A 57,671-nucleotide genomic window follows, 5' to 3' on the forward strand; every position below is an offset into this window, starting at 1 on the left:
GGCCCGGGTGCGGGAAGCGGCCGCCCGGCCCGTCGGCGCACCCCCGCCCCGCCCGGCACCCCGCCACGCGGCGGTAGCCGCACATCGACACAGCCTCGACCTCCACGTCTAGGTCGCCAAGGACTGGCAGCGCGACCCGAAACAGCTCCGCCGACTCGGCTTCTGAGCACCCCCGAGCACTGCGGGCCCGGGGGCGGGAGAAGGACTGGCAGCGCGACCCCGAGCAGCTGCGGTGGCTTCAGGGGGTCGGGGGGCGGAAGCCGATGGTGGGGACCGCGCGGCGCAGGGGCCACGGGGCGGGGGTCGCCAGGTCGTCGTCCGGGACGAGGCCGGTCAGGAAGGCGTAGCGGCTGAGGGCCGCCGGGTCCTGGTCCTCCAGGGACCGGACCTCGCGCCACCAGGTGGCGATCTCGCACCAGCCCGGCGCCGACAGCGAGCCGCCGAACTCCTGGACGGAGAGGGCGGCGGTCAGCCCGGCGAAGGCCAGGCGGTCGGCGAGCGGCCAGCCGGCCAGGGTGCCGGTGACGAACCCGGCGACGAACACGTCCCCGGCGCCGGTCGGGTCCAGGGCCTCGACCTCGATGGCCGGGACCTCGGCGCTCTCCCCCGTGCGCCGGTCCACCGCGTAGGCGCCGTCCGCGCCGAGGGTGACCACGGCGAGCGGCACGTGCTCGGTCAGGGCGTGCGCGGCGGCGCGGGGGCAGGTGGCGCCGGTGTAGCGCATGGCCTCCTCCGCGTTGGGCAGGAACGCCTCGCAGTGCGCCAGGTCGGGCAGCGCGGCCAGGTCCCAGGCGCCGGTGTCGTCCCAGCCGACGTCGGCGAAGACCCGGGTCCCGCGGGCCGCGGCCCGGGCGATCCAGGGGGCGCTGACGCCGGGCGCGAGGGAGGCGACGGCGGCGCGGGCGCCGGGCGGGCAGTCGGGCGACGGTTCCTCGGGCGGCGGCTCGTGGCCGTGCGAGACCATCGTGCGCTCCCCCTCGTACGCCATGGAGACCGTCACCGGCGAGTGCCAGCCGGGCACCGTGCGCGAGGGGGCCAGGTCGATGCCCTCGCCCCGGGACAGGGCGTCCCAGCAGTAGTCGCCGTAGTGGTCGTCGCCGAACGCGGCGGCCAGCGAGGTGCGCAGGCCGAGGCGGGCCAGCGCGGTCGCCATGTTGGCGATGCCGCCCGGGCTCGACCCCATCCCCCGCGCCCAGGACTCGGTCCCGCGCACCGGGGCGGAGTCGAGCCCGGTGAAGATCACGTCGAGGAAGACGGTGCCGGTCAGGTACACGTCCCAGGGCGGGTCCTGCGGGGTGCGCAGCGCGGCGAGGGGATCGACCTCGGGCCGGCGGTGCGATCCCTCGCCCTGGGTGTGGCGGTGCGTTCTCTCGTCGGCCGGCATGACGGGCATGGCGGGCACGTCGGACGCGGTGGACACGGTGGACGCTGTCACGGTGCGCTCCCTGGCATGGTGCGGACCCCGCCAGTGTGCACCACGCCGCCGACGGTGCGGCGGTGCCGGCCGCGTGGCGTCAGGCCGTGGCCGGCCCCGGCTGCGCGGTCCGGGCGGCGCCCGGACCGGTCTCCGGGGCCGGGGCCGCCGCCGCCCTGGCCGGCCGGGTGCGGACCCGGTCGTTGCGTCCGCCGCCGCGCACCAGCAGCACGCTCAGCGCGGCCAGGAAGCCGACGACGGTCAGACCGACCAGGCCGCCCTTGGTCGAGCCGGTGGTGTCCTCGATGAGGCCGAAGGCGGTGGGGGCGACGAACCCGCCGAGGTTGCCGATGGAGTTGATCAGCGCGATGCCGGGCGCCGCGGCGCGGGCGTCGAGGTAGCTCTGCGGGATGGTCCAGAAGACCGGGGAGGCCGGTTTGAAGCCCATCGCGGCCAGGCACAGCGCGCCGAGCCCGACCCAGGGCGAGACGAACACGGCCAGCAGGGTGCCGCAGCCGCCCAGCAGGAGCAGCACCACCAGCACGGGCCGGCGCTTGCCGATGCGGTCGGAGATACGGCCGCTGACGAACAGGGCGACCAGCGCGCACAGCCACGGCACGGCGGTCAGCAGCCCCACCTGGAAGTCGCTCACCCCGCCGATGTCGTCCACGATCGACGGCAGCCAGAAGGTCACCGCGTACAGGGCGACGTTGATCGCGAAGTAGATCCAGAGGAAGAGCAGCATCTGCGGGTCGGCGAGCAGTTTCCAGCGGGAGACCTCGGCCGCCTTCCCGCCGCGCCGCGCGTCCCGTTCCTCCTGCTCGGCGTCGATGGCCGCGACCAGGCCGGTCTTCTCCTCGTCGGTCAGCCAGGTCGCCTGCTCGACGCCCGAGTCGAGGAAGCGGTAGACGACGAAGCCGAGGACGACGGAGAAGACGCCCTCGATGAAGAACATCCACTGCCAGCCCGCGTGGCCCCAGATCCCGTGCATCTCCATCAGCGCGCCCGAGACCGGGCCGACGATGACGGTGGCGGTGCCGGAGCCCATCAGGAAGATGGAGGTGGCGCGGCCCCGGTGGGAGTCGGGGAGCCAGCGGCTGAAGTAGTAGATGACGGCCGGGAAGAAGCCGGCCTCGGCGACGCCGAGCAGGAAGCGCAGGGCGTAGAACATCTCCACGCTGTCGACGAAGGCCATCGCGGTGGCGACGACGCCCCAGCTGATCATGATGCGGGTCAGCCACACCTTGGGCCCGAACCGCTCCATCAGCACGTTGGAGGGGACCTCGAAGAGGGCGTACGCGATGAAGAAGATTCCGGCGCCGAGTCCGAACGCGGCGGCCGACAGGCCCACGTCGGCGCGGAGTTCGTCCTGGGCGAAGCCCAGGTTGACGCGGTCCATGTAGTTCGCCACGAACATGACGAAGAAGAGGGGGACCACGCGGCGGAAGATTTTGCGGACGGCGGACTGTACGGCGGGGGAATGCACCTCGGGATGTGCTGCTGCGGACACGAGCGGCTCCGGTCGTGGCAGGGGACGGGGGGGGAAGGGGCGGTCAGCGACGGGGACGGTTCACCAGCGGGGGACGGACGGGGTGACCCATCCGGGGTCGGCGACCCGCATCGCCGCCGCGTCGTCGCGGTCGCGGAGCGTGCCGTCGTCGTCGAGCCAGCGCCGGTGCAGGAACTCCAGCCGGTCGCGGTCGAGTTCGACGCCGAGACCGGGGGCGTCGGAGACGGCGACCTTGCCGCCGTCGAAGGTGAGCCGCCGGGTCAGCACGTCCTCGGACTGCCAGGGGTAGTGGGAGTCGCAGGCGTGGTGGAGGTTCGGCACGGTGGCCGCCACGTGGGTCATGGCGGCGAGGCTGATGCCCAGGTGGGTGTTGGAGTGCATGGAGACGCCGACGCCGAAGGTGCGGCAGACGGCGGCCAGTTGCTGGGTGTTGCGCAGTCCGCCCCAGTAGTGGTGGTCGGAGAGCACGACCTGCACGGCGCCCCGGGTGAACGCCTCCTGGATCTCGGCGAACGTCGTCACGCACATGTTGGTCGCGAGCGGCACGCCGGTCTTCGCGGCGACCTCGGCCATCGCCGGGGTGCCGAGCGCGGGGTCCTCCAGGTACTCCAGGACGTCCCCGAGTTCCGCCGCGACCTTCAGGGAGGTCTCCACGGACCAGGCGCCGTTGGGGTCCAGGCGCAGGGGGTGTCCGGGGAACGCCTCGGCGAGCGCCCTGATCGCGGCGATCTCCTCCTCGGGCGGGAAGACGCCGCCCTTGAGCTTGAAGGAGCTGAAGCCGTACCGCTCGGTGAAGGCACGGGCCTGGGCGACGACTCCGGCCGGATCGAGGGCGGCGCCCCAGTCGTCCTTCTCGGCCGCCACGCCCTCGGGGTGGCCGGCCCACTTGTAGAAGAGGTAGGCGCTGTACTCCACGGCGTCGCGGACCTTGCCGCCGAGCAGGGCGTGCACGGGCAGGCCGAGCGCCTTGCCGAAGGCGTCGAGGCAGGCGACCTCGAAGCCGGAGACGACGGACAGGCGCAGCTTGTCGGCGGTCTGGACGCCGCGCAGCCCGCCGACGTCGACCTGTCCGGAGACCCGGGAGGAGTCGACGGCGACCTCGTCGGCGAGGGTGAACAGGCCGTTGAGGTCGGACACCTGACGGCCGATCAGCTTGTCGGCGAACGGGCGGGCCAGTTCCAGGTACTTGGCGTCGCCGTAGGTCTCGCCGACGCCGGTGACGCCGTCGGCGGTCTCCACCTCGACGATCAGGCGGGGGGTGTACGGCTGGTGCACACCCTGCGTGTTGAGCAGGGGCGGGTCGGCGACCAGGATCGGCGTCAGGTGGACGGCCGTGATGGTCAGGTCGCGGGTCACAGGGCGGCTCCTACGAGGTCGAGTCCGGTGGCGAGCAGGGTCTTGAGTTCGGCGAGGTCGGCGGGCGAGGGGTCGGTGAGGGGGGCGCGGGCCGGGCCGACGGGGCAGCCGCGCAGCCGGGCCGCCGCCTTCACCAGGGAGACGGCGTATCCGGGGACGCGGTCGCGCAGTTCGACGAGCGGGACGTAGAAGTCGCGCAGCAGCTTGTCGACCGTGCCGGTGTCGCCGCCGTGCAGGGCGGTGAGGAAGGCGTTCGCGATCTCGGGCGCGAAGGCGTGCACGGCGGAGGAGTACGCGGGGACGCCGACGGCGGCGTACGCGCGGGCCTGGACCTCGGCGGTGGCGGCGCCGTTGAAGAAGAGGAAGTCCTCGGGGGCGGCGAGGACCGAGCGCTGGAGGCGGTCGAGGTCGCTGTGGCCGTCCTTGAGACCGATCACGCCGGGGACGCGGGCGAGGCGCCGGACGGACTCGGCGGTGTAGGCGACCTGGCCGCGCTGGTAGGCGATGAGCGGGAGCCGGGTGCCGGCTGCGATCCGCTCCACCTGGGCGACCAGGCCGTCCTGCGGGGCGGCGGTGAGGTAGTGCGGCAGGACGAGGAGGGCGTCGGCCCCGGCCTCCTCCGCGATGCGGGCGAACCGCAGGGCCTGCGCCCAGCCGTAGCCGGTCCCGGCGACGACCGGCACCCGGCCCGCGCTCTCCTCGACCGTGATGGTGACGACCTGGCGGTACTCGTCCTCGTCGAGGGAGAAGAACTCGCCGGTGCCGCAGGCGGGGAAGACGGCGCCGGGATCGGTGGCGAGCCGCTCGGCGACGTAGGCGCGGTGGCCGTCGGGGTCGAGCGAACCGTCGTCGCGGAAGCTGGTCAGCGGGAAGGACAGCACGCTTTGGGCCATCCCCTCGCGCAGCCGTCGGACCACGGCCGCCCGGGCGGCGTCGGTTCCTGGGCCGGTTCCGGCGCCGGGGCCGGGGCGCACGCTGGTGCCCTCGCTCGTCATCTCCACCGTCTCCTGTCTCCGTATGTAGATGTCGTCCACGTATGAAGATGGAGAGTAGAGAGGTGGCCCTGGAGCGTCAATGGGTCGGCGGCATCGGATTACGATCGGCGCATGGCGGAGACTGGTGGCGCGGCAGGGGGCGCGACGGGCGGCGTCCGCGAGGTGAAGTCCGCGGCGCGCACGGTGGAACTGCTGGAGGTGCTGGCCGCCCGCGGCGACCGCCCGGCCCGGCTCCAGGAGCTCGCGGACGGGCTGGGCGTGCCGCGCAGCTCGATGTACGCACTGCTGCAAACCCTGATCTCGCGCGGCTGGGTCCGCACCGACGTCACCGGCTCGCTCTACGGCATCGGCATCCACGCCCTGCTCACCGGCACCAGCTACCTGGACTCCGATCCCCGGGTGCGGGCGGTGCGGCCGTATCTCGACGAGGCGTCCGAGGCGCTGGGCGAGACCATCCACCTGGGGCGGCTGGACGGGCACGACGTGGCGTATCTGGCGACCCGGGAGTCGCACGAGTACCTGCGCACGATCAGCAGGGTGGGGCGCCGGCTGCCCGCCCACGTGGGCGCGCTGGGCAAGGCGCTGCTGGCCGAACGGCCGGACACGGAACTGCCCGAGGGGCCGTACGAGGTCTTCACGCCGCACACCCACACCAGCCGGGAGTCCCTGGCGGCCGACCTCGCCCGGACCAGGGAGCGCGGCTACTCCGTCGACCGCGAGGAGGGCGTGCCCGGCATCGTCGGCTTCGGCTTCGCGCTGCGCTACGAGGTCCCGGCGCTGGACGCGATCAGCTGCTCGGTGCCGGTGGCCCGGCTGACGCCGGATCACGAGGCGCGGATCGTGGCGGTGATGCGGGAGATCAGGGCCAAACTGGAGGCGACGATTCCGGGCGGAAGCGGCGCGGTCCACTGGCGTTAGCGCTCGCTACTACCCGGCCTCGACACCCCCAAACGGGTCTGTGATACAGATCACACCCCCTTGCCTGTTTCGGGTCTCCCCGCGCTTGATACAAATTGCCCGCGCGTTCCGGTCAGTCGACGGTCGTCGCCCCCTCCCTCCCCACCGTCCCTTTCGCATGCCCTGGGAACGCCCGTGTTCGCCCCCCGCACCACCCCCTGGCCTCTCGTCGCCCTTTTCACGGCCGGGTACCTGCCTCCGTACCTGCTGCCCACCACCGTCGGCAGACTCGACACCGGTCTCCCCCTGTCCGCCACCCAGGCGGGCGCCGTCGGCAGCGCCCTGCTGCTGAGTTCGGCGACCGCGGGCTTCCTGCTGGCCTCCCGGGTGCAGCGGGCCGGCGCCCGGACGCCGGCCCGCTTCGGGCTCGCGCTGGCCGTCCTCGGCTACGGCGCCGCCGCGCTCACCACCGCCGTCCCGGCCGTCGTCGCCAGCGCGGTCGTGGGCGGTTTCGGATCGGGGACGGCCACCACGGTCGCCGCGACCCGGATCGCCGCCGAGAAGGACCCGCACCGCGCCTCCACGATGGGCCTGCTGAGCGTGTCCGCGCTGGCCGGAGCGGTGTACCTGGCGGTGCCCCACCTCGGCCGGGCGCACGGTCTGCCGCTGGCCGCGATCGCCCTGACGGCACTGGCCGTGTGGCCGCTGACCGGCCGCCTGCCGGGCGCGGAGGCCACCGCCCCCACCACACCCGGCACCGGCACCACCGCCCCGCTCCCCCACCGCCGTTCGGGACTCGTCCTGGCCGTCACGGTGCTGTGCTGGTCCCTCGCGCAGAACTCGCTGTGGGGCGTCAGCGGCCGGATCGGGCTGACGCAGGCGGGCCTGGGCGACGCCACCCTCGGGCTGGTCTTCGCCGTCGCGCTGGGCGCGGGGCTGGTCGGGGTGCTGGTGGCCGGCGCCCTCGGACCGCGGCTGGGGCGCGCGATGCCGGTCGGCGCCGGCACGGTGCTCATCGCGGGGTGCATCGCGGTCAGCGCCTCGGCGACGACCCCGGCCACCTTCGCGACCGGGGAGATCGCCTGGAACACCGTCTACCCGGTCGTGCTGTCGTACCTGATCGGCCTCGCCGCCTCGCTCGACCCGCGCGGCCGGTGGGCGGTGCTCGTCGGCTCGGCGTCCTCGCTGGGCACGGCGGCCGGGCCGCTGGCCGGCAGTGTCCTGTCGGCGCGGGCCGGTTACCCGGGCATGGGGCTGGTCCTGGCCGCCGGGCTGCTGCTGCTCGCCGCGCCGATGACGGCGGTCGCCCTGCACACCGCGGGCCGGCCGCTGCGGTCCGGCGCGATCCGCCGCCGCGGCGGCACCCCGGCCGCGCTGGTCGCCGCCGCCACGGGCACGCCGAGCGGTGCGGTGCCGGAGGTCGGTGCCGTGGAGCAGCCGGTCGTGGAGATCGACGTGGCGGCCCCGGCGGTGGCCGTCCAGGGCGCCTACGACACGGCGGGACCCCGGCAGGCGGCGGCCACACCGGGGTCCGGGACGGGCTGAGGTCTACGTCGCTCTACGTCGCCCTACGCCGTCGGGAAGTCGTACGCCTCGACCTCCGCGAGGTAGCGCGCCCGCAGGTCCTCCTCGTCCTCCAGGAAGGAGGCGAGGAAGGAGTTGCGGGCCAGCTCCCGCAGCCGCTCCCCGGTGAGACCGAGGGCCTCGCGCACGGCGTCGAAGTTGTCCCCCGCGTAGCCGCCGAAGTAGGCCGGGTCGTCGGAGTTGACCGTGCACATCAGCCCGGCGTCGAGCATCGCGGGCAGCGGGTGGTCGGCGAGGGTGTCGACGGTGCGCAGCCGCACGTTGGACAGCGGGCACAGGGTGAGCGGGACACGCTCGCGCACCAGCCGCTCGACCAGCGCCGGGTCCTCCACACAGCGCAGCCCGTGGTCGATCCGCTCGACGCCGAGGACGTCGAGGGCCTCGACGACGTACTCCGGCGGCCCCTCCTCGCCCGCGTGCGCGACCCGGCGCAGCCCGAGGGCGGCGGCGGCCTCGTACACCTCGCGGAACTTCACGGGAGGGTGGCCGACCTCGGCGGAGTCCAGGCCGACGCCGGTGATGCGGTCGAGGTACGGCTTCGCGGCGTCCAGCGTCGCCAGCGCCGACTCGGCGGACTCGTCGCGCAGGAAGCAGAGGATCAGCCGGGTGGAGACACCGTGGTTCTCGCGGCTGGCGCCCAGCGCCCGCCACAGCCCCTCCACGACCGTGCCCATCTCCACGCCCCGGGCGAGGTGGGCCTGCGGGTCGAAGAAGATCTCGGCGTGCCGGACGCCCTGGGCGGCGGCGCGGGCGAGGTAGGCGTTGGCCAGGTCCTCGAAGTCCCGCTCGGTGCGCAGGACGGCCATCAGTGCGTAGTACAGGTTCAGGAAGGACTGGAGGTCCGCGAAGCGGTACGCCTCGCGCAGCGCGTCCTCGTCCGCGTACGGCAGGGAGACGCCGTTGCGGGCGGCCAGCGCGAAGGCCAGCTCGGGTTCCAGGGTGCCTTCGATATGGAGGTGCAGTTCAGCTTTGGGCAGGGGCATCAGAGCATCGTACGGCGGCCTTACCGACGTTTCGGAACCGGTACGCGGGTGAGGTCGCGGGCCACGGTCAGCTCGCCCTGGTAACCGGCGGCGCGTGCCTGCCGCTCGAACTCCTCCGGGTCGGAGTAGCGCTGGCTGAAGTGGGTGAGGACCAGGTGCCGTACGCCCGCGTCCCGGGCCACCCGCGCGGCCTGACCGACGGTGAGGTGGCCGTGGTCGGTGGCGAGGGTCTCGTCCTCGTCGAGGAAGGTGGACTCGATCACCAGCAGGTCGCAGCCCTCGGCGAGCGCGTGCACGCCCGCGCACAGCCGGGTGTCCATGACGAACGCGAACCGTTGGCCGCGCCGCACCTCGCTGACCTCGTCGAGCGCGACGCCGTTCAGCGAGCCCTCGCGCTGGATGCGGCCGACGTCGGGGCCCTGGATGCCGTGCGCGGCGAGGCGGTCGGGCAGCATGCGGCGGCCGTCCGGTTCGGTGAGCCGGTAGCCGTACGACTCGACCGGGTGCGACAGCTTGCGGGCGTCCAGGGTGTAGGCGGGGGTGACCGCGAGGGGGCCGTCGGCGGCGACCGGGGCCTCGGTGAGGGCGACGGTCTCGCGGTAGGCGGTGGCGTACCGCAGGCGCTCGAAGAAACGCTGCCCGGAGCGCGGGTAGTGGGCGGTGATCTCGTGCGGGACCTGGTCCAGGTTGATGCGCTGGATCACCCCGGCCAGGCCCAGGCTGTGGTCGCCGTGGAAGTGCGTGACGCAGATCCGGTTCAGGTCGTGGGCGGCCACCCCGGCGCGCAGCATCTGGCGCTGGGTGCCCTCGCCGGGGTCGAACAGGATGCCCTCGCCGTCCCAGCGGAGCAGGTAGCCGTTGTGGTTGCGGTGCCGGGTCGGGACCTGGCTGGCGGTGCCGAGGACGACGAGTTCACGTACGGACACGGTGGCTGCCGCCTCGGACTATCCGGGGGGCCATGCGAGGCCGCGGCCGCCGAGCACGTGGGCGTGCGCGTGCCAGACGGTCTGTCCGGCGCCGCTGCCGGTGTTGAAGACGGTGCGGTAGCTGTCCAGCTTCTCGTCGTCGGCGACGGCCTGGGTCTCGCGCAGCACGTCGGCGGCGAGCTGCGGGGCCTCGGCGGCGAGGGCGGCGGCGTCCTTGTGGTGCGCCTTGGGAATCACCAGGACGTGGGTGGGCGCCTGCGGGTTGATGTCCCGGAACGCGACGGTGGTCTCCGTCTCACGGACGATCGTCGCGGGAATCTGCCCTGCGACGATCTTGCAGAACAGACAGTCGTCCTGTGCCTCGCCGGCCACTTGGCTCTCCTCACACGGTTGATCTTCTGCGGGCATCGTATCCGCCACCTCCCCAGCTGCGGGCAGTCGTGCCTCCCCCAGTGCCTGAACGGCCTGGGAGGTACCCCCAGGGCGGCACGGGTGGGCGCAGCGGCACCCCGCTACGCCGGGCCGCGACACCCACCCCCGGCCGACTACGGCAAGCTCGGCGGCGTCTTCGCCGGGGTCTCCTCCAGCGCCGCCAGCGCGAGCGCGATCGCCTCGTCCAGCTGGGGATCGCGGCCCGCCGCGTAATCCTGCGGACGCTGCGGCACCTCCACGTCCGGATCGACGCCGTGGTTCTCCACGCCCCACCCGTACCCCTCCAGCCAGAACGCGTACTTCGGCTGCGTGATCAGCGTGCCGTCGACCAGCCGGTAGCGGCTGTCGATGCCGATGACGCCGCCCCAGGTGCGCACGCCGACGACCGGCCCGATCCCCAGCGCCTTGATCGCCGCGTTGACGATGTCCCCGTCCGAGCCGGAGAACTCGTTGGCGACGGCGACGACCGGCCCGCGGGGCGCGTCCTGCGGGTAGCTGGTCGGCCGCATGCCGCGCGGCAGGTCCCAGCCGACGATGCGCCGGGCCAGCTTCTCCACCACCAGCTGCGAGGTGTGCCCGCCGCGGTTCTCCCGGACGTCGACGACCAGGCCCTCTCTGGCCACCTCGACCCGCAGGTCGCGGTGGATCTGGGCCCAGCCGGGCGCCTGCATGTCCGGGACGTGCAGGTAGCCGAGCCGCCCGCCGGACTGCTCGTGGACGTAGGCGCGCCGGTCGGCGACCCAGGCGTGGTAGCGCAGCGGCTCCTCGTCGGCGAGCGGGACGACGACGGCGTGCCGCAGCTCGCCGCCGCCGGCCGGGGAGACGGTCAGCTCGACCGGCTTGCCCGCCGTGCCGACGAGCAGCGGCCCGGGACCGGTGACCGGGTCCACGGCCTGCCCGGCGACCGCGACGATCGCGTCCCCGGCGCGCACCGCGACCCCGGGCGCGGCGAGCGGGGAACGGGCGTCGGGGTCGGAGGTCTCCGAGGGCAGCACGCGGTCGATGCGCCAGGTGCCGTCCTCGTGGCGGGAGAGGTCGGCGCCGAGCAGGCCCTGCCGGGCGCCGGAGCCGTGGCCGCCGCGGGGGGTGACGTAGGCGTGCGAGGTGCCGAGTTCGCCGTGCACCTCCCACAGGAGGTCGACCAGGTCGTCGTGGGTGGCGACGCGGTCGAGGACGGGCCGGTAGCGGTCCAGGACGCCGTCCCAGTCGACGCCGTTCATGTCGGCCCGCCAGTAGTGGTCCCGCATGATGCGGCCGGTCTCGTCGAACATCTGCCGCCACTCCGCGGCCGGTTCGACCCGCTGGCGGACCCGGCCCAGGTCGACGGTGACGTTGGTGTCGCTGTCCTCGTCGCCGGAGGCCCGCCGGTCGCTGGGCACGACCTTGAGCCGTCCGTCGGTCCACAGCAGCACCCGCTTGCCGTCGCCGCTGACCTCGTAGTGGTCGGCGTCGCCGGCGAGGTGCTCGACGCGCTGCTGGGCGAGGTCGTACCGCTCCAGCTCGGTGTGGGGGTCGGGGTCCTCCGGGGTGGCGCGGGAGGCGCCGAGGACGCCGGTGAGCGGGTGGCGCAGCCACAGGACGCCGTCCTTGGCGGCGCGCAGCCGGGAGTAGCGGGCGGCCTCTACCGGGAAGGGCACGATGCGGTCGGCGAGGCCCTCGATGTCGATCCGGGTGGTGGGGGTGCCCTCGCTGTCGGGGGTCTCCTCGCGGTCCGGTGTCTCGAAGGGCCGGCCGTGGCGCTGCGGGCCGAAGGGCGAGGGGGTGGTCGCGGCGAGGGTGATCAGGTAGGGCCGGGCGCCCTCGACGAAGGCCAGGTCGAAGACGTGCTCGTCGTAGACCGGGTCGAAGGAGCGGGTGGAGAGGAAGGCGAGGTGCTTGCCGTCCAGGGTGAAGGCGGGCGAGTAGTCCTGGAAGCGCAGCGGGGTCGCCTCGCTCACCGACAGGTCGGTGGTGTTGGCGAGCTTGAGCTGGCGCAGCGGGTCGGGGCCGGGGTGGGACCAGGCCAGCCAGGCCGAGTCCGGCGAGAAGACCAGGCCGGACGCGTCGCCGTCCTCGCTGCGGTCGACCTCGCGGACCTCGCCGCTCTCGCGCTCGACGAGCAGGACCCGCCCGTCGTGCGAGGCGACGGCGACGCGGCTGCCGTCGGGGGCCACGGCGAGGTTCAGCACCCGGCCGAGCTGTCCGGCGGCCAGGCGCCGCGCGGTGGCGCCGGGGGCGAGGCCGGTGGCGGGCGCGAACTCCAGGGCGTCGTCGCCCTCGGCGTCCGTCACCCACACCACCCACTCCTCGCCGTCGGCGCGGAAGGTGCGCGGCAGCCGGTTGCGTACCCCGGGGGTGGCCGCGAGCGCGCGCGCCGGTCCGGAGCGGTGGGTGACCCAGTGCACGCCGCCGCGTACGGCGACGGCGCTGCCGCGCGCGGTGTGGTCGGGGGACGCGGAGCCGAACCAGCGGGCCGCGTTGACCGGGTACGGCTGGAGGTCGACGCGGGCGCCGCCGAGCCGGATGTCGAGCTGTCGCGGCTCGGCGCCGTCGAGGTCGTCCAGCGTCCACAGTTCCCCGGCGGAGGAGTAGACGACGCGGGTGCCGTCGGTGGCGGCGTGCCGGGCGTAGAAGCCGTCGACGGGCGTGTGCCGGCGCAGGTCGGAGCCGTCGGCGAGGGAGGAGTACAGGGCGCCGGTGCCCTCGTGGTCGGAGAGGAAGGCGATCCGGTCGCCGACCCAGAAGGGGTACTCGATGTTGCCGTCGAGGTCGGCGTGCAGGCGGACGAACTCGCCGTCGTCCTCGCGGTCGATCCACAGCTTGCCCGCCGTGCCGCCCCGATAGCGCTTCCACCAGGCGGCCTCGCGGCCCATCGGCGCGGACAGCAGCACGGTGTGCGGGCCCTGGGCGACATCGCCGACGGGCCCGTACGGCAGGGTGGCCGCCGGTCCGCCGTCGAGCGGGACGGCGCGGGCCCAGCTGCGGCGCAGGCTGGCCTGGCCGTAGGTGCTGAGGGCGAGGACGCGGCCGTCGGCGGTCCAGCCGCGGACCTGGGTCCTGATGCTGCCCCAGTGGGTGAGGCGCCGGGCGGGACCGCCGTCGACGGGCGCGACGTGCACCTCGGGGGCGCCGTCGCGGGTGGAGGTCCAGGCGACCGCGGTGCCGTCGGGCGAGATGCGGGGGTGGTTCACCGGCACGTTGTCGGCGCTGACCCGCCAGGCCCGGCCGCCGTCGAGCGGGGCGAGCCACACGTCGTCCTCGGCGGTGAAGGCGACCAACTCGCCGTGCGGGTGCGGAAAGCGGAGGTAGGCAGGCGCTGCGGGCTGAGTCACCCCCATACCCTATGCAGGGGCGCCGCCCGCCGACAGAGGTTTGGATCACTTCCCGGCCGCCGGGCGCCATGGCCCGCCGGAGGTGGGCTACTTGCCCTCCACCGGCCGGCAGTGCGGGTCGTCCGGGCACCAGATGGTCCGGGTGACGGTCACGGTGGGCCCGGGCCCGTGCGGGGAGGGCCGGTTCGCGGGCGGTGCGCTGGTGGCGTCGCAGTCGCCCAGCCCGTTGACCCGGAACCACTCCTTGCCGTCCACCTTCGCGGTCAGGTTCCCCCGCACGCAGGCGCCGTTGACGACCCGGGTGACCTTGCCGTCGACGGTGATGTCCTGTCCGGTGTCCGTCCTGCCCTCGCAGTCGACGGAGGCGACGGCCTTCTCGGTCGCCGACGCGGTGGTGTCCTTGTCGCCGAAGGACGCGGTGCAGGTGAGCCAGCTCACCTCGGCCTTCTGCCGCTCCAGTTCACGGGTCACGGTCCGGTCGGTCGTGTACGCCACCGACGCGGAGCTGAGCCCGCCCGGGTCGCACGCGACGAGTGTGCCGACGGCGACGGCCGAGCCGACCACCACCGGAGCCATGCGCCAAATCCGTCTCGAAGCCCCCATGCGGGGCAGCCTGCCACCGCCCCGGGACCGGCGGTAGGGCGCATACGGCCACTCCTCACCACCGTGGCGCCCCGGGCCACGCGTCCCACCGGTGGACGGACCGCACCCGCACGCCGTCGCGGTACGGCGTCGGCGCGTCCCGCGGTCGGCGGGTCAGGACCAGCGGCCGGTGCGGGCCAGGAGCACGGCGGTCGCGGCGGTGCCCGCGGTGGAGGTGCGCAGGACGCTGCGGCCCAGCCGGTAGGGCCCCGCACCGGCCTCGGCGAACAGGGCCAACTCCTCGGGGGACACGCCCCCTTCGGGGCCGACGACGAGCACGATGTGGCCGCTGTCGGGGAGTGCGACGGCGGACAGGGGTTCCTCGCCGCTCTCGTGGAGTACGGCGGCGAAGTCGGCCTCGGCCAGAAGTGAGGCAACCTGCTTGCTCGTCGCCGCGTCCGCGACGTCGGGGAAGCGGACCCGGCGGGACTGCTTGCCCGCCTCGCGGGCCGTCGCCCGCCACTTGCCGAGCGCCTTCAGGCCGCGCTCGCCCTTCCACTGCGTGATGCACCGGGACGCCGCCCAGGGCACGATGGCGTCGACGCCGACCTCGGTCATCGTCTCGACGGCCAGCTCACCGCGGTCGCCCTTGGGCAGGGCCTGGACGACGGTGATGCGGGGCTGCTCGACGGGCTCCTCCCGTACGCCGTCCACGACGGTGACGACCAGGCGGTCCTTGCCCTCGGCGGCCTTCACGACGCCCTCGGCCCAGCGGCCGTGCCCGTCGGTGAGGACGACCTCCTCGCCCGCCCGCAGCCGCTTCACGGAGACGGCGTGCCGCCCCTCCGGGCCGTCCAGGACGTATTCGCCCGCGGTCAGGTCCTGGGGCCGCAGGGAGTCGGCCACGAACACCGGTGCCGTCATCGCGCGCCGCCTCCCGTCGCATAGCCCGACAACGCTGTCCCGGCGGCGGCGAGTTCGGCCGCCAGCACCTCCACCAGCTGTCCGGCGGGCAGTTCCCGGGCCATCCGGTGGCCCTGTCCCGCCCACAGTGCCATGCCCTGCGCGTCGCCCGCCTTCGCCGCGGCCTTGCGCAGCGGCGCGGTGAGGTGGTGCAGCTCCGGGTAGGCGGCGGGGGCGTAGGGACCGTGCTCGCGCAGGAAGCGGTTGACCAGGCCGCGGGCGGGGCGGCCGGAGAAGGCGCGGGTGAGTTCGGTGCGGACGTACAGCGGGTTGGTCAGCGCCTGCTTGTGCAGGTCGTGCGCGCCGGACTCCGCGGTGGCGAGGAAGGCGGTGCCGAGCTGGGCCGCGCTCGCCCCGGCGGCGAGGACCGCGGCGATCTGGCTGCCGCGCATGATGCCGCCGGCGGCGACGACCGGCAGGCTCACCGCCTCCCGGACCTGGGCGACCAGCGACAGCAGGCCGGTGCCGGCGCCGTCGGTCTCCGGGTTGTCCCGGTGGGTGCCCTGGTGGCCGCCGGCCTCGACGCCCTGGGCGATCACCGCGTCGGCGCCGGACCGCTCGACGGCCCGGGCCTCGTCCGCGGTGGTCGCGCCGACCAGGGCGAAGGTGCCCACGCGGTGCAGGGAGTCGACGACCTCACGGCTCGGCACGCCGAAGTGGAAGGACACCACCGGTACGGGGTTGTCCAGCAGTACGGCGAGCTTGGTGTCGTAGCCGTCGTCCCGGCCCGAGTCGGGGTCGCCCAGCTCCGTCTCGTACCAGGCGGCCTCGCCGGCCAGCTGGTGGGCGTAGACGTCGACGGCGGCGAGGTCGGCCGTCTCCGTCTGCGGCAGGAAGAGGTTGACGCCGAAGGGGCGGCTCGTCAGTCCCCGCAGCTGTTTGATCTCCTGGTACATCCCGTCCGCGGTCTTGTACCCCGCGGCCAGGAAGCCCAGCCCGCCCGCCTCGGACACCGCGGCCGCGAGCCGTGGCACGGAGACGCCGCCCGCCATGGGCGCCTGCACGATCGGGTAGGGGAAGAGATCGGTCAGTGCGGAGGACATGACGGCATGTTGTCACGTCCCCCACACAAGTCCGAATCCGGGCTTCCGACGGCATACGCCAGAAGCATCCGCATCCCCGGAGGGCCCTTGGCCCCCCGCCCAGCCGCGCCTCAGCGCCCGTTGAACGCGTCCTTCAGCCGCGAGAACAGCCCTTGCTGCCCGGGCTGACTGTGCCTGCCCGGGGGCAACCCCCGGACCCCCGGCAGGCTCCCGGCCGCCGCCCACACCGGCACAGTCGACCACCGCCCGCCGGGCCGCGTCTCAGCGCCCGTTGAACGCGTCCTTCAGCCGCGAGAACAGCCCTTGCTGCCCGGGCTGGAACTGCCCGGTCGGGCGTTCCTCGCCGCGGAGTTTGGCCAGCTCGCGCAGGAGGCGTTCCTGTTCGGGGTCGAGCTTGCCGGGGGTGGTGACCTCGACGTGGACGATGAGGTCGCCCCGGCCGCCGCCGCGCAGGTGGGTGACGCCCCGGCCGTGCTTCGGGATCGACTGGCCGGACTGGGTGCCCGGGCGGATGTCGACCTCCTCCATGCCGTCGAGGGTCTCCAGCGGCACCTTGGTGCCGAGGGCCGCCGCCGTCATCGGGATGGTGACCGTGCAGTGCAGGTCGTCGCCGCGGCGCTGGAAGGTCGAGTGCGGCAGCTCGTGGATCTCGACGTACAGGTCGCCGGCGGGGCCGCCGCCGGGGCCGACCTCGCCCTCGCCCGCGAGCTGGATCCGGGTGCCGTTGTCGACACCGGCCGGGATCTTCACGGTCAGGGTGCGCCGGGAACGGACCCGGCCGTCGCCCGCGCACTCCGGGCACGGGGTCGGGACCACGGTGCCGAAGCCCTGGCACTGCGGGCAGGGCCGCGAGGTCATGACCTGGCCCAGGAAGGACCGGGTGACCTGCGAGACCTCACCGCGGCCGCGGCACATGTCACACGTCTGGGCCGACGTGCCGGGCGCCGCGCCCTCGCCGTTGCAGGTGTTGCAGACGACCGCGGTGTCGACCTGGATGTCCTTGGTCGTACCGAACGCGGCCTCGTCCAGCTCCACCTCGATGCGGATCATCGCGTCCTGGCCCCGGCGGGTGCGCGAGCGCGGCCCGCGCTGCGACGCCGTACCGAAGAACGCGTCCATGATGTCCGAGAAGTTCCCGAAGCCACCCGCGCCGAAGCCGCCCGCGCCACCGCCGGCGGCCTGCGAGAGGGGGTCGCCGCCGAGGTCGTAGACCTGCTTCTTCTGCGGGTCCGACAGCACCTCGTAGGCGGCGTTGATCTCCTTGAACCGCTCCTGGGTCTTCGGATCGGGGTTGACGTCCGGGTGCAGCTCGCGGGCGAGCCTCCGGAACGCCTTCTTGATCTCGTCCTGGGAAGCGTCGCGGCGCACGCCGAGTACGGCGTAGTAGTCCGTGGCCACCTACGACTCCGCCAGGATCTGTCCGACGTACCGTGCCACTGCGCGTACCGCTCCCATCGTTCCCGGGTAGTCCATGCGGGTCGGTCCGACCACGCCGAGCTTGGCAACCGCCTCGCCGCCCGAACCGTAGCCGACCGACACGACGGACGTTGAGTTGAGTCCCTCGTGGGCGTTCTCATGACCGATCCGTACAGTCACGCCCGGATCCTTCGCCTCGCCGAGCAGCTTGAGGAGCACGACCTGCTCCTCCAGTGCCTCCAGCACCGGCCGGATCACCAAGGGGAAGTCGTGCCCGAAGCGGGTCAGATTGGCGGTGCCGCCGATCATCAGCCGCTCCTCGTTCTCCTCGACCAGCGTCTCCAGGAGAGTGGAGAGCACGGTGGAGACCGTACCGCGATCCTCGGCCTCGAAGGCCTCCGGCAGATCTTCCACCAGAGACGGCACATCCGTGAAACGGCGCCCCGCGATCCGGCTGTTGAGCCGCGCCCGCAGATCGGCCACCGCCGCCTCGCCGAACGGCGCCGGGCAGTCGACCATCCGCTGCTCGACCCGGCCGGTGTCCGTGATCAGCACCAGCATCAGCCGCGCGGGCGCGAGCGAGAGCAGCTCCACGTGCCGCACCGTCGAACGGGTCAGCGACGGGTACTGCACCACGGCGACCTGCCGGGTGAGCTGCGCGAGCAGCCGCACCGTGCGGGCCACCACGTCGTCGAGGTCGACGGCGCCCTCCAGGAAGTTCTGGATGGCACGCCGCTCGGGCGCGGTCATCGGCTTGACGCCGGCCAGCTTGTCGACGAAGAGCCGGTAGCCCTTGTCGGTCGGGATGCGCCCGGCGCTGGTGTGCGGCTGGGCGATGAACCCCTCGTCCTCCAGGGCCGCCATGTCATTGCGCACGGTGGCCGGGGAGACGCCGAGGTTGTGCCGCTCGGTGAGGGCCTTGGAACCGACCGGTTCCTCGGTGCCGACGTAGTCCTGGACGATGGCGCGCAGCACCTTCAGCCTGCGTTCACTGAGCATCGGCGCACACCTCCAGCTGTCCGTCCGCCCGTTTCCGGCCTGTCTGTCCTGGCACTCATGGCGCACGAGTGCCAGACTTCCCCGGCCCCAGTGTACGGCCGCGGGGTACGCCCCCGGCAAGGCCGGGACCAAGCCGTTAGCGTCGTCGCCGTGACGGTGACTTGGGCAGAGCTGGGCTGGGAGCGGCTGGCGGACGGGGTGGGGCGGTGCCGGCTGCCGGGGTGGGACTGCACGGCGGGGCTGGTGCTCGGCGCCGAGGCGGCGCTGATGGTGGACGCGGGGTCGAGCCTGGACGAGGGCGCCCGGTTGCGCGAGGAGGCGCGGCGGCTGGCCGGCCGCCGTGTGACACATCTCGCGCTGACCCACCCGCACTTCGACCACGTCTTCGGCGCCGCGGCCTTCCCCGACGCGCAGGTGTACGGCGCGGTGGGCACGGGCGCGCTGTTCGCGCCCGGCGGACCGGGGCGGCAGGCGCTGCACGCGGACGCGGTGGCGGAGGGCCTGGACGCGCGGCGGGCGGCGGAGGCCGCCGACGCGCTCGCCCCCGTCGGCCACGAGGTCCGCGGCGAGCGCGTGCTCGACCTGGGCGGTGGACGGCGGGTCCGGCTGGCCGACGTGGGCCCGGGACACACCGGGCACGACCTCGCGGTACGGGTGCCGGGCACCCCGGCGGTGGTCTTCTGCGGCGACCTGGTCGAGGAGTCCGGCGAGCCGCAGGCGGGCCCCGACGCCGTACCGGCGCGCTGGCCGGCCGCCCTGGACCGGCTGCTGAAGCTGGGCGGCGACGACGCGCTGTACGTCCCCGGTCACGGAGCGGTGGTGGACGCGGCCTTCGTCCGGGCCCAACGGGACGTGCTGGCCGCCCGGTTCGGCGTGTCGCGTTGATCACGGGGCGGGCGTTCCTCGTATCGTCGGCGGAATGCGCCAGTACTCCGCCGACCTGACCCCTCCGTGGAAGAAACCGCAGCCCGTTCCCGAGGTACCGGCCGACCCCGGCCTGGTGGTCGAGGAGCCCGGCACCGGGTTCTGCGGCGCCGTCATCGGCTGCGAGGCGGGCACGGTGACCCTGGAGGACCGCTTCGGCAAGCACCGGGTCTTCCCCCTGGAACCGCGCGGCTTCCTGCTGGAGGGCCGCGTGGTGACGCTGGTCCGCCCCTCCTCCTCCAGTCCCGCGCGCCCCTCTCGTACGGCGTCCGGTTCGGTCGCCGTCCCCGGCGCACGCGCCCGGGTGGCGCGCGCCGGGCGCATCTACGTCGAGGGGCGGCACGACGCCGAGCTGGTCGAGAAGGTCTGGGGCGACGACCTGCGCATCGAGGGCGTGGTCGTGGAGTACCTGGGCGGCGTGGACGACCTGCCGTCGATCGTCGCCGAGTTCGCCCCGGGCCCGGACGCGCGGCTGGGCGTCCTGGTGGACCACCTGGTGCCGGGTTCGAAGGAGTGGCGGATCGCGGAGGCGGTGACGAGCGAGCACGCGCTGGTCGTCGGCCACCCGTACATCGACATCTGGGAGGCGGTGAAACCGTCGTCGGTGGGGATCGACGCCTGGCCCCGGGTGCCTCGCGGTCAGGACTGGAAGACGGGGGTGTGCCGGGCCCTGGGCTGGCCGTCGGAGAACACGGGCGCGGTGTGGCAGGCGATCCTGGCCCGGGTGGGCTCGTACAAGGACCTGGAGCCGGAGCTGCTGGGCCGGGTGGAGGAACTGATCGACTTCGTGACGGCGTAGCAGCTCGATCGTTTCAGCCCCTCCGGCGTTTGAGGAGCGGGGGTCCGGGGGCAGCGCCCCCGGGTCGGGACGGGAAGGGGCGGCGGGGGCGAGGAACCCCCGTCAGTCCACCAGATCCCGCACCACCGCGTCCGCCAGCAACCGCCCGCGCAGCGTGAGCACCGCGCTCCCCGCCTCGTACGGCCCCTCCTCCAGCAGCCCCTCGGACAGCGCCCGCCGCGCCGCCGCGAGCCCCGCCTCCTTCAGGAGCGCCAGCGGCACGCCCTCCCGCAGCCGCAGCTCCAGCAGGACGCGCTCCACCCGCCGGTCCTCGTCCGTGAGGATCTCGCGCCCGGCACCCGGGGACTTCCCCGCCGCCAGCGCCGCCGCGTACGCCCCCGGGTGCTTCACGTTCCACCACCGCACGCCCCCCACGTGGGAGTGCGCGCCCGGCCCCGCGCCCCACCAGTCGGCGCCCCGCCAGTACAGCTCGTTGTGCAGGCAGCGCCCCGCGTCGGAGGTGGCCCAGTTCGACACCTCGTACCAGTCGTAGCCCGCCGCGGACAGCGTCTCCTCGGCGATCAGGTACCGGTCGGCGTGCACGTCGTCGTCGGTCATGGGGACCTCGCCGCGCCGGATGCGCCGGGCCAGCTGGGTGCCCTCCTCGACGATCAGGGCGTACGCCGAGACGTGGTCGGGTCCGGCGCCGAGCGCGGCGTCCAGCGAGGCCCGCCAGTCGTCGTCGGACTCGCCGGGGGTGCCGTAGATCAGGTCGAGGTTGACGTGGTCGAAGCCGGCCGCGCGGGCCTCGGCGACGCAGGCCTCGGGGCGGCCGGGGGTGTGGGTGCGGTCCAGGATCTTCAGGACGTGCTGCTTCGCGCTCTGCATGCCGAAGGAGATCCGGTTGAAGCCGCCCTCGCGGAGCGCCGCGAGGTACGCCGGGTCGACCGACTCGGGGTTGGCCTCCGTCGTGATCTCCGCGTCCGGCGCCAGGCCGAACTCGTCGCGCACTGCGCGCAGCATCCGCACCAGGTCACCGGCGGCCAGCAGGGTGGGCGTACCGCCGCCGACGAAGACGGTGCGGACCTCGCGGGGGTCGTCGCCGAGCACCTTGCGGGCCAGGCGGACCTCGTCGACGAGGGTGTCGGCGTAGTTGTCGCGGGAGGCGAGGACGCCGCCGGTGCCGCGCAGCTCGGTCGCGGTGTAGGTGTTGAAGTCGCAGTAACCGCAGCGGGTCGCGCAGTACGGGACGTGCAGGTAGAAACCGAGGGGGCGGTCGGCGGCCCCGGCGAGCGCGGACGCGGGCAGGGCACCGTCGGCGGGGACGGGCTCGCCGTCGGGGAGTGCGGAGGGCATGCGTCCCATTGTCCCGTACGGCCGCGGTTGCCCGGCGGCTCGGCCACCGGGCGCTACTCGGCCTGGAGCACCAGCAGCGCCAGGTCGTCCTCCGGGGGCCGGGGCCCGAACTCGTGCACCAGCCGCCTGATGCGCTCGGCGACCAGCTCGGCGTCCAGACCCGTGCACCCGGCCAGCGCCACGGCCAGCCCGTCGCCGTCGTCGAACTGGCGGGAGCCGCTGCGCCGCTCGGTGATCCCGTCCGTGACGCACAGCAAGGTGTCCCCGGACCGCAGCACGAAGGTCTCGCTGACGTACGTCGCGTCCTCGACGACGCCGAGCAGGGTCTGCGGACGCGCGACGGCGGACACCGTGCCGTCCGGCCCGAGGAGCAGCGGCAGCGGGTGTCCGGCGGACGCGAGGGTGCAGCGGACGCCGCCCTCGAAGGGGACCAGTTCGCCGTAGAGGAGGGAGAGGAAGCGGGTCTGCGGTCCGTCGCCCGGGGCAACCGGTGGGCCTCCGGCGGCGACCAGCGCGCGGGCCGCGGCGTCGGCGGCCTCGGTGGCGTCGTCGAGGAGGAGCTGGTTGAGGCGGTCGAGGACGTCGGGGACGCCGTACTGCTCGCGGGCCAGCAGGCGCAGCCAGGGCCGGGCGAGGCCGATGACGACGGCGGCCTCGGGGCCCTTGCCCTGGACGTCGCCCACGGCGAAGCACCAGCGGCCGTCACCGGCCGGGAAGAGGTCGTAGAAGTCGCCGCTGGGGCCGCCCTTGTCGCGCGGTTCGTAGACGAGGGCGCTGCGCACGCCGGGGATCTCCGCGACGGCACCGGGCAGCAGGCCGCGCTGGAGTACGGCGCTGATGGTGGCCTGCCGGGCGTACTGGCGGGCGGCGCCGATGGCGAGCGCCACCCGGCGGCTGAGATCCTCGACCAGACCGGTGATCTCGTCGGGGAAACCGGGAGTGTCGAGGGTGTCGGGGTCGTCCGAGGCGGCGCCCGAGGTGTCGGCCCGGCCGATGACCAGGGTGCCCAGTGGCCTGCCGCCGGCGACCAGGCGGTAGGCGAGCGCGGTGCCGTGCGTGCCGTCCGGGCCGAGTGCGTCGCCGGGCCAGGGGTGGCCGACGGGGCCGGAGCGCCAGGGGTCGCGCGGGCGGGGCGGGTCCTTCTCCAGGGCGGCGCGCAGCTCGTCCAGGTGCCCCTCCCCCGCGTGCCACACGCGGGCCAGCCGGGCGCCCACGGCCGCTCCGGTGTCATCGGTCCAGGCGCCCCGGCCCAGGGACTCGTCCTCCAGCCACACCCCGCACCAGTCGGCGAGCCGGGGCACGATCAGCTGGCCGGTGAGGGAGGCGACCAGGTCCTCGTCGAGCTGCCCGGCCAGCAGGTCGGAGGCCTCGGCGAGAAAGGACAGCGCACCGCGGCCCAGCCACTCGCGGTCATGGACGCCCCGCCGGGCGCTGCCGCCCCACGCCTCGGACCACCGCGGCTCCCCCGACCGACCGGAACACTCCCCACAACCACACCTCACGTACGCCTCGTGACCGACGCCCTGGTGATCCCCGTCCGGGGCGCGGCCAACGCCCTGATCCCCGTCCGGGCCGGCTCCACACCCGAGGTGAGCCGCCCGAGGGTCGGGGCCCCGGCCCACATCCGGGTCGGCGCCGCACCCGGGAGCGCCCTGCCGCCGGCCGGGCCCCGGCGCCGAGTCCTCCGACCTCCCGGGGCCATCCGCATCCGGGTCTGCTGCACGACCGAGGGCGGCTGCCTGCCCGGGGGCGGCCGCCCGACGGTTCGGGCCCGATGCCGGGTCCTCCGGCCTCCCGAGGCCGTCCCCGTCCGGGTCGGCTCCACACCCGGAAGCGCCCCGCCGACAGTCCGAGTCCTGCGCCGAGTCCCCCGGCCTCCCGAGGCCGTCCGGGTCCGGGGCGTCCGAGGTCCCCGAGCCGTCCCGACCGGCGCCTTGGCCGCTCGTGCCGTCCTGGGGCACGTGGTCCATCCGGTCGCCCTCGCCGACCCGCATGTCCTCGCCGGACGCACCGGGCTCCCTGGAATCACCGGCCTCCCCCGACCCACCGGCCTCGCCGTCCCCGGCGCCTTCGGCCCCTTCGGCGTCCGCCGTGTCCGTCTCCTCCCCCGGCCGACGCGTGCCCGGTGGCTCGGGGCGTCGCGCCCCGCACCCTCCGGCGTACGCCTCGGTCTGTCCGGCGGTGTCCGTGCCCGCGGCCGGCAATCGCGCCCAGACCGTCTTGGTGCCCGGGCGGTACGTGATGCCCCACGCCTCCGCGAGCGCGGCGACCAGGCGCAGGCCGCGCCCGTACTCGGCGGGATCGTGCGGCGTCTCGGGGTCGGTGTTCCCCGGCGCGCGGGACGGGTGCTGGTCCGTGGCCTCGACGACGAGCGTGCCCGTCTCCTCCATCCGGAGGACCACGTCGACGTCGGTGCCGGCGTGCACCACGGCGTTGGTGACCAGCTCGCTGACGACGACCAGGGCGTCGGCGGCGAGGTGCTCGGTCAGCTGTTCCGCGCCGGGCAGGCTGCGCGCGGACCAGTCGGCGAGCGCGGCCCGCGCCATCGCGCGCGCGGCGCCCGGCGCCAGGGAGCTGCCGAGCAGGCTCACACCCGCCCGGGCGGACGCCTGGGCGGCGGTGTGCGCAGGCTCCGCACCGGCGGCGGAGCCGGTCTCCCGCTGCGTCGGAATGGCCCCCATGGACGTCTCCCCGGGCAGTTCGTGCGAGTTCCTCGCAGTCGATGCCGACAGAGTGACAGACCGGCCCCGCCCATAAGCACGGAGTTACCGAAGTGGGCCGCGATGAGTGAGAACCGTGCTAGGCGAACGTGCGAAGACGGCCGGAAATCGAACGGAAACCGGCCGTCTTCGAGCATCCGCGGCACGAACGGCGTCGCCGCCGAGGGCCTACGCCTCGCGCGAGCCCTCGTACATCTCCTCGATCAGGTGCTTGTACTCCCGCTCCACCACCGGCCGCTTCAGCTTCAGGCTCGGGGTGATCTCGCCGTGTTCGACGTCGAGGTCGCGGGGCAGCAGGCGGAACTTCTTGATGGTCTGCCAGCGCTGAAGGCCCTCGTTGAGCTGCTTGACGTAGCCGTCGACCATCTCGACGGTCGCGGGCGCCGCGACGATCTCCGCGTACGGCTTGCCCTCCAGGCCGTTCTCCTTCGCCCACTCGGTGATCGCGATCTCGTCGAGGGCGATGAGCGCGGTGCAGAAGTTCCGGTCGGCGCCGTGCACCAGGATGTTGGAGACGTAGGGGCAGACCGCCTTGAACTGGCCCTCGACCTCGGCCGGCGCGATGTACTTGCCGCCGGACGTCTTGATGAGGTCCTTCTTGCGGTCGGTGATGCGCAGGTAGCCGTCCGGCGACAGTTCGCCGATGTCGCCGGTGTGGAACCAGCCGTCGGCCTCCAGCACCTCGGCGGTCTTCTCGGGCAGCTTGTGGTAGCCCTCCATGATGCCGGGGCCGCGCAGCAGGATCTCGCCGTCGTCCGCGATACGCACCTCGGTGCCGGGCAGCGGCTTGCCGACGGTGCCGGTGCGGTAGGCCTCGCCGGGGTTGACGAAGGACGCGGCGGAGGACTCGGTGAGGCCGTAGCCCTCCAGGATGTGGATGCCGGCCCCGGCGAAGAAGTAGCCGATCTCCGGCGCCAGGGCGGCCGAGCCCGACACGCAGGCGCGCAGGCGGCCGCCGAACGCCTCGCGGATCTTGGCGTAGACGAGCCGGTCGGCGACGGCGTGCTTGGTGCGCAGCCCGGCGGGGGCGCTCGCGGTGCCGGTGCGCTTGAAGTTGTCCTGGGTGACCTTGGCGTACTCGCGGGCGATCCCGGCGGCCCACTGGAAGATCTTGTACTTGGCCCCGCCGCCCGCGCGGGCCTTGGCGGCGACGCCGTTGTAGACCTTCTCGAAGATGCGGGGCACGGCCGCCATGTAGGTGGGCTGGACGACCGGCAGATTCTCGATGATCTTGTCGACCCGGCCGTCGACGGCGGTGACGTGACCGGCCTCGATCTGGCCGGAGGTCAGCACCTTGCCGAAGACGTGCGCGAGCGGCAGCCACAGGTACTGCACGTCGTCCTTGGTGACCAGGCCGGTCGCGGCGATCGCCTTGGCCATGTACGACCAGCAGTCGTGCGGGAGCCGGACACCCTTGGGCCGGCCGGTGGTGCCGGAGGTGTAGATGAGGGTGGCGAGCTGGTCCTTGGTGAGCGCGCCGACCCGCTCCTTGATCAGCTGGGCGTCCTGCTCCAGGCGGGCCGCACCCCTGCGCTCCAGCTCGTCGAGGGTGAGGACCCACTCCTCGGCGGTGTCCGCGCCGGTGGCGTCGATCACGACGACGTGGGTGAGGTCGGGCAGCTCCGCCTTCTTCTCCTTCGCCTTGGCGAGCTGCGCGGCGTCCTCCGCGATCAGCACCCGGCTCTCGGAGTCGGAGAGGATGTACGCCGACTCGTCGGCGTTGGTCTGCGGGTAGACGGTGGTCGTCGCCGCGCCCGCGCACATGATGCCGAGGTCGGCGAGGATCCACTCCAGGCGGGTGGCGGAGGCCAGGGCCACGCGCTGCTCCGGCCGCACACCCAGCTCGATCAGGCCGGCCGCGATCGCGTAGACGCGCTCGGCGGCCTGCGCCCAGGTCAGCGACTTCCAGTCGTCGGGGCCCTCGCCCGCGGCCGGCGGCACCGGGTAGCGGTACGCCTCGGCGTCCGGCGTGGCGGCCACCCGCTCCAGGAAGAGTCCCGCCACGGAGGGCGGACGGTTCTCGATCAGTGTCTGTGTGTCGCTCACGACATCCTCCGGGCCCGCGACGGTGCGGCTGGCTCGTTGCGGCTGGCTCAGGTGCGGCTGGTTCACTCTCGGGCGGTGTTCGGGGCGTGACGCGGACTGTTGCCCGATCACTTGTTTAACTCACGAGTAACTACGGGGCAGGCATCAGGGTAAAGGGCGACCGGCCCCCGCGTAAGAGTCCGCGCCCTGTCACTTCCTACAGATGCGAGCCCGTGACATGCGAAGGGACCCGCCGCACTTTCGTACGACGGGCCCCTCGGTGTCCGTTTCGCCCGGACTCGGCGTGCGGCGCGGCGGTTACTTCTTGCCCTTGCCCGACCCCGCGCTGTCATCGCTGGACAGGACCGCGATGAAGGCTTCCTGCGGAACCTCCACGGAACCCACCATCTTCATCCGCTTCTTGCCTTCCTTCTGCTTCTCCAGCAGCTTCCGCTTCCGGGAGATGTCACCGCCGTAGCACTTGGCGAGGACGTCCTTGCGGATGGCGCGGATGGTCTCGCGGGCGATCACCCGGGAGCCGATGGCGGCCTGGATGGGCACCTCGAAGGCCTGGCGCGGGATCAGCTCGCGCAGCTTGGCGACGAGCCGCACGCCGTACGCGTACGCCGCGTCCTTGTGGGTGATCGCCGAGAAGGCGTCCACCTTGTCGCCGTGCAGCAGGATGTCGACCTTGACCAGGCTGGAGGTCTGCTCGCCGGTGGGCTCGTAGTCCAGCGAGGCGTAGCCGCGGGTCTTGGACTTCAGCTGGTCGAAGAAGTCGAAGACGATCTCCGCGAGCGGGAGGGTGTAGCGGATCTCGACGCGGTCCTCGGAGAGGTAGTCCATGCCGAGCAGGGTGCCGCGCCGGGTCTGGCACAGCTCCATGATCGAGCCGATGAACTCGGTCGGCGCGAGGATCGTGGCCCGCACGACCGGCTCGTACACCTCGTTGATCTTGCCCTCGGGGAACTCGCTCGGGTTGGTGACGGTGTGCTCGGTGCCGTCCTCCATGATCACCCGGTAGACCACGTTGGGCGCGGTGGCGATGAGGTCGAGGCCGAACTCGCGCTCCAGCCGCTCGCGGATCACGTCGAGGTGCAGCAGGCCGAGGAAGCCGACGCGGAAGCCGAAGCCGAGGGCGGCGGAGGTCTCCGGCTCGTAGACCAGGGCGGCGTCGTTGAGCTGGAGCTTGTCGAGGGCCTCGCGCAGCTCGGGGTAGTCGGAGCCGTCCAGCGGGTACAGGCCGGAGAACACCATGGGCCTGGGGTCCTTGTAGCCGCCGAGCGCCTCCGTGGCGCCCTTGTGCTGGCTGGTGACGGTGTCGCCGACCTTGGACTGGCGGACGTCCTTCACGCCGGTGATCAGGTATCCCACCTCGCCGACGCCGAGACCGTCGGCGGAGAGCATCTCCGGCGAGTTGGTGCCGATCTCCAGCAGCTCGTGCGTGGCGCCGGTGGACATCATCTTGATGCGCTCGCGCTTGTTGAGCTGGCCGTCGATGACACGGACGTACGTCACGACACCCCGGTAGGAGTCGTAGACCGAGTCGAAGATCATCGCGCGGGCGGGGGCGTCCTTGACGCCGACCGGGGCGGGGATCTCGGCGACGACCTTGTCCAGCAGCGCGTCGACGCCGAGGCCGGTCTTGGCGGAGACCTTGAGCACGTCGTCGGGGTCGCAGCCGACCAGGTTGGCGAGTTCCTCGGCGAACTTCTCGGGCTGCGCGGCCGGCAGGTCGATCTTGTTCAGCACGGGGATGATCGTGAGGTCGTTCTCCATCGCCAGGTAGAGGTTGGCGAGGGTCTGGGCCTCGATGCCCTGGGCGGCGTCGACGAGGAGGATGGTGCCCTCGCAGGCGGCCAGCGACCGCGAGACCTCGTAGGTGAAGTCGACGTGCCCGGGGGTGTCGATCATGTTGAGGATGTGCGTGTCGCTCTTGTCGTGGGTGGGGGCCCACGGCAACCGCACCGCCTGGGACTTGATCGTGATGCCGCGCTCGCGCTCGATGTCCATGCGGTCGAGGTACTGGGCGCGCATCTGCCGCTGCTCGACCACACCGGTCAGCTGGAGCATCCGGTCGGCGAGCGTGGACTTGCCGTGGTCGATGTGCGCGATGATGCAGAAGTTGCGGATCAGCGCCGGGTCGGTACGGCTCGGCTCGGGCACATGGCTGGGGATCGCGGGCACGCAGGGTCCTGATTCTTGAGGCGTCCGCAGTGTCTGCGGTCTCGGGTCTCGGGTCGGATCGATACGTAGCCTCCATGGTCCCACGGGTGGGGAGCCGGGATGGGTTTGGGACCCTCGACGACCCGCTGGTAGTGTGGGTGGCTGTGTCTCTTGCCCTCTCAGCACGAGGCACTCCTTCAAGAAATCACCGGCACGGGACCTTCGCGGCCTCGTGCCTGAACCTGCAAAGGCTCATTCGTGGCGAACATCAAGTCCCAGATCAAGCGGAACAAGACCAACGAGAAGGCCCGGCTGCGCAACAAGGCCGTCAAGTCCTCTCTGAAGACCGCGATCCGCAAGGCCCGTGAGGCTGCTGCCGCGGGTGACGTCGAGAAGGCCACCGAGTACCAGCGCGTCGCTTCGCGCCAGCTCGACAAGGCCGTCTCCAAGGGCGTCATCCACAAGAACCAGGCCGCCAACAAGAAGTCGGCGCTGGCGCAGAAGGTCGGCGCCCTCAAGGGCTGAATCCCTTATCTGGTCTGATCGCCGGAAGGACCCAGAGCGGGCCCTCTCTCATCCGCTCCCGTCCGGCACCCAGGGTCCATGCGCGGCCTGCGTTCGCCACGCGGGCATGGATCCGCGAGCTTGATCCGAAGGCCCCGGTGGGCCGTCCTTCCCCAGGACGGACGCCGGGGCCTTCGGTGTGTCCCGGGAGGGGTGTCCCGGGTACGAGGTCCCGGGTACGGGGCCACCCGGGTGCGGAGTCCGGACCCGGGGGCCGAGCGCGGTGGGCCTACGACCGTCCGCGGGAACGCGCCGCCCGCGCGATGATCACCACGGCCTTCTCCAGGGCGTACTCGGGATCGTCCCCGGCGCCCTTGACCCCCGCGTCGGCCTCGGCCACCGCGCGCAGCGCCACGGAGACGCCGTCCGGGGTCCAGCCGCGCATCTGCTGCCGGACGCGGTCGATCTTCCAGGGCGGCATGCCCAGCTCGCGGGCGAGGTCGGCGGGGCGTCCGCCGCGGGCGGAGGACAGCTTGCCGATGGCCCGCACGCCCTGCGCGAGCGCGCTGGTGATCAGCACCGGTGCCACGCCGGTCGACAGCGACCAGCGCAGCGCCTCCAGGGCTTCTGCCGCACGTCCCTCCACCGCCCGGTCGGCGACGGTGAAGCTGGAGGCCTCCGCCCGTCCGGTGTAGTACCGCCCGACGACCGCCTCGTCGATGGTCCCCTCGATGTCGGCGGTCAGCTGGGACACCGCCGAGGCCAGCTCCCGCAGGTCGCTGCCGATCGCGTCGACCAGGGCCTGGCACGCCTCCGGGGTGGCCGACCGCCCGGCCGTGCGGAACTCCGCGCGCACGAAGGCCAGCCGGTCGGCGGGCTTCGTCATCTTCGGACAGGCCACCTCGCGCGCCCCCGCCTTACGGGCCGCGTCGAGCACACCCTTGCCCTTGGCGCCGCCCGCGTGCAGCAGGACGAGGGTGATCTCCTCGGCGGGGGCGCCGAGGTAGGCCTTGACGTCCTTGACCGTGTCGGCGGACAGATCCTGCGCATCGCGTACGACCACGACTTTGCGCTCGGCGAAGAGCGAGGGGCTGGTCAGCTCGGCGAGGGTGCCGGGCTGCACCTGGTCGGGGGTGAGGTCGCGTACGTCCGTGTCGGCGTCGGCGGCCTTGGCGGCGGCCACCACCTCCTGCACGGCACGGTCGAGCAGGAGGTCCTCCTGGCCCACGGCAAGGGTCACCGGGGCGAGAGGGTCGTCGTTCGCAGTCTTTCTGGCCATCGCGACAAGCATCGCACGCACCACTGACAACGCCGGACGGGCGCTGCCGGACGCGGGCTACGGCTCCTCGCGCCAGCCCTCCCACTCCCCAGCGAACGCGTCCAGCTCACCGGGGTCCAGCGCTTCCCGCTCGTCGCGCAGGACGACGAGCCACTGGGCGTCCTCGGCGTCGTCCTCGCCGGCCAGGGCGTCCCGCAGGATGCGCGGTTCCTCGTCGATGCCGAACCGCTCCCCGAGTTCCCGGGCGGCCTCCTCCGCGGCGTCGCGGTCGGGCAGCACCAGCACATGTCTCACGTCGCTCACGGGAGCCATTGTCGGTCAGCTCTTGGGCACGATCTGCACGTCGAGGTCGATGCGGATGCTGGGGCCGACCACGGCGATGCCGCGGGCCAGCATCGTCTGCCAGCTCACCGTGAAGTCGTCGCGGTGCAGCTCGGTGGTGGCGCGGCAGGCCGCCCGCGTCTCGCCCTCCATGCCGTTGCCGAGTCCGAGGTACTCGGTCTCCAGCGTGACCGTGCGCGTCACGCCGTGCAGGGACAGCGCCCCGGTGACGGCCCACCGGTTGCCGCCGCGGTGCGTGAACCGGTCGCTGTAGAACTCCAGGGTCGGAAACCGCTCCACGTCCAGGAAGTCGGCCGAGCGCAGGTGGTCGTCGCGCATCTTGACGTTGGTGTCGATGGACGCCGCGTCGATCACGACGTGCATCGCGGAGTGCTGCATGTCGTCGGCGATCCGCACCGCGCCCGCGAAGGAGTTGAACCGGCCGTGGATGCGGGCCAGCCCGATGTGCCGCGCGGTGAAGGCGATCGAGGAGTGCGCCGGCTCGATCTCCCAGTCACCCGGCGCGGGCAGCTCCGGCGGCTGGGCCACTTGCAGCGTCACGTCGCCGAGCGAGGACAGCGAGTCCTCGACGACCGTCGCGGAGGCGCGGTAGGGGGTGTACCCCTCGGCGGACACGGCGAGCCGGTACTCCCCCGCGGGCACCGTCGCCACGAACGATCCGAAGGGGTCCGTGCCACCGCCGACCACCTTGCGCCCCATGGTGTCGCTGACCGTGAACTCCGCGCCCGGGACCGGGTCGTTGACGGGGTCGAGGACGCGACAGCTCAGCACTCCGGCGTCCGGCGGGGTGCGCACCGCCGCCAGGGGACCCGTCCGTTGCATCCGCTTCGTGCGGCTTCCCAGCAAGCGGCCGATCATTTGCGACACCCTCTGCACGACATCGAAAACCAGTTGACGGAGAAACATTCGATCACCGATGTGGCTTTCGAGGCAACACGGGACCACATCACGGGAAACCGTCACATGTGCTGGGAGTGGGCGGGAGTGGCCCCGTGTGGCCCCATGTGATCCCGTGTGGCCGCGTGTGGCCCGATATCAGCGCACCGGGTGCGTTCCCCGCCTCGTCACCGCTCCCAGTACAGGCCGCGGACCTGCACGCCGGTGACCGTGATGGGGGTCTGGTCGCCGGAGTCGGGCGGATAGTGGACGAACTCGAAGCGCAGCCGTTCACCGGCGGCGATCGAGCCGCTGTGCCCGAAGTCCGGGAAGCTGCCGCCGTCGGTGCCCACCCGTTCGACGATCGGGCCGGTCCACCGGCTTCCGTCCCGGCGGAGGTGGTAGAAGCGGCCCTGCAGCGTGGACCCGGGTGGCACGACGGCCCGGAGGTAGGCCGTGGCCTGGTAGTGGGACGCGCCGGTCAGCAGGTCCACGCCGTCCACGTTGAGCGTCGTCCACTGCCGGGGCGTGATCCGCTGGTCGTCGCCGTCGGACCGGCTGATCGCTCGCGGCATGTCTTCCTCCTCGAAATCGCCGGGTATCCAGCCGGCGGGGTGGGTGAGGCGTTCTTCGACCCGGGCGCGCATCGACGCCATCGTGAACCCGCGCGGGTCGATCTTTCCGGGCTGCCACTCCAGGTGGCCGATCACCGAGCGCTCGTTCCAGCCGTGGTGCCGGCACACGGCCGCGGCGGCCCGCTCGATCGCGTCGAGCTGCGCGGCGGGCCACGGGTCCGCGCCGTCGCCGAGGTTCTCGCACTCGAAGCCGTAGAAGTGCCGGTTGCCGTCGGTGTTGGCCTCGTTGTCCGGGGGCAGGGCCTGCTCCCCGACGACGGCGCGCAGGACGTCGTCGTCGCCCAGACCGGCGTGGTTGGCTCGGCCGTAGCCGACCAGGTGCACGCGGCCGTCCTTGGTGATGACGCCGTGGCACAGGGGGCCGGGCAGGCTCGCGTAGCCCTTGCGGCAGATGTCCACGGTGGCGGCGCTGCCTCGGGTCACGGTGTGGTGGATCATCACGCCGTTGACGGGTCCCCAGGCACCCTTGTGATTGCGGTTGTGGTTCCGCCAGTCGCCGACCTCGACGACGGTGAGGCCCTCCGCCTTCAGCGCCTTGAGGAAGCTGCCCGCGGTCATGGGGGTGGCCATCAGGCACGCTCCGGCCACGACCGGTCGGGGCGGTGGACGGTGTGCGCCGGATCGTCCTCGCCGCGCCGATGCACAACGGGGTGACCCGGCCTGGGGGTTCGGGGCATGGTCTCTCCTTCGGTGTGGCGGTGACCGGCCGTGGCCGGACGCGTCGGCCGCACGGCACGGTGGCGTCTTCCGCGCTGGTCTGGAAATTCCCGGTGCCCGCCCGGCCTACGCCTCCCACGGCACAGCGGGGACGGGAACCACTCGCGATCCGGCCAGTACGGGGCCCCCTGCCGCACCCTGAGCACCGGCACCGCCGACGCGGACGACGTGCTCGTGGCCATGACGACCGCCTCCCGTCCTCACTCCCCCGCCACCCGCAACTCCCTCCCCGAACCGGCCACCGCCAGCGCCCCGTCCCGGTCCGTGCGCAGCACCGTCGCTCCCTGGGCGCGCAGTGCCGCGACCGTGCCGGGAGCCGGGTGGCCGTAGGTGTTGTCCTCGCCGCAGCTGATGAGCGCGAGACGCGGGGCGACTTCCCGCAGGAACGCGAAGTCCTGGTGGGCGGAGCCGTGATGAGCCACCTTCAGGACATCCACGTCGTGCAGCTGTGCCGCCGCCGGGGAGCGGGCCAGCTCCCGCTGGGCCGGGGGCTCCAGGTCGCCGAGGAGGAGCAGGCGCAGGCCGGCCGTCCGGACCAGGAGGGTGACGCTGGCGTCGTTGGGACCGCCTTCCGTGCCTGGTGGCGCGGTCGTCGGTGGGCTCGGCGGGGGCCACACCACCTGCCAGGACAGCGGGCCGGAGCGTCGCCGCTCCCCGGCGGCCGCGTGCCGCAGAGGGATGCGTCGGGCCGCTGCCTGTCGGTGGACGAACTCGGCCTGGTCCGCCGGTTCTTCGAGGGCGGTTGTCTCGATCGCGCCCACCGAGCGGCCCCGCAGCACCCCGGGCAACCCGGCCACGTGGTCGGCGTGCGGGTGGGTCAGCAGCACGAGGGGCACCCGGGTGATGCCGAGGGCACGCAGGCAGTGGTCGACCAGGGCGGGATCGGGACCCGCGTCCACGACCACGGCCGTCCCCTCACCCGCCGCGAGCACCAGCGCGTCGCCCTGACCCACGTCGCACATCACCATCCGCCAGCCCGGCGGGGGCCACCCCTTGATCACCCGGGCCAGCGGCGGCGGCTGCGTCACGAGAAGGAGCAACAGCAGGGCGCAGACCCCGCACCACCACGGGTGCCGCACCAGGCGCCGGCCGGCCAGCAGGACGCCCACGGTGGCGAGGGCGAGCAGCGCCGCCCCGGCCCAGCCGCCCGGCCAGTCCACTCCCGCGCCGGGCAGCGCGGCCCCGATGCGGGCGATCCCCGCGATCCACTCGGCGGGCCAGCTTCCGCACCAGGCCAGGCTCTTGGCCAGCGGCATCGCCATGGGCGCCGTCGCCAGCGCCGCGAAGCCGAGCACCGTGGCCGGGGCCACCGCGAACTCCGCCAGCAGGTTGCACGGCACCCCCACCAGACTCACCCGCTGCGACAGCACGACGACGACCGGCGCGCACACGGCCTGCGCGGCAGCCGCGGCGGCCAGTGCCTCCGCGAGCCGGGGCGGTACCCGGCGCCGGCGCAGCGCCGCGCTCCACCGTGGAGCGATCGTGAGCAGCGCCCCCGTGGCCAGCACGGAGAGCAGGAAGCCGTAACCGCGGGACAGCCAGGGGTCGTAGAGGACCAGGAGCAGGACCGCCGTCGCCAGGGCCGGGAGCAGTGATCTGCGGCGGCCGGTGGCCAGGGCGAGCAGGGCGACGGACCCGAAGGCCGCCGCCCGCAGCACGCTCGGGTCGGGTCGGCACACGACGACGAAGGCGAGCGCGAGCAGCCCGCCGAGCAGCGCGGTCGTCCGCAGGTGCAGGCCGAGGCGGGGTGCCAGTCCCCGGCGCTCGCTGCGCTGGGCCAGGCCCGGCGGGCCGAGGAGCAGCGCAAGCACGATCGTGAAGTTGGCGCCCGATACGGCCAGCGTGTGTGTCAGGTCGGTCTCCTTGAACGCCTCCTCCAGGTCCGGCGTGACGCGCGAGGTGTCGCCGACGACCAGGCCCGGCAGCAGCGCCCGCGCGTCTGCCGACAGGTCCTCGGTCGCCTCGCGCAGGCCGGCCCGCAACCGTCCCGCCAGCCGTTGCGCCGTCGAGGGCTTCGCCCGCGTCTCCGGCGGCTGTCGGCCCGCCCGGACGCGCAGTACCGCGGCGATCCGGTCACCGCCCTGCCTCGGGGGTGACAGCCGGGCGGTGACGCGGAGCCTCGTGGTCGGCAGCAGCTCCAGCCAGCGGGAGGGCCCGGGCCCTGGGCGGGCTCGCTTCCCTTCCTCAGCGACGTCGACGAGGAGGAGCACCGGCGTCCGGGCCGTCACCGCCGTCCCGCCCGACTCGCTCAGCCACCGCACGTCGGCCTCGATCAGCACCGTGGGCGGCACGGCGCGGTTGCCCCGGACCCGCGGCCGGGTGAGGCGGGGATCGGCCGTGACCTCCACCTCGGCGGTGACCGTGGCGTACCGCCGCGCCAGCTCCGGCACCGGTCCCCGGCGCGGGTCCGCGCCGTGCAGCGCGGCCGAGGCGGCGGACGCGGCGACGCACAGGAGCAGAGCGGTGGCCGCCGGTGCGTGGGGCCGTCCGCGCGCCGGCCCCAGCAGCACTGCCCCGGCCAGGAGCAGAGCGCCCGTCACCACGCCCACCGCCCAGCCGGTCGGCATGCCCAGCACCAGGGCCGCCGTCGCCCACGCCGCCAGGGCGGGCGGTACCAGGCGCAGGTCCGCGGGGCCCTCCTGCCGGGGGTGGGCCGCGCCCAGCCGGTGGCCGGAGGCGGCGTGCACGGCGGCACGCGGGGGCCTCGCACGGGGCCGGTCCGGTCCGGCGCGTCCGTCCGGCCGCTCCACCTCCCTCACGTCCGCGTTCATGGCCGTACGAGGTCCCGCAGGTCCGCGAAGCGGCGCTCGCCGATGCCGTTGACCTCGCGCAGTTCGTCCACCGAGCGGAACCCGCCGTGCTGGGTGCGGTAGTCGATGATGTGCTGGGCGAGGACCGGGCCGACGCCCGGGAGGGTGTCGAGCTGGTCGGTGGTCGCCGTGTTGAGGGAGACCGGTGCCGCGGGCCCCGCCGCCCCCGTCGACCCGCCCGGGGCGGGACCGGGTCCCGGCGGGGGCGCGGGCGCGGGCCCGGGCGCTCCGACGATCACCTGTTCGCCGTCCACCAGGAAGCGGGCCCGGTTCAGTCCGTCGGTCTTCGTGCCGGGCCGCACGCCTCCGGCGGCTCGGAGGGCGTCCGCGACCCGTGAACCGGCCGGGAGGCTGTGGATGCCGGGTTCGCGGACCTTGCCGCCGACGTCCACCACGATCTCGGGCCCGGCCGTGGTGGTGGGTGGGGCCTTGGACTCGGGCTCGCCCGGCGTCGCCCGGTCCGCGGCCGTCGGCCCCGGTTTCCCGGCTCCGTACGCCGCCGCTTCCCGCACCACCTCGGGTGCCGCCACCGGCTGGGTGCGGCCGGACCGGAAGTGCTGCACCGCGAAGACCGCCGCGAGGACGAGGAGGACCGAGAGCGCGGCGACGCTGCGCCGCTCCAGGCCGCACCGTGTCTGCAACCACACCGGCATCCGCTCCCGCAGTGCCTGACCGGTCCGCTCCCGCCAGGTCGGCGTGGCGCCGTCGGAGTCACCGACGTCCATGTCGCCGCGGGCCTCGGGGCGGGGCAACGGCGGTCCCTTTCCCACCTCTCCCTGCGCCCCCTCGTGTCCGGCCCGGTCGTCGCGTCCCTCGGCGCGCTCGGCGAACAGCGCCTCCGCCCTGCGCCGCAGCTCCTCCGGGGGTGGTGGCCGGCGACCGTGCCGGACGTGGGAGCGGGGGCGGGCGTGGGCACGGGAGCCGGGGGCGCGGCGGTGCGCGAGGCGGCCGTCGGAGGCCGGGGCGCGGCCCGGGCCACTGGTCGCGGACGGGGTGCGTGAACGTGATCGAAGAGCCATGCGACGAGGATCGGGCACCTCGACGCCCTCGCGATGATCATGGTCGATTCCCGGGGACTACCCACGGGTTGTGGAGAACTCCGGCCCCCTCACGGGTGACCCGACGGCACGCACCACGATCCTCGCCACCCTCGCCAACCCCCGACAGCACGCACCACGGCCCTCGCCGCACCCGCACGCCCCCGGCAGCCCGCCCTCACCGCGACGAGACCACGACCCCCAGCAGCCCCGGCCCGGTGTGCGCGCCGATCACCGCACCGACCTCGCTCACGTGCAGGTCGGCCAGCCCGGGCACCCGGTCCCGCAGGCGGTCCGCCAGGGCCGACGCCCGGTCGGGGGCGGCGAGATGGTGGACGGCGATGTCGACGGGCGCGCTGCCCGCCCGGTCCGCGGCGATCTCCTCCAGCCGGGCGATGGCCCGGGACGCCGTGCGGACCTTCTCCAGGGGTTCGATGCGGCCGCCCTCCAGCCGCAGCAGCGGCTTCACGGCGAGCGCGGAGCCGAACAACGCCTGGGCCGCCCCGATCCGGCCGCCGCGGCGCAGATAGTCGAGGGTGTCGACGTAGAAGTAGGCGGAGGTGCCCGCGGCGCGCTTCTCCGCGGCCGTGACGGCCTCGTCCACCGTGCCGCCCGCCTCCGCCGTCTCCGCGGCGGCGAGCGCGCAGAATCCGAGGGCCATCGCGATCATCCCGGTGTCCACGACCCTGACCGGGACGGCGGACTCACGCGCCGCGACGACGGCCGCGTCGTGGGTGCCGGAGAGTTCGGCGGACAGGTGGAGGGAGACGATGCCGTCGACCCCGGACTCGGCGATCCTGCGGTAGGTCTCGGCGAAGAGTTCGGGACCGGGGCGCGAGGTGGTGACCGGCCGCCGTTTCTGCAGCGCCTGGGCCAGGGAGCGGGTGGAGATCTCGGTGCCCTCCTCCAGGGCCCGGTCGCCCAGGACGACGGTCAGGGGTACCGCGGTGATGCCGTGCCGCTCCATCGTCCGGGCCGGAAGGTAGGCCGTTGAATCCGTGACGATAGCGACATGGCGGGACATGAGCTGGAGGTTACCTGGCGTAGTGCCCGTACGGCAGTCCGGCCCCGACGACCGGCGTTCACAGGACCGGGTCGGTTCGAACGGGACCGGTCAGGTCGTGTTCTCCGGGCGGGCCTTCTTCTGCCAGGGGTACACGGGGCTCGCGGCCGGCGGGGTGATGGCGGGGCGCGTGGCGTCCTCCTCGGCCGGGCCCTGAGCGGGGGAATCCGGCCAGGTCTGCCGGGTGGACGGGGCCTCGGCGGGCGGCGCCTCGGGCCAGGACGGCGGCGCGGCGGCCGGCCCCGCCCCCGGCCCTGCCCCGGTCTCCGTCGTCTCCGTCGTCTCCGTCCAGTGCCGCAGCGCCCCGGCCTCCACGTCGATCTGCGCGCTCAGCGAGTCCAGGTCGTCGTCCGCGAAGCGGTGGGCGCGGTCGCGGGCCGCCCAGCGCAGGGAGTCCGCCGACCGGACGATGCGCTCGGTGCGTTCACGCAGCCCGGGCAGGCGCTCGGCGAGGGTGGCGCGGTCCGGCTCGGACTCCAGCCGCCGCAGCTCGCCGTCCAGCTCGAAGCCGTGCGCGCTGAGCCGCTCGAAGAGGGCGAGGGACTCCTTGAGGGACTCGTCCTCGGCCACGCGCGCGTGCAGCGCGTCCTGGGTGGCCCGCATGGAGGTGCGCAGGCTCAGCCGCAGCTGCGCCAGCTCGCCCACCGGGCCCACCTGGACGAGGGACTTGGCCCGCAGGGTGTGGTCCTCGACGGTGCGGCGGGCCTGGGTGATGCCCCGGTCCACGCTGCGCTTGGCGGCGCCGACGGCCTTCACCGTGGCGTAGACGCCCAGCACCACCGCGAGCAGGAAGAGCAGGGCGAACACAGTGAGCGCTGCTTCCACGAGGCTCCTCCTTCGGACGTCCGGCCCGCGCACCGGCGGTCCACGGCACGGGTCGCGCCGCTCTTCCACGGTAAACGCAGCGGGCAGGCCCAGGGTTCCGCGAGAACCCCGAACCTGCCCGTACCCGACCCGTAGGGGGCGCCCGGGGCGCCCCGGTCACCGCCTACGCGGGCACGATGTTCACCAGCTTCGGCGCCCGCACGATCACCTTGCGGATCCCGGCTCCGCCCAGCGCGGCCACGACCTTCTCGTCGGCCAGCGCGGCCTTCTCCAGGTCGTCGTCGGAGATGGAGGGGGCCACCTCCAGCCGCGCCTTGACCTTGCCCTTGATCTGGACGACGCAGGTCACCGTCTCGTCGACCACGTACGCCGGGTCGGCCACCGGGAAGTCCTGGTGCACCACCGAATCGGTGTGCCCCAGCTTGCGCCACAGCTCCTCGGCGACGTGCGGGGCCAGCGGCGCGACCAGCAGCACCAGGCGCTCGGCGACCGACCGCGGGACCGGCCCCCCGGCCTTGGTCAGGTGGTTGTTCAGCTCGGTGACCTTGGCGATGGCGGTGTTGAACCGCATGCCCTCCAGGTCCTGCCGCACGCCGTCGATGGCCTTGTGCAGGGCGCGCAGGGTGTCGGTGTCGATGTCGGCCTCCGCGACGTCGGCCACGGACAGCTCGCCGGTGTTCTCGTCGACGACGTTGCGCCACAGCCGCTGGAGCAGCCGGAACTGGCCGACCACCGCGCGGGTGTCCCACGGCCGGGACACGTCCAGCGGGCCCATCGCCATCTCGTACAGGCGCAGCGTGTCGGCGCCGTACTCGGCGCAGATCTCGTCGGGGGTGACGGCGTTCTTCAGGGACTTGCCCATCTTGCCCAGCAGCCGGGAGACCTTCTCGCCCTGGTAGAAGTAGGCGCCGTCGCGCTCCTCCACCTCGGCGGCCGGTACGGCGATGCCGCGGCTGTCCCGGTAGACGTAGGCCTGGATCATGCCCTGGTTGAACAGCTTGTGGAACGGCTCGGCCGAGGAGACGTGCCCCAGGTCGAACAGGACCTTGGACCAGAAGCGGGCGTACAGCAGGTGCAGCACGGCGTGCTCGGCGCCGCCGACGTACAGGTCGACGCCGCCGTGCGGCAGGCCCTCGCGCGGGCCCATCCAGTACTGCTCGATCTCGGGGTCGACCAGCCGCTCGCTGTTGTGCGGGTCCAGGTAGCGCAGCTCGTACCAGCAGGAACCGGCCCAGTTGGGCATCGTGTTGGTCTCGCGGCGGTACTTCTTCGGCCCGTCGCCCAGGTCCAGGGTGACGTTGACCCAGTCCTCGTTGCGGGACAGCGGGGTCTCGGGCTCGGTGTCGGCGTCGTCCGGGTCGAAGGTGCGCGGGGAGTAGTCCTCGACCTCGGGCAGCTCCAGCGGCAGCATCGACTCGGGCAGGGGGTGGGCGATGCCGTCCTCGTCGTAGACGATCGGGAAGGGCTCGCCCCAGTAGCGCTGGCGGCTGAACAGCCAGTCGCGCAGGCGGAAGTTGACGGTGCCCTCACCGGCGCCGGTGCGCTCCAGCCACTCGGTGATGCGCTCCTTGGCCTCGACGACGGACAGGCCGTCCAGGCTGACCCCGTCGCCCGAGGAGCCGGTGCTGGACGAGTTCATGATCTTCGCGTCGTAGGAGGAGAAGGCGTCCTCCCACGTCGAGGGGTCGGTGCCGCGGCCGTCGGTCGGCTCGACGATGCAGCGGATCGGCAGCTCGAAGGCGCGGGCGAACTCGAAGTCGCGCTGGTCGCCCGCCGGGACGGCCATGATCGCGCCGGTGCCGTAGCCCATCAGCACGTAGTCGGCGATGAAGACCGGGACCTGCTCGCCGTTGACCGGGTTGGTGGCGTACGCGCCGATGAAGACGCCGGTCTTGTCCTTGGCCTCGGCCTGCCGCTCGACGTCGGACTTCGAGGCGGCCTGCGCGCGGTACGCGGCGACGGCCTCGGTCGGGGTGGCGTGGCCGCCGGTCCACGCGTCGCGGGTGCCCTCGGGCCAGGCGGCCGGGGTGAACTTCTCGACCAGCGGGTGCTCGGGCGCCAGCACCATGTAGGTCGCGCCGAACAGCGTGTCGGGGCGGGTGGTGAAGACGGTGATGCGCTCGCCGTCGACGGGGAAGTCGACCCGGGCGCCCTCGGAGCGGCCGATCCAGTTGCGCTGCTGCAACTTGATGGCCTCGGGCCAGTCCAGCTGGTCCAGGTCGTCCAGCAGCCGGTCGGCGTAGGCGGTGATGCGCATGTTCCACTGGCGCAGCTTGGCCTTGAAGACGGGGAAGTTGCCGCGCTCGGAGCGGCCGTCGGCGGTGACCTCCTCGTTGGCCAGCACGGTGCCCAGTCCGGGACACCAGTTGACCGGCGCGTCGGAGGCGTAGGCCAGGCGGAACCCGCCCAGGACGTCGGCGCGCTCGGCCTCGCTTAGGGTGCTCCACGCGCGCCCGGGGTGGCCGGGGACCGCCCGCTCACCGGAGGCGAACTGCGCGACCAGCTCGGCGATCGGACGGGCCTTCCTCGCCTCCTCGTCGTACCAGGAGTTGAAGATCTGCAGGAAGATCCACTGGGTCCACTTGTAGTACTCGGGGTCGATCGTGGCGAACGACCGGCGCTTGTCGTGGCCCAGGCCCAGCCGGCGCAGCTGGCTCTGCATGTTCTTCATGTTGGCTTCGGTGGACACGCGCGGGTGCGTGCCGGTCTGCACGGCGTACTGCTCGGCGGGCAGGCCGAAGGCGTCGAAACCCAGGGTGTGCAGGACGTTGTGGCCGGTCATCCGCTGGAAGCGGGCGAAGACGTCGGTGGCGATGTAGCCCAGGGGGTGGCCGACGTGCAGGCCCGCACCGGACGGATACGGGAACATGTCCATGATGAACTTCTTGGGCTTGGCGACCAGCTCCGGGTCGCCCGCCAGGTCACCCTTGGGGTTCGGCGCGGCGTACGTCCCCTCGGCGTCCCAGAAGTCCTGCCAGCGTGCCTCGATCTCGGCGGCCATGGCAGCCGTGTAGCGGTGCGGCGCGGTGTCCGCCGACACGGGGGCGGACACCGCGGGGTTCGTCTCGCTCATGATCCTCAAAGCTCCATCGATCGTCTCTGCCAGCGGCTGCGACCTTCATGACCAGCGGCTGCGATGGCCGGGAAATGAAAAATCCCCTCGCACAGGAGGGGACGCCGCGCCGATTCCGGCCACCGGACTGCGACCGGGGTCGGGACTGATCAGCGCGGCTCGCTAAGCAGAAGGCGTACGGCACGCATGGCGTCAGGGTACCGCAGACGTCGAGCGGGCCGCGACGGGCTTCCGGCCGACGGGTGGCCGGCGGACGCCGGCCGGAATCCGGGGCCCGTGATCCGGAAACCGGAGGCGAACCTGAACCAAAGTCAAAGGTTACTTCGCGTAACGACCACTAAGGGACGCCGACCCGAGCGCGCTGTCATTTGATAACAACGCAATAACTCAAACCTCCTACCCACGGGTATGGCGCCACTTAGAGTGCGGCAGCGGGACCGCTTTCCCGAACCGCTCCGGAGTTGCCCCCATGAACCCTCCCCCGATCCACCCCCGCGCCACCGGCTCACCGCCTCCCGTCACGTCCCTGACGTGCGGAGGTCCGTCGTCATGACGAACGACAGCACGGCGGACGACACCTTCGCCCACTTCCTCGACTTCGGCGCCGGCGTCCTCTCCCTCGTCTTCCTCAGCTGCTCGGTGATCTGGGGTCTGCTCGCCCAGGACCGGATCGTCCTCGACACCCGGCAGCGGATCCTGGCCCAGGCGGTGCACCGGACCACCGCGGTCGCCTCGGTCGTCTTCCTGCTGGTGCACATCGCGGTCAAGCTGGTCCTGGACCACACCACCTGGGTCGCCGCGGTCCTCCCGTTCGGGCTCCTGGCCACGGACGACGAGGAGTTCGGCGGCCGGGCCGTCCTCATCGGCTTCGGCACCCTGGCCAGCATGCTCATGATCTTCGTGGGGGTCACCGGAGCCCTGCGCAACCGCTTCGCCTCCCCGGCCCCCGTGGCGGCCCGCTGGCGGGCCATGCACATGCTGGCCTACCCGGCGTGGTGCCTGGCCCTGCTGCACGGGCTCTACGCGGGTCGCGCGGCGAAGCCGCTCTTCGTGGTGCTGTACGCGCTGTCCTTGATCGGCGTTATGGCGGCCCTGGCGCTGCGCGCGGCGCCCCGTCCGGTCAAGCGCAAGGTCGCCGACCGGATCGCCGCGCTCCTGGGCACCGGGGAGCGGCCCGTCCGCGAGGAGCAGGCGGAGAGCCGGCCGAGGGACACCGCGGCCCGGCCCGGCTACGAGCGCGCCGGGGCGTCGTCCGCGCGCGGCGCGTCCCCGTCCGCCCCGCGGTACGAACCCGCGGAGCGCCTCACTCCCCCGGAGCCCGCGAGCGGCTTCGCGGCGGCCTACCGCGCCGTGTCCGGCCCCTCGGGCGGGCGCCGGCCGCCGCTGACGGCCGACCCGGCCACGTCCGCCCAGCTGCCGCCGGACCTGCGGCCCACCGCGGCGATGCCGGTCGTGGACGGCGGCGGCAGCACCTCGGGCAGCTGGCCCGTGCCGTCGCCGCCCCCGGTCGGCGAGGCGCCCCCGTCGGTCTACGACCCGCTCAACGACACGGGACACACCATCCCGGTCTACGGCGGCACGGACGCCGCGGACCACTCCGCGGGCTACTCGGCGAGGTACTCCGCGCCGCCCGCCTCGGGCTACGGCTCGAGTGACGTGTACGACACCCGTGAGACGAACGCGGTCTACGACACGTACTACCCCAGCGACACGTACAACAGCGGTCCCGCCCCTGAACCAACCCCCGGTGTGCCGTCGCCGTCCCACGACTTCGACGCACCGGGTTCCGGTGAACCTTGGAACACGCCTTCCGGAGGCTTGAATTGAACGAGGCCCTGCCCGACGTCCCCGAGGTCCGCGTGGTCGGGCTTCCCCAGCTCACGTCGGGCTTCGACCTTGTCGAGCGCCTGGATCTGCCGATGCACCTCAAGGTGCACGGTCCGCTCGAACCGATGGGCGGGGAGCAGCTCGCGCAGCTCTCCGAACGCATCGGCCTGAAGGGCCGCGGCGGCGCGGGCTTCCCCTTCCACAAGAAGCTGCGCTCGGTCGCCGAGGCGGCGATCAAGCGCGGCGTGCGCCCGGTCGTGGTCGTCAACGGCAGCGAGGACGAACCGGCCTGCCGCAAGGACACGGTGCTGATCAACCGGGCCCCGCACCTGATCCTGGACGGCGCGCTGCTGTGCGCCGAGGCGATGGGCGCCCGCACGCTGGTCATCGGGGTCACCCGCGAGTCCACGCAGCGCTCCATGGAGGCCGCCCTCGCCGAACGCGGGCTGAGCAACGGCCGCCGGTCCGCCCTCCGCGCGCGCGTGCAGCGCAATCCGGTACGCATGGTCACCGGCGCGGCGGCCTCGCTGATCCGCTCCATCGACGGCGGCCCGGCGATCCCGCCCGGCCGCAAGGTGAGCGCCTCCAGGAGCGGCGTCGGCGGCGCGCCGACCCTGCTGTCCAACGCCGAGACCTTCGCCCAGCTGGCGATCGCCGCCCGCATCGGCCCGGAGCGCTACGGCAACACCGGCCTGTACGACGAGCCGGGCACCGTGATGCTCACGGTCTCCGGCGCGGTGGCCCGCCCCATGGTGATCGAGGTCCCGACGGGCGTGCCGCTGCGCTACGTGCTCCAGCTCGCCGGCGCCCCGCCGATGCCGCAGGGGGTGCTGACCGGCGGCTACCACGGCAAGTGGCTCGACGCGGCGACCGTCGACGAGGCGATCGTCTCCCGCAACTCGCTGCGGCAGGTCGGCGGCTCGCTCGGCGCGGGCGCGATCCTGCCGATCAGTCAGGACACCTGCGCGCTGGGCGAGTCGCTGCGGGTGGCGCAGTGGCTGGCCGAGGAGAGCGCCGGCCAGTGCGGGCCCTGCTACCTGGGCCTGCCGGCCGCCGCGCGGGGCCTGGAGGACATCCTGAACGGCGGCGGCCCGGCCGCCCTGGAGGCGGTCAAGCAGGTCGCGCAGAACGTGAAGCGGCGCGGCGCCTGCTCGCACCCGGACGGCTCGGCGATGTTCCTGGAGTCGACCGTCAAGGCGTTCACGGACGACCTCGCCGCCCACGTCCTCGGCAACGGCTGCGGACGGCCCGTGGAGGGTGTCCTGCCGCTCTTCGAGGGGGGCAGGACCGCGACCGGCGTCCCGGGCGGCGGGGAGGAGAACGGCCCCAGCCGCCAGAAGATCTACGTCGACTGGACGCTGTGCCGCGGGCACGGGCTGTGCGCGGACATCCTTCCGGAGGTCTTCCAGCTCGGCGCGGACGGCTTCCCGACCGTCGCGCAGGCCGAGGTGCCGCGTTTCGCGGAGGCCAAGGCGGTGCGCGCGGTGCGCCGCTGCCCGGCGCTGGCGCTGCGCATCGAGGAGGACACCCGCGGGCGGGCGCCGTCCTCGCGCGGCAACCTGCCGGTGCTGTCCCAGGGCCGCGGCCGCCGGGCGCTCGGCCGCTGAGGAACGGACAAACCCCCGGATCGATGATCCGGGGGTTTGTCCGTGAAGTGTGGAGCTAAGGAGAATTGAACTCCTGACCTCCTGCATGCCATGCAGGCGCTCTACCAACTGAGCTATAGCCCCTTGTCCTTCGTCCGCCCGGTCTCCCTGGCGGCGACGCCAACATTACACGGTCCACCGGGGCGAACGCCAAATCGTTTCCGTTCCGTCCGGTTCGCCCTAAGCCGTCACGAACGAGTAGAAGCGTTTGAGTGTGCAGTGCTCCTCCAGGAGCCGGCCGTAGATCGGCTCACCCTCGAGTTCGCGGTACGTCTCGATGGGGTCGCCTTTTATGATCAGCGCCCGCGCACATTCCTCGCACCAGTACTGGTAGTCGGGGTTGACCGGTTCCATGTCGCGCACGATGGGCGTGCCGCTGCCGCACCAGTCGCACTTCCGCCTGTGTGCACCCATCGATCAGCTCCAGCTGTGGCCGCAGGCCGTGCACACGTAAGAGATCCCGCCGTTGTCGCCGAGGACTTGGGCCACATGACCGGAACCGCAGGAAGGGCAGCTGAGACGGGTGACCGTGTTCCGCGCCACCGCTCCGCCGAGGAGGTGACCGACCTCCTCGAGGATGTTCCCAGGCATCGCCACTCCCTCCCGTCGGGCCGCGGTCCCCTTCCGGCCGTTTGATTCTGCCACGGCCGGGCCGACCGGTCAGCGACGCCTCAGTACCGGTCCGGACACGGAGTCCCACCGACGTATACGCCTGTGGGACGCCTGTTGCTCAAGCGGACGCAGACGAAAAATCCCGCCCCCCGAAGGGGACGGGATTCGTCCGTGGGCTGTGGAGCTAAGGAGAATTGAACTCCTGACCTCCTGCATGCCATGCAGGCGCTCTACCAACTGAGCTATAGCCCCTGGTGCCACGCGACCCGGGCCGCATGGTCCTCCACTTCGTCCGCTCCGCTCGGCGGGGCGAACAAGAAGAACTTTAGCCTGCGACCTGCCGGAAAGTGAAATCGCCGTTCAGACGTCGTCGCCGATCACCGGTTCCGGCAGAGTGCCGGCGTTGTGCTCCAGCAGGCGCCAGCCGCGGGCGCCCTCGCCGAGGACCGACCAGCAGCAGTTGGTCAGGCCGCCGAGGCTCTCCCAGCTGTGCGGCTCCAGACCCAGCAGGCGGCCGATGGTGGTACGGATCGTGCCGCCGTGGCTGACCACGACGAGGGTGCCGTCCTCGGGGAGCTTCTCGGCGTGCCGGAGCACCACGGGGGCGGCGCGGTCGGCGACCTCGGTCTCCAGCTCGCCACCGCCCCGGCGCACGGGCTCGCCGCGCTTCCACGCCGCGTACTCGTCGCCGTGGCGGGCGATGATCTCCTCGTGGGTCAGGCCCTGCCAGACGCCCGCGTAGGTCTCCCGCAGGCCCTCCTCCAGGGTCACCTCGAGGCCGGTGAGCACGGACAGCTCGGCGGCCGTGTCCGCGGCGCGCGCGAGGTCGGAGGCGACGATCGCGTCGGGCCGCAGGTGCACGAGCAGCCCGGCCGCGCGGCGGGCCTGGGCGACGCCGGTCTCGGTCAGCTCGACGTCCGTGCTGCCCTGGAAGCGGCGCTCCACGTTCCACGCGGTCTGGCCGTGCCGCCAGAGGATGACGCGGCGGCCGCGGCCCGGCCTGCCCGCCGTCACCTCTCCGGTGGCGCTCATCGCCAGTCCTCGTCGGTGCGCGTCGCCTCCTCGGCGGCCTGGAGCTTCGCGTGCTCCTCCGCCTTGCCGCGGGTCTCCTTGGCGTCCGCGGGCAGCTCCAGCTCGGGGCAGTCCTTCCACAGCCGCTCCAGGGCGTAGAAGACGCGCTCCTCGCTGTGCTGGACGTGGACGACGATGTCGACGTAGTCGAGCAGGACCCAGCGGGCCTCGCGGTCGCCCTCGCGGCGCACCGGCTTGGCGCCGAGTTCCTTGTTCAGCCGCTCCTCGATCTCGTCGACGATCGACTTGACCTGGCGGTCGTTGGGCGCGGACGCCAGCAGGAAGGCGTCCGTGATCGACAGCACGTCGCTGACGTCGTAGGCGATGATGTCGTGCGCGAGCTTGTCGGCGGCCGCCTGGGCGGCGGCGTTGATGAGTTCGATGGAGCGGTCGGTCGCGGTCACTGCCTGGCTTTCGGGTCGGCGGTCGGTTGACCTCAAGGGTCTCACGACCGCCGACACGGGCCCACGTGACGAGCGCCCGACGCCCGCTTCCCCCTACGACGCCGGCTTGTAGTCCTGGCCGAGCACCACCGAGACCCGCGCGTTCGCGGTGACCTTCCCCTGGGAGACGGCGCCGGTGGGCAGGCCCAGGGTCTTGGCGACCTGGACGGCGTTCTCCTTGTCGGCGGCCGCCGCGTAGACGACCTCCGAGGTGGCCTCGGTGCCGGAGGCGGTGCCGCCCGACACGAAGGTGAAGCCGCCGTTGAGGAGGACGACGCGGGCCTTGCCGGTGCGGTCCTCCTGGCCGGTGGCGTTGCGGACGGAGACGCTGACGGCCGCGTCCTTCTCGGGGCTCTTGGCGGTGCCGCCGAGGACGTCCTTGACGACGCTGTCACTGGCCTCGGCGCTGAGCCCGCCGCCGTCCTGGACGGGCAGCAGCGCGGTCTTGAAGTCGCCGCCCTTGGCCCGGTCGGAGAGCCCGGCGAGGAAGGTGCCGAGGTCCTTCTCGGTCAGCGGCGGGTCGAGGATCATCCCCATGGTCTGGACGGTGGTCGTCGCGGCCTGCGGGTCCGAGGACAGCTTGCGCAGCACCCCCTGCATGACCTGCCCGAACCGCTGGAGCTGGGCGTTCGCCTCCTCGCCCTTGGCGCTGTAGGTGGCGTAGGCGACGGCCATCTTGCCGCTGAGGGTCTGGCCCTCGCCCTTGCGCACCAGGGGCGCGGCGCCCTTGTCCTTGGCCTCCGGGTCGGGGACGTCGGCGTCGGTGTCGACGTCGATGTTGCCGACCAGGTCGACGAGGATCTGGAGGTAGGGCGTGTCCAGCCGCCAGGTGCCCTCGATGTCGGTGCCCAGGGCGGAGTCGAGGGCGGTGCGGGTCGCGTCGGGGCCGTCGTCGTCGACGGAAGTGGCGAGCGTGGTGGTGCTGCCGTCGTCGCCGGTCAGGGCGAGCGCGTTGGGCACCAGCACGGCGGTGCCCTGCTTGGTGGTGGTGTTGTTCACGAGCAGCGCGGTGGAGGTGCCGCCGCCCTTGGTGTCGTGCAGGTGGACGGCGATCACGTCGCGCTTCTGGGCGCCCGCCGCCGTCGCGGTGCCCGTCTTGTCGTCGGAGGAAGACAGTCCGGGCAGCTTCCCCGCGTACCAGAGGTAGCCGACGCCGCCGACCGCGACCAGTGCCAGGACGACGACCAGGGCGACGACGCGCGAGCGGGCGCGGCGCCGGGCCTCCTCGCGGCGCTCGGTGCGGTTCTCCGTGAACTTCATCCAGTCGATGACGTCCTCGGAGTCGCCGGTCGGCTCCTCGACGAAGGCGAACTGCTCGGTGCGGTAGTCCCCGCCGGGTTCGGCGGTCTCGCGCTGGTCCGTGCGCTCCCGCTCCTCGGGCGGGCCGGCCTGCTGCGGGATGTGGGCGGTCTGCTCGGCGACCCGGGGCTGCGGCCCGCTGGTCGCGGCCTGCCCGTACGGGTCGTACGGCGGCTGCGGGGCCGGGGCGCCCCCGTGCGGGCCGGCGGGGTGGCCGCCGTAACCGCCGCCGTAGTCGCCGTAGTCGGGCGCGGGCGGCTGCGCCGGCTGCTGACCGGTGTCGTAGCCGCCCTGGGAGCCGTAGGGGTCGTAGGGCTGCTGGACGGGCTGCTGGGTGCCCGTGGCGTACGGGTCGTAGCCGTAGCCCTGCTGGCCGTACTGCTGCTGCGGGTACGGGTCGTACTGCTGCTGGTGGCCGGGCTGGGCGTGCCCTTGCCCTTCCCCCTGGCCCTGTCCTTGCGCCTGCCCCTGGGCCTGGCGGTACACGGGGCGGCCGTACTCGTCGTAGCCCACGAGTTCGTACTGGTCGTCGCCGTATCCCGCGTCGTATCCGTCGTTCACCGGTGCCCCTCTCGGCTCACTCGCCGCGGTACAGGTGGCGTTTGTCGATATAGCGCACGACTCCGTCGGGCACCAGGTACCAGACGGGATCGCCCTTGGCGACTCTCGCACGGCAGTCCGTGGAGGAGATGGCGAGGGCGGGCACCTCGACGAGCGAGACGCCGCCCTTGGGGAGTCCGGCGTCCGTGAGGGTGTGGCCGGGCCGGGTGACGCCGATGAAGTGGGCGAGGGAGAACAGTTCCTCGCTGTCGCGCCAGGTGAGGATCTGGGCGAGGGCGTCGGCTCCGGTGATGAAGAACAGGTCCGCGTCCGGGTTGAGGGCGCGCAGGTCGCGCAGGGTGTCGACGGTGTAGGTGGGGCCGCCGCGGTCGATGTCGATGCGGCTGACGGAGAACTGCGGGTTCTCGACGGTCGCGACGACCGTCATCAGATAGCGGTCCTCGGCCGCGGAGACCGCGCGGTGGCTCTTCTGCCACGGCTGCCCGGTCGGTACGAACACCACCTCGTCGAGCTGGAACTGCGCGGCGACCTCGCTGGCGGCCACGAGGTGGCCGTGGTGGATCGGGTCGAAGGTGCCGCCCATGACGCCCAGGCGCCGCTTGCCCGGCGACGGGCCGTCGCCCGGACCGTTGACCGGTCCGGCGGCGCGGGCGGGCACCGCGTTCTGCGTGCCGCGCGCCGGCGCGTGCGCCGGGCCGGTAGGCGTGTCGTGCTCTCCCATGCGTGCAGACCCTACCGGCCCGCCCGGCGCGACCCGGTCGCGCCCGTTCGGCCGCGGGCTCAGCGGTCGCGGTTGAACCGGGTGGTGATCCACAGCAGGAGCAGCAGGATGACGAACGCGCCGATGCCGGTGACGTAAGGGCTGAGGCTCTCGTGGTTGCCGCCGTGCTCCTCGCCGCCCTCGGCGGCGAGGGTGACGAACTGGGCGGCGCTGAGGGGAAGGCTCATCTTCGGCAGGACCTATCCGGTGAGGGCGGGACTGGACGTGCGCTCATCGTATGCGGGCGCCCCACAGGCGATCACGCCGACTCCGCCGTTGGAGAGGCGCGACGACCGGGCGTGACGGGCCCGGGGAACCTTGCGATCTCCTCAGTCGTCCTTCTGCTTGTACCCCCGCAGCAGGACCCACCCGGTCAGCACACAGCCCACCACCATGACGATCAGGACGATCCGGAGCAGATTCCCCGGCCCCTGCTGCTCGGCGGCGGTCGCGGCCCCGGCGAGCCAGTCGGGGTGCGGGATGTGCTGCATGGCGTGGACTCCTTAGACGTACTGCCCGTCCACGGTATCTCCGCCTAGGCTGGGCGCGGCTCGGGGGGCGCAAAGGGCCGCACAAGGGTTCGCAAAAAACCATACGTACGTCCAGGTCACACATCCGCGCATGGGGGAAGAGATGTCCGACGGCCACCACAACGGTCACGAGCACGTGCCGAGCAGACAGCGCAGGCGCTTCCCCGGAATCTCCTCGCGTGCGTACGAGCATCCGGCCGACCGCAGCGCCCTGGTGGCGCTGCGCAAGCTGAGCGGCTTCGACACGGTCTTCAAGGCGCTCAGCGGCCTGCTGCCCGAGCGGAGCCTCAGGCTGCTGTTCCTGTCCGACTCGGTGCGCGTCTCGGACCGGCAGTTCGTCCACCTGAACGTCATGCTGCGCGACGCCTGCTACATCCTGGACCTGGAGAAGGTCCCCCCGATGTACGTCAACCAGGACCCGACGCCGAACGCGATGTGCATCGGCCTGGACGAGCCGATCATCGTCGTCACCACGGGCCTGGTCGAGCTGCTCGACGAGGAGGAGATGCGTGCGGTCGTCGGGCACGAGGTGGGGCACGCCCTGTCCGGGCACGCGGTCTACCGGACCGTCCTGCTCTTCCTGACCTCCCTCGCCGTCCGGGTCGCCTGGATCCCGCTGGGGAACGTGGCGATCATGGCGATCGTGACCGCGCTGCGCGAGTGGTTCCGCAAGTCGGAGCTGTCCGCCGACCGCGCGGGACTGCTGGTAGGCCAGGACCCGCGGGCGTCCATGCGGGGCCTGATGAAGATCGCGGGCGGCAACCACCTGCACGAGATGAACGTGGACGCGTTCCTGGAGCAGGCCGAGGAGTACGAGGCGGGCGGCGACCTGCGCGACTCGGTGCTGAAGATCCTGAACGTGCTGCCCCGCTCACACCCCTTCACCACGGTGCGGGCCGCCGAGCTGAAGAAGTGGGCGGCCTCCCGGGACTACCAGCGGATCATGGACGGCCACTACCCGCGGCGCGACGAGGACAAGGACACCTCGGTGCGGGACTCCTTCAAGGAGTCGGCGTCCCACTACGCCACGCATGTGCGCAGCTCCAAGGACCCGCTGATGAAGCTGGTCAACGACATCGCGGGCGGCGCCGGTGACCTCGGTGACCGGATGCGCCGCGGCTTCGGCGGCTTCACGGGCTCCCAGCCGAGGCCGTCCGAGGACGGGGGCGCGGACGGGGACGGGCCGGGGAAGGGCCCCGGTCCCGAGACGACGCCCGGGGAGGGGCCCGAGGGCCCCGGTGGCGGCGGTCCGCAGGCGCCCCGGGACGGCTCACCGCGCGACGGCGTCTGACCTCCCGACCGGCTCGGACCGCTCAGACCTTCGGCTGGGCGGAGCGCGCCAGGCTGCCGCACAGGGCCGTGGCGTTGTCCGACGTGTACGGGTCGGTGCCGGCAGGGACGCCGGCCCCGGCCCGCTGGCCGGCCAGCAGCGGGCGGAGGTGGTTCGCCGAGTCGTCGGCGCAGGACAGCGGCCCGGCCTGGACGTAGGAGGCGACCAGCCGGGTCTGGTGCAGCCGCAGGTCCTCCCGGTCGAAGCGGAAGTGCAGCTCGCGCCGGACGGTGAACAGCGACGTCTCGGCCCGGGCGTCGTCGGCCGGCCGCAGCGCGTACACCATGGTGTGGTCGGCGGTGACCTCCAGCGTGGACGCGTCGCTCTCCGCGGCGCGCAGGCTGCCGTCCACCCGGATCGCGGGGTCGGCCAGCTCGGCCCGGGCCGGGTCGAAGCGGATCAGCCAGCCGGTGGGGGCGTGCCGGCCGTCCGCGGCGGGTTTCTGGAAGCTCTCGTCGAACTGGTGGAGCTGGTCCGGGTCCAGCAGCACCCGCACCGAGCGGACGTCCGCGCCGCCGAGCACCTCCGGGTCCAGCGCCGAGCGGACGATGTAGTTCTTGGCGGTGGTGAGCGCGTTGAACACCTGGTCCTCGGAGAAGTGCGCCGTGCGCCGGGCTCCCGGCATCGGGATGCCCTGGGCCGCGGTCCTGAAGCGCGCGGCGGGGCTGTGCGCGTACAGGAACGCGGCGTCGTCGGCGCCGGGCACCCGGTCCCGGGGGGCGAGCGGGACGACGGTCATCCGCGCCGGCTCGGCGGCCCGCTGCCCGGCGGGGTTCTGGTAGGGGTGCCGTACACCCATGTAGATGGCGGTGCCGAAGGCGACGGCGATCAGCAGGACCAGGATCAGCGCCTGCCGGGACAGTCCGGCCCGGCGCAGGGGCGGCCGGCGGCGCACGGCGGGCGCGTGGTCGGTGATGCGCTCCTGGGCGGAGAACTCCTGGAGCCGGGCAGCGCGCACGAACGATTCGTCGAAGACGACGGATCGGTACTCGTCCTCTCCGCCTCCGGACCCGCCCTCGGGCGTTCCTCCGGGCGGACCGCCTAGCCCTGCCATACCTTCAGAGTGACTCTGCGGAAGGTCGCGTAAACGCGCTGCCACAGGTCAAGTTGGGACAGCTTGGCGCCGTCCCTGGGGCAGGTCAGGGGCTGCGCGGAATCACCGGGACGGCCGGCTGGGAGTGGTCGGCGGAGGCCGAGGGGGTCGCGGCTCCGCCCTGCTCCGGGCCGGTGGAGGCGGGGGGCGGCACCTGCCGCGGACCGCCGCCGGAGGACGCGCCCCGGTAGACGGCCACGAAGGCCAGCGCGACCATGCCGATGCCCATCGCCAGGGCGAGCAGCCAGGCGACGGGGCGGTGCCAGCGGACCTGCTTGCCGTAGGCCGCGGGAGCGCCGTACGGGCGGTCGAGGAGGTCGCGGTCGTCGTCCGGGTCGTCGAGGTCGGGATCATGGCCGAAATCGCCGTACCCGTCGTCGTAGCGCTCGGCTCTGCCGCGGCCGCGGCGGGCCGCCTCCGCCTCGGTGGCCTCGGCTCTGGCCTGCGCGGCGGCCAGGAGGCGTTCGACGGCGGTCGGCTCGTGCACCGCGGCCGCCTGTACGAAGGCCTCGTCGAAGACCACGGAGGCGAACTCTTCGTCCGACACTCCGCGGTCGTGGTCGTCGTCGGGCTCCCAGCCGTCCGGGAACGGCGTGCCCCCCACGTCCTCCGGCACGGCTCCAGAGTAGACCTGGGGGGTCGTTTTGGGCAGACGGCGGGGAAATTCATCCGGTGGGTGAGATGCCCCGATCGGTGCGCCCGCCGTCAGCGTCGTACGTGTCCGTCTCCGGTGACGATGTACTTCGTGCTGGTCAGCTCCGGCAGCCCCATGGGGCCGCGGGCGTGCAGCTTCTGCGTGGAGATGCCGATCTCGGCGCCGAAGCCGAACTGGCCGCCGTCGGTGAAGCGGGTGGAGGTGTTCACCGCGACGGTGGTGGAGTCGACCAGTTGGGTGAAGCGCCGGGCCGCCTGCTGCGAGGTGGTGACGATGGCCTCGGTGTGGCCGGAGGTCCACAGCCGGATGTGCTCGACGGCCCGGTCCAGGGAGTCCACGACGGCCGCCGCGATGTCGTACGACAGGTACTCGGTCTCCCAGTCCTCGGGCGTCGCCTCGACGACGGTCGCGCCGGAGTCCTTGGCGTACGCCATCACGCGTTCGTCGGCGTGCACGGTGACCCCGGCCTCGGCGAGCGCGGCCAGCGCGCGGGGCAGGAAGTCGGCGGCGATGTCCTGGTGGACGAGGAGGGTCTCGGCGGCGTTGCAGACGCTGACGCGCTGCGCCTTGGAGTTGATCAGGATGTCGACGGCCATGTCGAGGTCGGCCCGCGCGTCGACGTAGACGTGGCAGTTGCCGGTGCCGGTCTCGATGACGGGGACGGTGGACTCCTGGACGACCGTGTTGATCAGCGAGGCGCCACCGCGCGGGATGAGCACGTCGACCAGGCCGCGGGCCCGCATCAGCTCGCGCACGCTCTCGCGGCTCTCGCCGGGCACCAGCTGCACGGCGTCGGCGGGCAGCCCGGCCCCGCCCACGGCGTCCCGGACCACCCGGACCAGGGCGGTGTTCGACTGGTAGGCGGAGGAGGAGCCGCGCAGCAGGACGGCGTTGCCGGACTTCAGGCACAGGGCGGCGGCGTCGACCGTGACGTTGGGCCGGCCCTCGTAGATGATGCCGACCACGCCGAGCGGCACCCGGACCTGGCGCAGGTCGATGCCGTTGGGGAGGGTGGAGCCGCGCACGACCTCGCCGACCGGGTCGGGCAGCGCGACGACGTCGCGCACGTCGGAGGCGATGGCGCGGACCCGCTCCGGGGTCAGGGCGAGGCGGTCGACGACGGCCTCGCTGGTCCCGGCGGCGCGGGCCTTGGCCACGTCCTGGGCGTTGGCCTCGACGATCTCGCTCGTGCGGACCTCCAGCGCGTCCGCGACGGCGAGCAGCGCGTCGTCCTTGGCGGCCCGCGGCAGCGGCGCGAGGTCGGCCGCGGCGGCCTTGGCCCGGTAGGCGGCCCGGGTGACCGGGGACATCGAGTCGTACGGCGAGAGCGTGGTCATGGGGGAAGGGTAGTGCGCGCGGTCCGGGCGGCCACCCGTCGTCCCATCCCGCGAGATGGGCCGAGGACGGGTCAAAACGGGTGAACGCCGACGGGTGTCGCGGGGGCCGGCCCGTACCCCGCGGCGATGCGCTGGTGGTAGGTGGCCCGGTCGATGACCTCCAGGCCGACGATCTCCCAGGGCGGCAGCCCCGCGGTCTGCCGGTGCTCGCCCCACAGGCGCAGGGCGACGGCGGCGGCGTCGTGCAGGTCGCGGGCCTCCTCCCAGTACCGGATCTCCGCGTGGTCGTCGGCGTAGCGGCTGGTCAGCAGGAAGGGGTGGTCGTGCGCGAGCTGTTCGAGCGCCCGTCGCACCTCGGTGAGCGGGGCGCGGGCGCCGGAGACGCTGAGGGTGACGTGCCACAGGCGCGGGGTGTGCTCGGGCTCCTCGCCGTGGAAGCGGTCCCCGGCCGCGACGCTGGTCAGGGCGCGCTCCTCGCCGCCCGCGCGGTTCGCGCCCCGGGCGCCGCCGGAGCGCGCGCCCGTGCCGCCGCGGGCGCCCGCGCCACCGCGGGAGGCGCTGCCACCGCGGGGCGCCGCCGTCCCAGGGCGTACTCCGCTCACGACGGCCTCCTTCACGCACACGGCTCGGCCCGGTGGTCGGCCGGGCTTGTCCCTGAGGAAAGTTGAGCAGGCCGCGCGAGATCGCGGGGCGGTTTTTGCGGAACGTCCACCGCCGATTCGGGGACGTTTCGACCCATTACGGGTGCAGGATCACCAGATCGTCCCTGTGTACGACCTCGCGTTCGTACGCGGGTCCGAGTTCGCGCGCCAGTTCCCGGGTGGAGCGGCCGATCAGCCGGGGCATCTCCTTGGCGTCGAAATTGACCACCCCCCGGGCCACCGCCCGGCCCGCGCCGTCCCGAAGCTCGACCGGGTCGCCCGCGACGAACTCGCCCTCGACGCCCGCGATCCCGGCCGGCAGCAGCGATTTGCGGCCCTCGACGACCGCCCGCACCGCCCCGTCGTCCAGGACCAGCGCCCCCTGCGGGGTGGAGGCGTGCTGGAGCCACAGCAGCCGGTCGGCGGAGCGCCGGCCGGTGGCGTGGAAGTAGGTGCCGGTGTCGCCGCCGGTCAGGGCGTCGGCCGCGTGCACCGCGCTGGTCAGCACCACGGGGATGCCGGCGGCGGCGGCGATCCGGGCCGCCTCGACCTTGGTGACCATGCCGCCGGTGCCGACCCCGGCCCGGCCCGCGCTGCCGATGTCGACGCCCGCGAGGTCGGCCATGTCCCGCACCTCGGCCAGCCGCGAGGTGCCGGGCCTGCTCGGGTCGCCGTCGTAGACGCCGTCCACGTCGGACAGCAGCACCAGCAGGTCGGCGCGGACCAGGTGGGCGACGAGGGCGGCGAGGCGGTCGTTGTCGCCGAAGCGGATCTCGTCGGTGGCGACGGTGTCGTTCTCGTTGACGATCGGGAAGGCGCCCATCGCCAGCAGCTTGTCCAGGGTGCGGGAGGCGTTGCGGTGGTGGGCGCGGCGGCTCATGTCGTCGCTGGTCAGCAGCACCTGGCCGACGCGGACGCCGTAGCGGGCGAAGGAGGCGGTGTAGCGGGCGACCAGCAGCCCCTGGCCGACGCTGGCGGCGGCCTGCTGGCGGGCCAGGTCCGTCGGACGGCGGCGCAGGCCCAGCGGGGCGAGCCCGGCGGCGATGGCGCCGGAGGAGACGAGGACGATCTCCTTGTCGGTCCCGCGCACCTTGGCCAGCACGTCGACGAGCGCGTCGACCCGGTCGGCGTCCAGGCCGCCCGCGGCGGTGGTCAGCGAGGAGGAACCGACCTTGACCACGATCCTGCGGGCCTCGCCCACGGCCTGCCTTGTCCCCGGCCCCGTTCCCGGCCTTGCCCCTGCCACGGCCCCGTCCGCCTCTCCCGTCGACACGCGCCGATCCCTGCGCTCGCCAGGCAATCTACGCGAAGGCGAACACGCGCCGCACCGGAGTTCACGCTGCGGACGGCGGGCTCCTCGCCCGCCGGGTCCGCGGCGCGTCAAGGCCCGGCGTCAACACGCGCGTGTCGTCGGGCGGTCACCGGGCGTTAACCCGGTTGTCCGATGCGTGACGAGCCTGGAGCGACCGCAGTGCCCCTACCTCTGCCCCGCCGCCGTCTGCCCCGGCCCGCCCGGCGGCCCCGTGGTCCACGCCTGCGCCTGCCCGGGCGGCGGACCGCCGTGAAGCTGCTGGTCCTGGGCGTGCTGGCGGCCGCCTTCGCCGCCCAGGCCCTCGGCGCGCTGCTGCCGCACGTGCCGCTGCTGCTCGCGGCGAGCGCCGCCTCGCTGGCCGCCGAGGGGGCCCTGTACCGGTGGCAGCGGGGCATGGTGTCGCTGTTCGCCAAGTCGCACGCCGATGTCACCGTCCGGCACGTGCTGCGCGACCTGCTGCTGGTGGTGGGCCTGCTGCGCCTGGGCGAACAGCACCGCGAGGGGGCGTACGCGCCGCTCGTCGCCGGGCTGCTCGTCTTCTACGCGGCGCACTGGGCGATCCAGGCGGTGTCCGTACTGGTCCGGCGCACCCGGACGCTGCCCGTGGTGACCCGGAACATCGACGCCTCCGCGCTGCGGCTGACCCCGGCGCCCCCGGTGCTGCTGCGCCGCCCCGGGCACCGGCTGGCGGCCTTCGGGCTGCCCGCGACGGCCGGGCTGCTGACGACGGCGGCGACCGACGCGCCGGTGTACGGGGCGGCCGGGCTCGCACTGTCCCTGGCGCTGGCGCTGACGGGTCTGGGCGCGCTGCTGCTGCGGCTGCTGCCGGGCCGCCGGCCCGCGGGCGAGCAGGAGGTGCTGGACTGGTTCGAGGCGTGGCTGTCCCGGTACCGGCCGACGGTCGGCCTGTACTTCTCGGGCGGGGCGTCCTCGGCGTACCAGGCGAACATGTGGCTGGAGCCGCTGGCACGGCTGGACGGGCGGCCGGTGATCGTGCTGCGGGAGCGGCACAT

At 73.3% G+C, this 57,671-nt stretch carries 46 protein-coding genes, 2 tRNA genes and 1 pseudogene (1 of these 49 cut by a window edge); 9 read left to right on the plus strand and 40 right to left on the minus strand.

From position 1 onward, the window contains the following. Window positions 1–238: 238 nt before the first annotated feature. The 4 genes from ACIRGB_RS17420 to ACIRGB_RS17435 form a co-directional block, all read right to left on the minus strand. Window positions 239–1,384 carry a carbohydrate kinase family protein gene (locus ACIRGB_RS17420; RefSeq protein ID WP_403866024.1) on the minus strand — a complete coding sequence of 382 codons (1,146 nt, stop codon included), beginning with the start codon at window positions 1,382–1,384 and terminating at the stop codon, window positions 239–241. A 130-nt stretch (window positions 1,385–1,514) separates the two neighbouring features. Beyond that, complete coding sequence (locus ACIRGB_RS17425) at window positions 1,515–2,900, minus strand: MFS transporter (protein ID WP_403866027.1); 1,386 nt, start codon at window positions 2,898–2,900, stop codon at window positions 1,515–1,517. Window positions 2,901–2,984: 84 nt separating this feature from the next. Next, window positions 2,985–4,280, minus strand: coding sequence for a glucarate dehydratase family protein (locus ACIRGB_RS17430; protein WP_403865132.1), 1,296 nt, complete (start codon window positions 4,278–4,280; stop codon window positions 2,985–2,987). Further along, window positions 4,277–5,275, minus strand: a complete 999-nt coding sequence (locus tag ACIRGB_RS17435; RefSeq protein ID WP_403865135.1) for a 5-dehydro-4-deoxyglucarate dehydratase — start codon at window positions 5,273–5,275, stop codon at window positions 4,277–4,279. The genes ACIRGB_RS17430 and ACIRGB_RS17435 overlap by 4 nt, the downstream gene beginning before the upstream one ends. Before the next feature lie 111 nt (window positions 5,276–5,386). Between ACIRGB_RS17435 and ACIRGB_RS17440 the strand changes: the two genes are divergently transcribed. Then, the gene (locus ACIRGB_RS17440) at window positions 5,387–6,193 is read left to right on the plus strand and encodes an IclR family transcriptional regulator (protein WP_403865138.1); all 807 of its coding nucleotides are present in this window, start codon (window positions 5,387–5,389) and stop codon (window positions 6,191–6,193) included. A 174-nt stretch (window positions 6,194–6,367) separates the two neighbouring features. Continuing rightward, window positions 6,368–7,717, plus strand: coding sequence for an MFS transporter (locus ACIRGB_RS17445; RefSeq protein ID WP_403865141.1), 1,350 nt, complete (start codon window positions 6,368–6,370; stop codon window positions 7,715–7,717). Window positions 7,718–7,740: 23 nt separating this feature from the next. Here the strand turns inward: ACIRGB_RS17445 and ACIRGB_RS17450 are convergent, their stop codons facing one another. The 9 genes from ACIRGB_RS17450 to hrcA all read right to left on the minus strand — a co-directional run bounded on the left by ACIRGB_RS17450 (window position 7,741) and on the right by hrcA (window position 18,411). Then, window positions 7,741–8,739: an adenosine deaminase gene (locus ACIRGB_RS17450; RefSeq protein WP_403865144.1), complete on the minus strand. Its 999-nt coding sequence runs from the start codon at window positions 8,737–8,739 to the stop codon at window positions 7,741–7,743. A 20-nt stretch (window positions 8,740–8,759) separates the two neighbouring features. Further along, complete coding sequence (locus tag ACIRGB_RS17455) at window positions 8,760–9,665, minus strand: ribonuclease Z (RefSeq protein ID WP_403865147.1); 906 nt, start codon at window positions 9,663–9,665, stop codon at window positions 8,760–8,762. 18 nt (window positions 9,666–9,683) lie between these two features. Then, window positions 9,684–10,037, minus strand: a complete 354-nt coding sequence (locus ACIRGB_RS17460) for a histidine triad nucleotide-binding protein (RefSeq protein WP_403865150.1) — start codon at window positions 10,035–10,037, stop codon at window positions 9,684–9,686. A 173-nt stretch (window positions 10,038–10,210) separates the two neighbouring features. Beyond that, window positions 10,211–13,414 (minus strand): S41 family peptidase, encoded by a 3,204-nt coding sequence (locus ACIRGB_RS17465; RefSeq protein WP_403865153.1) that lies wholly within the window; start codon window positions 13,412–13,414, stop codon window positions 10,211–10,213. Window positions 13,415–13,495: 81 nt separating this feature from the next. Next, window positions 13,496–13,984, minus strand: coding sequence for a hypothetical protein (locus ACIRGB_RS17470; protein ID WP_403865156.1), 489 nt, complete (start codon window positions 13,982–13,984; stop codon window positions 13,496–13,498). A gap of 180 nt (window positions 13,985–14,164) precedes the next feature. Then, complete coding sequence (locus ACIRGB_RS17475) at window positions 14,165–14,914, minus strand: 16S rRNA (uracil(1498)-N(3))-methyltransferase (protein ID WP_403865159.1); 750 nt, start codon at window positions 14,912–14,914, stop codon at window positions 14,165–14,167. Beyond that, window positions 14,911–15,996, minus strand: a complete 1,086-nt coding sequence (locus ACIRGB_RS17480; RefSeq protein ID WP_403865162.1) for a nitronate monooxygenase — start codon at window positions 15,994–15,996, stop codon at window positions 14,911–14,913. The genes ACIRGB_RS17475 and ACIRGB_RS17480 overlap by 4 nt, the downstream gene beginning before the upstream one ends. 261 nt (window positions 15,997–16,257) lie before the next feature. Further along, complete coding sequence (dnaJ, locus tag ACIRGB_RS17485; protein ID WP_003976250.1) at window positions 16,258–17,394, minus strand: molecular chaperone DnaJ; 1,137 nt, start codon at window positions 17,392–17,394, stop codon at window positions 16,258–16,260. Then, the gene (gene hrcA / locus ACIRGB_RS17490; protein ID WP_403865165.1) at window positions 17,395–18,411 is read right to left on the minus strand and encodes a heat-inducible transcriptional repressor HrcA; all 1,017 of its coding nucleotides are present in this window, start codon (window positions 18,409–18,411) and stop codon (window positions 17,395–17,397) included. 150 nt (window positions 18,412–18,561) lie between these two features. On the opposite strand from hrcA, the gene ACIRGB_RS17495 reads away from it, so the two are divergent. Both ACIRGB_RS17495 and ACIRGB_RS17500 read left to right on the plus strand, forming a co-directional pair. After that, window positions 18,562–19,296 (plus strand): MBL fold metallo-hydrolase, encoded by a 735-nt coding sequence (locus ACIRGB_RS17495; protein WP_403865168.1) that lies wholly within the window; start codon window positions 18,562–18,564, stop codon window positions 19,294–19,296. A gap of 34 nt (window positions 19,297–19,330) precedes the next feature. Next, a complete protein-coding gene (locus ACIRGB_RS17500) occupies window positions 19,331–20,134 on the plus strand; it encodes a DUF3097 domain-containing protein (protein WP_403865171.1) in 804 nt (267 codons plus the stop codon). Window positions 20,135–20,236: 102 nt separating this feature from the next. Here the strand turns inward: ACIRGB_RS17500 and hemW are convergent, their stop codons facing one another. From hemW to lepA, 4 genes are all read right to left on the minus strand, one after another. Further along, window positions 20,237–21,469 carry a radical SAM family heme chaperone HemW gene (gene hemW, locus ACIRGB_RS17505; RefSeq protein WP_403865174.1) on the minus strand — a complete coding sequence of 411 codons (1,233 nt, stop codon included), beginning with the start codon at window positions 21,467–21,469 and terminating at the stop codon, window positions 20,237–20,239. A gap of 53 nt (window positions 21,470–21,522) precedes the next feature. Next, window positions 21,523–24,150 carry a SpoIIE family protein phosphatase gene (locus ACIRGB_RS17510; RefSeq protein WP_403865177.1) on the minus strand — a complete coding sequence of 876 codons (2,628 nt, stop codon included), beginning with the start codon at window positions 24,148–24,150 and terminating at the stop codon, window positions 21,523–21,525. 207 nt (window positions 24,151–24,357) lie between these two features. Continuing rightward, entirely contained in the window at window positions 24,358–26,235 is a 1,878-nt protein-coding gene (locus tag ACIRGB_RS17515; RefSeq protein ID WP_403865180.1) for an AMP-dependent synthetase/ligase, read from the minus strand. A 297-nt stretch (window positions 26,236–26,532) separates the two neighbouring features. Further along, window positions 26,533–28,401: a translation elongation factor 4 gene (lepA, locus tag ACIRGB_RS17520; protein ID WP_356359817.1), complete on the minus strand. Its 1,869-nt coding sequence runs from the start codon at window positions 28,399–28,401 to the stop codon at window positions 26,533–26,535. 237 nt (window positions 28,402–28,638) lie between these two features. On the opposite strand from lepA, the gene rpsT reads away from it, so the two are divergent. Then, on the plus strand, window positions 28,639–28,905 hold the full coding sequence (rpsT, locus tag ACIRGB_RS17525; RefSeq protein WP_030180898.1) for a 30S ribosomal protein S20: 267 nt from the start codon (window positions 28,639–28,641) through the stop codon (window positions 28,903–28,905). Between the two features lie 268 nt (window positions 28,906–29,173). Here the strand turns inward: rpsT and holA are convergent, their stop codons facing one another. The 9 genes and pseudogenes from holA to leuS form a co-directional block, all read right to left on the minus strand. Next, entirely contained in the window at window positions 29,174–30,163 is a 990-nt protein-coding gene (holA, locus tag ACIRGB_RS17530) for a DNA polymerase III subunit delta (RefSeq protein ID WP_403865183.1), read from the minus strand. 57 nt (window positions 30,164–30,220) lie between these two features. Next, window positions 30,221–30,466, minus strand: a complete 246-nt coding sequence (locus tag ACIRGB_RS17535) for a hypothetical protein (protein ID WP_121701375.1) — start codon at window positions 30,464–30,466, stop codon at window positions 30,221–30,223. 15 nt (window positions 30,467–30,481) lie between these two features. Continuing rightward, window positions 30,482–31,363, minus strand: coding sequence for a YceI family protein (locus ACIRGB_RS17540; protein ID WP_403865186.1), 882 nt, complete (start codon window positions 31,361–31,363; stop codon window positions 30,482–30,484). A gap of 638 nt (window positions 31,364–32,001) precedes the next feature. Then, window positions 32,002–32,574 (minus strand): annotated as a pseudogene (locus ACIRGB_RS17545) (N-acetylmuramoyl-L-alanine amidase); the annotation flags it as partial. Window positions 32,575–32,933: 359 nt separating this feature from the next. Beyond that, the gene (locus ACIRGB_RS17550) at window positions 32,934–35,504 is read right to left on the minus strand and encodes a ComEC/Rec2 family competence protein (RefSeq protein WP_403865189.1); all 2,571 of its coding nucleotides are present in this window, start codon (window positions 35,502–35,504) and stop codon (window positions 32,934–32,936) included. Next, window positions 35,501–36,562, minus strand: coding sequence for a helix-hairpin-helix domain-containing protein (locus ACIRGB_RS17555; protein ID WP_403865192.1), 1,062 nt, complete (start codon window positions 36,560–36,562; stop codon window positions 35,501–35,503). The genes ACIRGB_RS17550 and ACIRGB_RS17555 overlap by 4 nt, the downstream gene beginning before the upstream one ends. A gap of 196 nt (window positions 36,563–36,758) precedes the next feature. Continuing rightward, window positions 36,759–37,604: a DegV family protein gene (locus ACIRGB_RS17560; RefSeq protein ID WP_403865194.1), complete on the minus strand. Its 846-nt coding sequence runs from the start codon at window positions 37,602–37,604 to the stop codon at window positions 36,759–36,761. Between the two features lie 90 nt (window positions 37,605–37,694). Beyond that, the gene (locus tag ACIRGB_RS17565) at window positions 37,695–38,468 is read right to left on the minus strand and encodes a hypothetical protein (RefSeq protein WP_403865197.1); all 774 of its coding nucleotides are present in this window, start codon (window positions 38,466–38,468) and stop codon (window positions 37,695–37,697) included. A 163-nt stretch (window positions 38,469–38,631) separates the two neighbouring features. Then, a complete protein-coding gene (leuS, locus tag ACIRGB_RS17570) occupies window positions 38,632–41,541 on the minus strand; it encodes a leucine--tRNA ligase (RefSeq protein ID WP_403865199.1) in 2,910 nt (969 codons plus the stop codon). Window positions 41,542–42,090: 549 nt separating this feature from the next. Here leuS and ACIRGB_RS17575 point away from each other — a divergent pair. Together ACIRGB_RS17575 and ACIRGB_RS17580 are read left to right on the plus strand one after the other, a co-directional pair. Next, window positions 42,091–43,368 carry a cytochrome b/b6 domain-containing protein gene (locus tag ACIRGB_RS17575; RefSeq protein WP_403865202.1) on the plus strand — a complete coding sequence of 426 codons (1,278 nt, stop codon included), beginning with the start codon at window positions 42,091–42,093 and terminating at the stop codon, window positions 43,366–43,368. Then, window positions 43,365–44,975, plus strand: coding sequence for an NADH-ubiquinone oxidoreductase-F iron-sulfur binding region domain-containing protein (locus ACIRGB_RS17580; protein ID WP_403865205.1), 1,611 nt, complete (start codon window positions 43,365–43,367; stop codon window positions 44,973–44,975). Before ACIRGB_RS17575 ends, ACIRGB_RS17580 begins: the two co-directional genes overlap by 4 nt. A gap of 50 nt (window positions 44,976–45,025) precedes the next feature. On the opposite strand, the gene ACIRGB_RS17585 is transcribed toward ACIRGB_RS17580, so the two are convergent. From ACIRGB_RS17585 to ACIRGB_RS17625, 9 genes are all read right to left on the minus strand, one after another. Next, window positions 45,026–45,098 (minus strand) — tRNA-Ala (locus ACIRGB_RS17585). A 96-nt stretch (window positions 45,099–45,194) separates the two neighbouring features. Further along, a complete protein-coding gene (locus ACIRGB_RS17590) occupies window positions 45,195–45,428 on the minus strand; it encodes a hypothetical protein (protein WP_003976229.1) in 234 nt (77 codons plus the stop codon). Window positions 45,429–45,805: 377 nt separating this feature from the next. Then, window positions 45,806–45,878 (minus strand) — tRNA-Ala (locus ACIRGB_RS17595). A 108-nt stretch (window positions 45,879–45,986) separates the two neighbouring features. Continuing rightward, window positions 45,987–46,658, minus strand: coding sequence for a histidine phosphatase family protein (locus tag ACIRGB_RS17600; RefSeq protein WP_104632997.1), 672 nt, complete (start codon window positions 46,656–46,658; stop codon window positions 45,987–45,989). Then, window positions 46,655–47,101, minus strand: a complete 447-nt coding sequence (gene rsfS / locus ACIRGB_RS17605; protein WP_052838175.1) for a ribosome silencing factor — start codon at window positions 47,099–47,101, stop codon at window positions 46,655–46,657. The genes ACIRGB_RS17600 and rsfS overlap by 4 nt, the downstream gene beginning before the upstream one ends. Window positions 47,102–47,194: 93 nt before the next feature. Beyond that, window positions 47,195–49,000, minus strand: a complete 1,806-nt coding sequence (locus tag ACIRGB_RS17610; RefSeq protein ID WP_403865209.1) for an LCP family protein — start codon at window positions 48,998–49,000, stop codon at window positions 47,195–47,197. Window positions 49,001–49,016: 16 nt separating this feature from the next. Beyond that, window positions 49,017–49,721 (minus strand): nicotinate-nucleotide adenylyltransferase, encoded by a 705-nt coding sequence (gene nadD / locus ACIRGB_RS17615; protein WP_403865212.1) that lies wholly within the window; start codon window positions 49,719–49,721, stop codon window positions 49,017–49,019. Between the two features lie 59 nt (window positions 49,722–49,780). Then, window positions 49,781–49,948, minus strand: a complete 168-nt coding sequence (locus ACIRGB_RS17620; protein ID WP_003976223.1) for a hypothetical protein — start codon at window positions 49,946–49,948, stop codon at window positions 49,781–49,783. A 141-nt stretch (window positions 49,949–50,089) separates the two neighbouring features. Beyond that, window positions 50,090–50,251 (minus strand): hypothetical protein, encoded by a 162-nt coding sequence (locus ACIRGB_RS17625; protein WP_403865215.1) that lies wholly within the window; start codon window positions 50,249–50,251, stop codon window positions 50,090–50,092. 142 nt (window positions 50,252–50,393) lie between these two features. Here ACIRGB_RS17625 and ACIRGB_RS17630 point away from each other — a divergent pair, with 142 nt between their 5' ends. Further along, a complete protein-coding gene (locus ACIRGB_RS17630; RefSeq protein WP_403866030.1) occupies window positions 50,394–51,581 on the plus strand; it encodes a M48 family metallopeptidase in 1,188 nt (395 codons plus the stop codon). A gap of 22 nt (window positions 51,582–51,603) precedes the next feature. On the opposite strand, the gene ACIRGB_RS17635 is transcribed toward ACIRGB_RS17630, so the two are convergent. The 5 genes from ACIRGB_RS17635 to proB all read right to left on the minus strand — a co-directional run bounded on the left by ACIRGB_RS17635 (window position 51,604) and on the right by proB (window position 56,547). Then, window positions 51,604–52,674, minus strand: a complete 1,071-nt coding sequence (locus ACIRGB_RS17635) for a hypothetical protein (protein WP_403865217.1) — start codon at window positions 52,672–52,674, stop codon at window positions 51,604–51,606. A gap of 85 nt (window positions 52,675–52,759) precedes the next feature. Then, entirely contained in the window at window positions 52,760–53,329 is a 570-nt protein-coding gene (locus ACIRGB_RS17640; RefSeq protein ID WP_403865220.1) for a hypothetical protein, read from the minus strand. A gap of 89 nt (window positions 53,330–53,418) precedes the next feature. After that, on the minus strand, window positions 53,419–54,705 hold the full coding sequence (locus ACIRGB_RS17645; protein ID WP_403865222.1) for a glutamate-5-semialdehyde dehydrogenase: 1,287 nt from the start codon (window positions 54,703–54,705) through the stop codon (window positions 53,419–53,421). Window positions 54,706–54,776: 71 nt separating this feature from the next. Further along, window positions 54,777–55,307, minus strand: coding sequence for a hypothetical protein (locus ACIRGB_RS17650; RefSeq protein WP_403865225.1), 531 nt, complete (start codon window positions 55,305–55,307; stop codon window positions 54,777–54,779). Window positions 55,308–55,443: 136 nt separating this feature from the next. Continuing rightward, window positions 55,444–56,547 (minus strand): glutamate 5-kinase, encoded by a 1,104-nt coding sequence (gene proB / locus ACIRGB_RS17655; RefSeq protein ID WP_403865228.1) that lies wholly within the window; start codon window positions 56,545–56,547, stop codon window positions 55,444–55,446. Window positions 56,548–56,790: 243 nt separating this feature from the next. Between proB and ACIRGB_RS17660 the strand changes: the two genes are divergently transcribed. Continuing rightward, window positions 56,791–57,671: the beginning of a hypothetical protein gene (locus ACIRGB_RS17660; RefSeq protein ID WP_403865231.1), read on the plus strand. It continues 1,282 nt past the right edge of the window; 881 of the gene's 2,163 nt are visible here — the first part of the coding sequence; the start codon lies at window positions 56,791–56,793; its stop codon lies beyond the right edge, outside the window.

The organism is Streptomyces sp. NPDC102490 (assembly GCF_044765285.1).
Lineage (GTDB): Bacteria > Actinomycetota > Actinomycetes > Streptomycetales > Streptomycetaceae > Streptomyces.

Coding starts and splice junctions, on each gene's coding strand:
- hrcA (WP_403865165.1), bottom strand. CDS start 18,411: ATGCTCAGTGAACGCAGGCTGAAGGTGCTGCGCGCCATCGTCCAGGAC.
- nadD (WP_403865212.1), bottom strand. CDS start 49,721: ATGGGAGAGCACGACACGCCTACCGGCCCGGCGCACGCGCCGGCGCGC.
- ACIRGB_RS17480 (WP_403865162.1), bottom strand. CDS start 15,996: ATGTCCTCCGCACTGACCGATCTCTTCCCCTACCCGATCGTGCAGGCG.
- leuS (WP_403865199.1), bottom strand. CDS start 41,541: ATGAGCGAGACGAACCCCGCGGTGTCCGCCCCCGTGTCGGCGGACACC.
- ACIRGB_RS17625 (WP_403865215.1), bottom strand. CDS start 50,251: ATGCAGCACATCCCGCACCCCGACTGGCTCGCCGGGGCCGCGACCGCC.
- hemW (WP_403865174.1), bottom strand. CDS start 21,469: ATGCCCTCCGCACTCCCCGACGGCGAGCCCGTCCCCGCCGACGGTGCC.
- ACIRGB_RS17540 (WP_403865186.1), bottom strand. CDS start 31,363: ATGATCGGCCGCTTGCTGGGAAGCCGCACGAAGCGGATGCAACGGACG.
- ACIRGB_RS17555 (WP_403865192.1), bottom strand. CDS start 36,562: ATGGCTCTTCGATCACGTTCACGCACCCCGTCCGCGACCAGTGGCCCG.
- ACIRGB_RS17450 (WP_403865144.1), bottom strand. CDS start 8,739: ATGCCCCTGCCCAAAGCTGAACTGCACCTCCATATCGAAGGCACCCTG.
- ACIRGB_RS17590 (WP_003976229.1), bottom strand. CDS start 45,428: ATGGGTGCACACAGGCGGAAGTGCGACTGGTGCGGCAGCGGCACGCCC.
- ACIRGB_RS17620 (WP_003976223.1), bottom strand. CDS start 49,948: ATGAGCCTTCCCCTCAGCGCCGCCCAGTTCGTCACCCTCGCCGCCGAG.
- ACIRGB_RS17560 (WP_403865194.1), bottom strand. CDS start 37,604: ATGTCCCGCCATGTCGCTATCGTCACGGATTCAACGGCCTACCTTCCG.
- ACIRGB_RS17420 (WP_403866024.1), bottom strand. CDS start 1,384: ATGCCGGCCGACGAGAGAACGCACCGCCACACCCAGGGCGAGGGATCG.
- ACIRGB_RS17600 (WP_104632997.1), bottom strand. CDS start 46,658: ATGAGCGCCACCGGAGAGGTGACGGCGGGCAGGCCGGGCCGCGGCCGC.
- ACIRGB_RS17510 (WP_403865177.1), bottom strand. CDS start 24,150: ATGGGGGCCATTCCGACGCAGCGGGAGACCGGCTCCGCCGCCGGTGCG.
- ACIRGB_RS17550 (WP_403865189.1), bottom strand. CDS start 35,504: ATGAACGCGGACGTGAGGGAGGTGGAGCGGCCGGACGGACGCGCCGGA.
- ACIRGB_RS17465 (WP_403865153.1), bottom strand. CDS start 13,414: ATGGGGGTGACTCAGCCCGCAGCGCCTGCCTACCTCCGCTTTCCGCAC.
- ACIRGB_RS17635 (WP_403865217.1), bottom strand. CDS start 52,674: ATGGCAGGGCTAGGCGGTCCGCCCGGAGGAACGCCCGAGGGCGGGTCC.
- ACIRGB_RS17440 (WP_403865138.1), top strand. CDS start 5,387: ATGGCGGAGACTGGTGGCGCGGCAGGGGGCGCGACGGGCGGCGTCCGC.
- ACIRGB_RS17630 (WP_403866030.1), top strand. CDS start 50,394: ATGTCCGACGGCCACCACAACGGTCACGAGCACGTGCCGAGCAGACAG.
- ACIRGB_RS17470 (WP_403865156.1), bottom strand. CDS start 13,984: ATGGCTCCGGTGGTGGTCGGCTCGGCCGTCGCCGTCGGCACACTCGTC.
- ACIRGB_RS17645 (WP_403865222.1), bottom strand. CDS start 54,705: ATGACCACGCTCTCGCCGTACGACTCGATGTCCCCGGTCACCCGGGCC.
- ACIRGB_RS17500 (WP_403865171.1), top strand. CDS start 19,331: ATGCGCCAGTACTCCGCCGACCTGACCCCTCCGTGGAAGAAACCGCAG.
- ACIRGB_RS17435 (WP_403865135.1), bottom strand. CDS start 5,275: ATGACGAGCGAGGGCACCAGCGTGCGCCCCGGCCCCGGCGCCGGAACC.
- ACIRGB_RS17475 (WP_403865159.1), bottom strand. CDS start 14,914: ATGACGGCACCGGTGTTCGTGGCCGACTCCCTGCGGCCCCAGGACCTG.
- ACIRGB_RS17575 (WP_403865202.1), top strand. CDS start 42,091: ATGACGAACGACAGCACGGCGGACGACACCTTCGCCCACTTCCTCGAC.
- holA (WP_403865183.1), bottom strand. CDS start 30,163: ATGGCCAGAAAGACTGCGAACGACGACCCTCTCGCCCCGGTGACCCTT.